Origin of the sequence: Dyadobacter luticola (assembly GCF_005860805.1) — a bacterium.
Classification (GTDB): Bacteria; Bacteroidota; Bacteroidia; order Cytophagales; family Spirosomataceae; genus Dyadobacter; species Dyadobacter luticola.
Genome location: NZ_VCEJ01000004.1, coordinates 1,730,148 through 1,787,818, shown reverse-complemented (window position 1 = coordinate 1,787,818; position 57,671 = coordinate 1,730,148). Strand labels below are relative to the sequence as shown.

42 protein-coding genes (2 of these 42 cut by a window edge) are annotated in these 57,671 nt (G+C 42.3%); 17 read left to right on the top strand and 25 right to left on the bottom strand.

From position 1 onward, the window contains the following. The 11 genes from FEN17_RS18105 to FEN17_RS18055 all read left to right on the top strand — a co-directional run. Positions 1-240: the final stretch of a site-specific integrase gene (locus FEN17_RS18105; protein ID WP_138366719.1), read on the top strand. The gene continues 981 nt to the left of window position 1, outside the view; 240 of the gene's 1,221 nt are visible here — the last part of the coding sequence; its start codon lies off the left edge, out of view; its stop codon occupies positions 238-240. 166 nt (positions 241-406) lie between these two features. After that, a complete protein-coding gene (locus FEN17_RS27980; RefSeq protein ID WP_138366718.1) occupies positions 407-526 on the top strand; it encodes a helix-turn-helix domain-containing protein in 120 nt (39 codons plus the stop codon). Positions 527-780: 254 nt separating this feature from the next. Continuing rightward, a complete protein-coding gene (locus tag FEN17_RS18095) occupies positions 781-3,564 on the top strand; it encodes a type I restriction endonuclease subunit R (protein ID WP_138366717.1) in 2,784 nt (927 codons plus the stop codon). A 20-nt stretch (positions 3,565-3,584) separates the two neighbouring features. Beyond that, the gene (locus FEN17_RS18090; RefSeq protein ID WP_138366716.1) at positions 3,585-5,198 is read left to right on the top strand and encodes a type I restriction-modification system subunit M; all 1,614 of its coding nucleotides are present in this window, start codon (positions 3,585-3,587) and stop codon (positions 5,196-5,198) included. Continuing rightward, positions 5,198-6,559 (top strand): restriction endonuclease subunit S, encoded by a 1,362-nt coding sequence (locus FEN17_RS18085; protein ID WP_138366715.1) that lies wholly within the window; start codon positions 5,198-5,200, stop codon positions 6,557-6,559. The genes FEN17_RS18090 and FEN17_RS18085 overlap by 1 nt, the downstream gene beginning before the upstream one ends. Next, a complete protein-coding gene (locus FEN17_RS18080; protein ID WP_138366714.1) occupies positions 6,556-8,295 on the top strand; it encodes a restriction system-associated AAA family ATPase in 1,740 nt (579 codons plus the stop codon). The genes FEN17_RS18085 and FEN17_RS18080 overlap by 4 nt, the downstream gene beginning before the upstream one ends. A gap of 5 nt (positions 8,296-8,300) precedes the next feature. Then, positions 8,301-9,332 (top strand): hypothetical protein, encoded by a 1,032-nt coding sequence (locus FEN17_RS18075; protein ID WP_138366713.1) that lies wholly within the window; start codon positions 8,301-8,303, stop codon positions 9,330-9,332. A 305-nt stretch (positions 9,333-9,637) separates the two neighbouring features. Continuing rightward, complete coding sequence (locus tag FEN17_RS18070; protein WP_138366712.1) at positions 9,638-9,964, top strand: hypothetical protein; 327 nt, start codon at positions 9,638-9,640, stop codon at positions 9,962-9,964. A gap of 51 nt (positions 9,965-10,015) precedes the next feature. Further along, on the top strand, positions 10,016-10,930 hold the full coding sequence (locus FEN17_RS18065) for a DUF5655 domain-containing protein (protein ID WP_138366711.1): 915 nt from the start codon (positions 10,016-10,018) through the stop codon (positions 10,928-10,930). Between the two features lie 319 nt (positions 10,931-11,249). Next, a complete protein-coding gene (locus tag FEN17_RS27855; protein WP_310589768.1) occupies positions 11,250-11,804 on the top strand; it encodes a response regulator transcription factor in 555 nt (184 codons plus the stop codon). A gap of 170 nt (positions 11,805-11,974) precedes the next feature. Next, on the top strand, positions 11,975-13,159 hold the full coding sequence (locus FEN17_RS18055) for a hypothetical protein (protein ID WP_138366710.1): 1,185 nt from the start codon (positions 11,975-11,977) through the stop codon (positions 13,157-13,159). 23 nt (positions 13,160-13,182) lie between these two features. Here FEN17_RS18055 and FEN17_RS18050 read toward each other — a convergent pair whose 3' ends face one another. After that, the gene (locus FEN17_RS18050) at positions 13,183-14,445 is read right to left on the bottom strand and encodes a Y-family DNA polymerase (RefSeq protein WP_138366709.1); all 1,263 of its coding nucleotides are present in this window, start codon (positions 14,443-14,445) and stop codon (positions 13,183-13,185) included. A gap of 1 nt (position 14,446) precedes the next feature. Next, complete coding sequence (locus FEN17_RS18045) at positions 14,447-14,887, bottom strand: LexA family protein (protein WP_138366708.1); 441 nt, start codon at positions 14,885-14,887, stop codon at positions 14,447-14,449. A gap of 162 nt (positions 14,888-15,049) precedes the next feature. Here FEN17_RS18045 and FEN17_RS18040 point away from each other — a divergent pair, with 162 nt between their 5' ends. Further along, a complete protein-coding gene (locus FEN17_RS18040) occupies positions 15,050-15,757 on the top strand; it encodes an SOS response-associated peptidase (RefSeq protein WP_138366707.1) in 708 nt (235 codons plus the stop codon). A gap of 1,266 nt (positions 15,758-17,023) precedes the next feature. After that, positions 17,024-17,548: a hypothetical protein gene (locus FEN17_RS18035; RefSeq protein ID WP_138366706.1), complete on the top strand. Its 525-nt coding sequence runs from the start codon at positions 17,024-17,026 to the stop codon at positions 17,546-17,548. 563 nt (positions 17,549-18,111) lie between these two features. Here the strand turns inward: FEN17_RS18035 and FEN17_RS18030 are convergent. From FEN17_RS18030 to FEN17_RS17970, 13 genes are all read right to left on the bottom strand, one after another. Further along, complete coding sequence (locus FEN17_RS18030; protein WP_205748167.1) at positions 18,112-19,062, bottom strand: DMT family transporter; 951 nt, start codon at positions 19,060-19,062, stop codon at positions 18,112-18,114. Between the two features lie 74 nt (positions 19,063-19,136). Then, positions 19,137-19,673: a cupin-like domain-containing protein gene (locus tag FEN17_RS18025; protein ID WP_171037945.1), complete on the bottom strand. Its 537-nt coding sequence runs from the start codon at positions 19,671-19,673 to the stop codon at positions 19,137-19,139. A 268-nt stretch (positions 19,674-19,941) separates the two neighbouring features. Continuing rightward, positions 19,942-20,796 carry an ATP-grasp domain-containing protein gene (locus FEN17_RS18020; RefSeq protein ID WP_138366703.1) on the bottom strand — a complete coding sequence of 285 codons (855 nt, stop codon included), beginning with the start codon at positions 20,794-20,796 and terminating at the stop codon, positions 19,942-19,944. A gap of 52 nt (positions 20,797-20,848) precedes the next feature. Continuing rightward, the gene (locus FEN17_RS18015; protein WP_138366702.1) at positions 20,849-21,373 is read right to left on the bottom strand and encodes a GNAT family N-acetyltransferase; all 525 of its coding nucleotides are present in this window, start codon (positions 21,371-21,373) and stop codon (positions 20,849-20,851) included. Positions 21,374-21,413: 40 nt separating this feature from the next. Then, entirely contained in the window at positions 21,414-22,100 is a 687-nt protein-coding gene (locus FEN17_RS18010; protein WP_138366701.1) for a GNAT family N-acetyltransferase, read from the bottom strand. Between the two features lie 668 nt (positions 22,101-22,768). Beyond that, positions 22,769-25,114 (bottom strand): hypothetical protein, encoded by a 2,346-nt coding sequence (locus tag FEN17_RS18005; RefSeq protein WP_138366700.1) that lies wholly within the window; start codon positions 25,112-25,114, stop codon positions 22,769-22,771. Then, complete coding sequence (locus tag FEN17_RS18000; RefSeq protein WP_138366699.1) at positions 25,114-26,079, bottom strand: hypothetical protein; 966 nt, start codon at positions 26,077-26,079, stop codon at positions 25,114-25,116. The genes FEN17_RS18005 and FEN17_RS18000 overlap by 1 nt, the downstream gene beginning before the upstream one ends. A 16-nt stretch (positions 26,080-26,095) precedes the next feature. Beyond that, the gene (locus FEN17_RS17995; RefSeq protein ID WP_138366698.1) at positions 26,096-27,001 is read right to left on the bottom strand and encodes a hypothetical protein; all 906 of its coding nucleotides are present in this window, start codon (positions 26,999-27,001) and stop codon (positions 26,096-26,098) included. A 390-nt stretch (positions 27,002-27,391) separates the two neighbouring features. Beyond that, a complete protein-coding gene (locus FEN17_RS17990; RefSeq protein ID WP_205748166.1) occupies positions 27,392-28,540 on the bottom strand; it encodes a hypothetical protein in 1,149 nt (382 codons plus the stop codon). Beyond that, positions 28,537-30,924, bottom strand: a complete 2,388-nt coding sequence (locus FEN17_RS17985; protein WP_138366696.1) for a coiled-coil domain-containing protein — start codon at positions 30,922-30,924, stop codon at positions 28,537-28,539. Before FEN17_RS17985 ends, FEN17_RS17990 begins: the two co-directional genes overlap by 4 nt. A gap of 92 nt (positions 30,925-31,016) precedes the next feature. Further along, on the bottom strand, positions 31,017-31,772 hold the full coding sequence (locus tag FEN17_RS17980) for a hypothetical protein (RefSeq protein ID WP_138366695.1): 756 nt from the start codon (positions 31,770-31,772) through the stop codon (positions 31,017-31,019). Positions 31,773-33,180: 1,408 nt separating this feature from the next. Next, positions 33,181-34,788, bottom strand: a complete 1,608-nt coding sequence (locus FEN17_RS17975) for a coiled-coil domain-containing protein (protein ID WP_138366694.1) — start codon at positions 34,786-34,788, stop codon at positions 33,181-33,183. Between the two features lie 64 nt (positions 34,789-34,852). Next, positions 34,853-35,623 carry a hypothetical protein gene (locus tag FEN17_RS17970; protein WP_138366693.1) on the bottom strand — a complete coding sequence of 257 codons (771 nt, stop codon included), beginning with the start codon at positions 35,621-35,623 and terminating at the stop codon, positions 34,853-34,855. A gap of 584 nt (positions 35,624-36,207) precedes the next feature. Here FEN17_RS17970 and FEN17_RS17965 point away from each other — a divergent pair. Further along, entirely contained in the window at positions 36,208-38,043 is a 1,836-nt protein-coding gene (locus tag FEN17_RS17965) for a tetratricopeptide repeat-containing sensor histidine kinase (RefSeq protein WP_171037944.1), read from the top strand. On the opposite strand, the gene FEN17_RS17960 is transcribed toward FEN17_RS17965, so the two are convergent. The 4 genes from FEN17_RS17960 to FEN17_RS17945 are packed head-to-tail and all read right to left on the bottom strand — an operon-like array spanning position 38,028 to position 42,325. Beyond that, positions 38,028-39,776 carry a T3SS effector HopA1 family protein gene (locus FEN17_RS17960; protein WP_138366691.1) on the bottom strand — a complete coding sequence of 583 codons (1,749 nt, stop codon included), beginning with the start codon at positions 39,774-39,776 and terminating at the stop codon, positions 38,028-38,030. The genes FEN17_RS17965 and FEN17_RS17960 overlap by 16 nt on opposite strands. Positions 39,777-39,802: 26 nt before the next feature. Next, on the bottom strand, positions 39,803-41,056 hold the full coding sequence (locus tag FEN17_RS17955) for a phosphotransferase family protein (protein ID WP_138366690.1): 1,254 nt from the start codon (positions 41,054-41,056) through the stop codon (positions 39,803-39,805). A 5-nt stretch (positions 41,057-41,061) separates the two neighbouring features. Next, entirely contained in the window at positions 41,062-41,640 is a 579-nt protein-coding gene (locus tag FEN17_RS17950) for a hypothetical protein (RefSeq protein WP_138366689.1), read from the bottom strand. Positions 41,641-41,668: 28 nt separating this feature from the next. After that, positions 41,669-42,325 carry a response regulator gene (locus tag FEN17_RS17945; protein WP_138366688.1) on the bottom strand — a complete coding sequence of 219 codons (657 nt, stop codon included), beginning with the start codon at positions 42,323-42,325 and terminating at the stop codon, positions 41,669-41,671. A 1,812-nt stretch (positions 42,326-44,137) separates the two neighbouring features. Here FEN17_RS17945 and FEN17_RS17940 point away from each other — a divergent pair. Both FEN17_RS17940 and FEN17_RS17935 read left to right on the top strand, forming a co-directional pair. Next, positions 44,138-45,067, top strand: a complete 930-nt coding sequence (locus FEN17_RS17940; RefSeq protein ID WP_138366687.1) for an alpha/beta hydrolase family protein — start codon at positions 44,138-44,140, stop codon at positions 45,065-45,067. Between the two features lie 88 nt (positions 45,068-45,155). Further along, positions 45,156-45,995, top strand: a complete 840-nt coding sequence (locus FEN17_RS17935) for a helix-turn-helix domain-containing protein (protein WP_229208870.1) — start codon at positions 45,156-45,158, stop codon at positions 45,993-45,995. A gap of 142 nt (positions 45,996-46,137) precedes the next feature. Here the strand turns inward: FEN17_RS17935 and FEN17_RS17930 are convergent, their stop codons facing one another. Continuing rightward, positions 46,138-46,683, bottom strand: coding sequence for a YciE/YciF ferroxidase family protein (locus FEN17_RS17930; RefSeq protein ID WP_138366685.1), 546 nt, complete (start codon positions 46,681-46,683; stop codon positions 46,138-46,140). A gap of 143 nt (positions 46,684-46,826) precedes the next feature. Between FEN17_RS17930 and FEN17_RS17925 the strand changes: the two genes are divergently transcribed. After that, positions 46,827-47,591, top strand: coding sequence for a glycosyltransferase family 2 protein (locus tag FEN17_RS17925; RefSeq protein WP_138366684.1), 765 nt, complete (start codon positions 46,827-46,829; stop codon positions 47,589-47,591). Positions 47,592-47,619: 28 nt separating this feature from the next. On the opposite strand, the gene FEN17_RS17920 is transcribed toward FEN17_RS17925, so the two are convergent. From FEN17_RS17920 to FEN17_RS17900, 5 genes are all read right to left on the bottom strand, one after another. Further along, entirely contained in the window at positions 47,620-51,291 is a 3,672-nt protein-coding gene (locus FEN17_RS17920) for a VPS10 domain-containing protein (protein ID WP_171037943.1), read from the bottom strand. After that, positions 51,257-52,699: a RagB/SusD family nutrient uptake outer membrane protein gene (locus FEN17_RS17915; protein ID WP_171037942.1), complete on the bottom strand. Its 1,443-nt coding sequence runs from the start codon at positions 52,697-52,699 to the stop codon at positions 51,257-51,259. Before FEN17_RS17915 ends, FEN17_RS17920 begins: the two co-directional genes overlap by 35 nt. Positions 52,700-52,710: 11 nt before the next feature. Then, a complete protein-coding gene (locus FEN17_RS17910) occupies positions 52,711-56,232 on the bottom strand; it encodes a SusC/RagA family TonB-linked outer membrane protein (protein ID WP_138366681.1) in 3,522 nt (1,173 codons plus the stop codon). Between the two features lie 180 nt (positions 56,233-56,412). Continuing rightward, positions 56,413-57,468, bottom strand: a complete 1,056-nt coding sequence (locus FEN17_RS17905; RefSeq protein WP_138366680.1) for a FecR family protein — start codon at positions 57,466-57,468, stop codon at positions 56,413-56,415. Between the two features lie 157 nt (positions 57,469-57,625). Continuing rightward, positions 57,626-57,671, bottom strand: the final stretch of a protein-coding gene (locus FEN17_RS17900) for a sigma-70 family RNA polymerase sigma factor (RefSeq protein ID WP_138366679.1). 563 nt of this gene lie beyond the right edge of the window; 46 of the gene's 609 nt are visible here — the last part of the coding sequence; the start codon falls outside the window, past its right edge; it ends in the stop codon at positions 57,626-57,628.

Below are 57,671 nucleotides of genomic sequence, written 5' to 3'. Positions count from 1 at the left end.
AAGATGAATGCCTATTTGAAGGAGATTGCCGATTTGTGCGGGATTAATAAGAACATCACATTTCATTTGGCTCGACATACTTTCGCAACGACTGTTACTTTGACTAATGGGGTTCCAATTGAGAGTGTGTCTAAAATGCTCGGGCATCGGAATATTAAGACTACCCAGCAGTATGCAAAGATTGTAGATAAGAAGATCAGTGATGACATGGCAAAGTTGAAGGAGATCTTGCGGAAGTGATTTGGTTAGTAACTCTTTTTGATGACTATTGGATGGCTGGCGGCGCAAAAAATGCCTTAAAACCTCCGTGTTTGCAAGGCATTTTTTTGCGTGTCAATGTCCAACATACTGCGCTAAGTAAATCTTGGGTTATATTTGACAAAGCTGTCAAGACAATAGCGGCCTAATGCAACAAGCTAACTTTTGTGAGTATATAAGAGAGCTTAGAGAGGAGGCGAAGATGCCCTTACGAAAGCTTGCTGCCATAATGGATATTGATCAAGGCACGCTTAGTAAACTTGAATGAGGTGAAAGGCCATTAAATCGGCAAATGCTCCCTGCTATTGCGAAGACTTTTAATATCGAAGAGAGAGAATTAATAATAGAATTTATGTGTAAAATTATTGCCGTATAGCTTGTTGATGAGGTCTATAGCAAGGAAATTTTGTCTGCTGCTGAAAGAGAACTTCGGGAAATGGAGCGGCAGAGACTAGCTCCTGATCTATAACTCAACTTGTTAACATTGCAAAACCTTCAAATAAGTCGCCGACGACCATTATTTTGAAACCAGAAAAGATCACCCGTAAAGAACTTGTAGACCTTCGCCTAAAAAAGGCTGGGTGGAATGTGGGTGACTTTTCACAGGTGATAGAAGAATTTAATGTCAAGACTGACACAAAAGGCTTTGCGGAACCCTACGTGCCATACGGAAATCAATTCAGTGACTACGTCTTGTTAGGCAGGGACGGCAAGCCGTTAGCTGTTGTGGAAGTCAAGAAATCAACTGTCGATTCTCGGATTGGTGAAGAACAGGCCAAACAATACGCTTATAACATTCAAAAGAATTATAGATGTGAACTTCCGTTTTGCATGTACACAAACGGTCACGATATCTTCTTTTGGGATTTAGAAAACTATGCACCGAGAAAAATATTCTCTTTCCCGACGCGTGCAGATCTTGAACGAATGGCCTTCATTCGCAAGAACAAAAAACCTTTGGCCGATGAGTTGATCAATACCAAAATTGCAGGAAGGCCTTACCAGATTCAGGCGATCAGGGCAGTCTTTGAAAAGCTAGAGGAACGGAGAAGAAGATTTCTCTTGATTATGGCTACAGGCACGGGTAAAACAAGAACCTGTATTGCGATGGTAGACGGCTTAATGCGAGCCGGCTGGATTTCAAGAGTTCTGTTCTTAGTGGATCGTGTAGCTCTGAGGGATCAGGCAATAGAAGCTTTTAAGGATAATGCTCCGCAATATTCCGTATGGCCGCATTCCGGTGAAACGAAAATTGCGACGGATAGGCGTGTGTATGTCTCTACTTACCCTACCATGTTGAATATCATAGAAAGCGATGGGCTATCGCCGCATTTCTTCGATATTATTGTGATCGACGAAAGTCATCGTTCCATTTACAATGTTTACCACAACGTACTCAATTATTTCAACACCATTGTGCTTGGCTTAACCGCTACGCCGACGGATTCGATAGACCATAACACATTTGAGTTATTTGATTGCGAAGACGGTTTGCCCACCTTCGCCTACACCTTCGAAGATGCGGTCAATAATAAGCCGCCCTACTTGTCCAATTTCGAGGTGATGAAGTTGACAACGAAGTTTCAGCAAGAAGGAATTCATCTTAACACTATTTCCGAAGATGATCAGAAGAAATTGCTGGCGGAAGGAAAAGATCCTGTTGAGATAAATTTTGAAGGAACCGAAATTGAGAAAGCAGTCACTAATAAGGGCACCAACGCATTGATAGTTAGGGAATTTTGGGAGGAATGCATTAAAGATCCTAATGGTGTATTGCCGGGTAAGACCATCTTCTTCTGCATGACGATGAAGCATGCCCGACGGATAAAAGAAGTGTTTGACCAATTTTATCCGCAGGGAGCGGGAGAAATTGCAAAGGTTATTGTGTCGGACGATCCCAGGGTGTACGGCAAAGGTGGCTTACTCGATCAGTTTAAGAATTACGACTTTCCAAGGGTCGCCATCAGTGTTGATATGTTGGATACTGGGATTGATATTCCGGAACTCGTAAACCTGGTATTCGCCAAGCCGGTTTTCTCCTACACCAAGTTTTGGCAGATGATTGGGCGCGGAACGAGACTACTAAATCCCAACGACCGAAGAAGCTGGTGCCATGAAAAGGACAAGTTTCTCATTATCGATTGCTGGGATAACTTCGAATACTTCAAGCTCAACCCGAAGGGAAAGGAAAATAAAGCACAAACAGCATTGCCTGTCCGGTTATTCAGAATGCGGTTGGAGAAGCTGAAACTGGCACAAGCGCGGAGTTCGGACATTGTCCATTCAGAAAAGCTGGAATTGGAGAAACTTATCAACGCTCTGCCGAAAAACAATGTAGTGGTCCAAGACAATGCTAATGAATTGGAGAAAGTCTATAAGCGTGATTTTTGGGATGAGCTGAACGAGGACAAAATACAATTTCTCGACCAATCCATTGCCCCTTTATTAAGATCACTATCTTCTGTCGATTTTAAGGCCATGCGTTTTGAGAAAGACATTGTAGAGTTTTCAATTGCCCAGCTAGAGAACGAAGGTCAGGATATAGAGAATCTGAAAGAGCTCATCGTAACCCAAATAGCCGAGTTGCCGCTAAACATTAGCCTTGTGGCGAAGGAAAAGGAAATAATATCTCGAGCGTTAAGAGATAGCTTTTGGATTAATGTTACAGAAGACGAGCTAAAACTTTTGATTGGCAAAATAGCGCCACTTATGAGGTACCGCCAACGCTGGGGCGGTGGCGATGAGCAGGAGAACCTCAATTTGAAAGATGTTACCTACAAAAAGGAAATGATTGAGTTTGGTCCTGAGAATGAATTAGTAAGTGTCAGCAGGTACAGGGAAATGGTAGAGGCAATGGTACAGGAATTGGCTGACCAGAACCCAGTTTTGCAAAAGATAAAATCGGGAGAATCGATAACTGAAAGTGAATTGAATGAACTGGCGCGGATGATGAATGCTAAAGACCCATTCGTCACAGAGAAACTATTGCAGAGAGTTTACGGAAATCAACACGCCAAATTCCTGCAATTCATCAGGCACATTTTGCATATAGAAGTGATTCATTCTTTTGAAGAAACGGTAACCACGGCTTTTGACGAATTTATAAAGCTTCACAGCAACCTTTCAAATAGTCAGATTGAGTTTATGTCGGTTTTGAAGAAGTATCTGATTGACAAAGGGAAGATTGAAAAGAAAGATTTGATTAATCCCCCATTTACTCAACTGCATCCCCAAGGCATACTGGGCATTTTTTCACCCAAAGAAATTGAAGAAATCATCACGGTCATTCATAGAATAGCTGCTTAGTAAACTACAAGAGAGTACAAATGTTATCAACAGAATTAAAATCAAAAATCAACAAGCTTTGGGATAAGTTCTGGAGCCGCGGCATCACTAATCCTATTACTGCCATTGAGCAAATCTCTTACTTGCTTTTTATGCGCAGGATAGATGATGCTGATACTGATGCCAAACTCAAAGCGGAGTTTGCCGGTGTCGTGTACAAAACATTGTTCTTTCGTCCACAAGTAGATGAAAAAGGAATTGCGATCACAGACATTCATGGAAATGCTGTTTATGAAAGTGCTGACGATTGTCGCTGGTCGCAGTTTAAAGATCTTGATCCTGACAGCATGCTGGAAAGAGTATCAGGGAAGGCTTTCTTTTTTATCAAAAACCTCAATGATCCATCTCAGCCTTTCACGAGACACATGCAGAATGCCGTTTTTATCATCAACAACTCTGCGTTGTTGGATGAAGCGGTAAAAGCGATTGATGATATTTTTGAAGAGATCAAGAGACAACAAAATGAAGGACAGCAGTTTCAGGACACACAGGGCGATGTCTACGAATATCTTTTAAATGAACTCAGTCAGTCCGGTAAAAACGGACAGTTTCGCACACCACGCCATCTAATTCAATTCATGAGCGAAATTATTGATCCAGATTGGACTGATAAGATTTGTGACCCTGCTTGTGGTACTGGCGGTTTCTTACTGGGAGCTTATCAGCATATTCTTACCAAACACAGCAGTCCCGAGGAAATTGTGCTGGATGAGAACGGAATGAGACGCTTTAAAAAATACGGAGGGGACAAAATAACCAAGCAAGAGGTTTGGGATCACCTCAACGAAAAGACCTTCTTCGGATTCGATGTAGACCAGACCATGGTAAGAATCGGTTTGATGAACCTGATGCTTCACGGCATTAAGATCCCACAAATTGAAAATGTAGATACTCTTTCCAAGAAATATGATCAAGACTACAAGGATGAAGAATATTCCGTAATAATGGCTAACCCACCTTTCACCGGCAGAATTGATAAAGGTGGGATGAGTGATAAACTGAAAGTTGATGGTACCCAAAGCGAGCTTTTATTTCTCATCCGTATTTCAAAAATGCTACGTCCGGGAGGCAGAGCTGCCATAATCATCCCCGAGGGGGTGTTATTCGGTGGAAGTAAAACCCAGAAGAAGACGAGAGAAGTTCTTCTAATGGACAATCAACTGGAGGCAGTAATATCCTTGCCCAGCGGTGCCTTTAAGCCCTACACTGGCGTAAAGACGGCTATATTAGTACTTACTAAAGTAGAGGAAGATAGCCCGACTTGGCATACTGAAAAAGTATGGTTTTACCAGCTTAATAGTGACGGCTATAGCCTGGACGATAACCGCCGTAAACTGACGGAAAATCCACTCCCAATTGCAGTTGATGCCTTCAAACAAAGAGCTACAAACACTCCGGTTGAGCGCAAAAAACACTTCTATGTATCAATAGACGAAATAAAAGACAACAATCTCGATTTAAGTTATAATCGCTACAAAAAATTTGAATACGAAGAACAAACTTACGAGCCACCGCAGAAGATTCTAGAAGCCCTTTTCACATTAGAGACAGAAATTAACAAGGACATGGAAGAACTTAGAAATTTAATTGGTTGATGGACATATTTAATCTATTTGATATTACGACACCAAAACAATGGAAGACCATTTCATCCGGAGATTTCGATGTAAAAGGGAAATATAGCGTTTATGGAGCAAATGGGATTATTGGAAAAACAAATTCATACAACCATGAAGAAGAGACAATTCTAATAACATGCCGTGGAGCAACTTGTGGCTCTGTTAATTTATCTGAACCGTATTCTTATGTTAACGGGAATGCAATGGCATTGGATAAGGTGGACGAAAGCAAGGTCACTACCAAATATTTATATCATTTTCTCAAACAATATAATTTTCAAAATGTTATAACTGGTTCAGCACAACCGCAAATTACGAGAGAAAGCCTAAGAAAAGTCGAAGTTCCACTACCGGACCTCGAAACTCAAAACAAAATTGGCGCTATATTAGATAAGGCGAAAGCGATAGTAGACAAGCGAGAACAGACTATTGCCAAATATGATGAATTGCTTAGAGCTACTTTTTTAGAAATGTTTTTGAAGTACCAAGGGACGAATATCATTTCATTGGTGGACCTAGCAGATATTAAATCAGGACTTACAAAAGGCAAAGAATATCTTGGAAAATCAACAAGAATGGTAGCATACATGAGAGTTGCGAATGTGCAGGACGGATTTCTCGATCTAAATGAGATAAAAGAAATTGAAGCAACTGAGGAGGAAATAGAGAGATATAATCTAGCCGTGGACGACCTATTGCTAACTGAGGGAGGTGATCCAGATAAGTTGGGAAGAGGCACACTTTGGAAAGGTGAAATTGACGATTGTATTTTCCAAAACCATATTTTTAGGGTCCGAGTCAAAGAAATGGAATTACTTAACCCAATATTTTTATCCTTTCAAGTATCTAGTCTTTACGGTAAGAATTATTTTTTGAAAGCGGCAAAACAGACTTCTGGAATCGCATCTATAAACTCTACACAGTTGAAGGCATTTCCAGTTTATGTCCCTCCATTGGAGATGCAGTATAAGTTTTCCCAAATTGTTTTAAAAGTTGAGAAAATTAAGGCAATGCTGTTTAGCATGAGAAAGGAAACTAGACAATTATTTAGTGCCCTTTCTCAATACTCATTTCAAGGTAAATTGAAATTTAATTCTGCCGTTGATTTGGAGATTCTGCTTGAAAATGACTATGAATTTTTCAAGAAAAATAGTAGTATCCAATCCATCCAATTTTTGCTGGAAAGGCTTGAGAAGGATGAACTAAATGACAAAAAATTTTACGATCCAGGTAGCTATGACAAAGCCGTTAGGTTACTATTTGAGCTTTTGAAGGATAATAAAGTTAAACAGGTGTTTGATAAAAAGACAAGCGGAGTAAAGTTCGCTATTGAATGAAACTATTGAGACTCAGAATAGAAAACGAAGCCGGTTTCAGAAGCTTACAGCAAGGATTTGAAATCAATTTCCATGCTTTGGATGATACCGAATCCATGGAGCAGTTTCGTCCTTTCTGCTTTGCTGGTTTAAACGGTAGCGGTAAAAGTAATGTACTTGAAGCTCTGGCTAACATATTTTATCATCTGGAAGTTTGCGTAGCACGCTATCTACCGGAAAGCATTAAGGATTCAGCGAATTTTAAACGTAGTGAATGTACTCCTGACGCTTTTAGATTGGAATACCTGATTGGTCAATTAACTGAAAAACCATATACCCAAGACATCTTTCAAAAAGTAGTAATTACTAAAAAACAGGGCGAAGAACCCGGCATTAAGGTGTATGCTTCGCCTTATATCGAAGACTCAATTGTTATTCCTAATAAAGATACAGAGAAAGAGACAATTAACGCCTCAGGCAAAATATTGGAGGCACAAGACAAAATGTATCTTCCTAATCAAATCGTTGGCTATTCATCGGGGGAGAATGAGATTTTAAGTCTACCTTTCGTCAAAAGTCGCTTAATACACCTGGATGAATACTACCAGGCCACCAGAGACAAATACGAGAAATACGATGAACCCGAAAATAGCTTAATATACATAGACAACAATATGAGCCAGGCGGTACTGCTGGTCTGCTTGTTGTTTGAAAGTGATGATACCCTTGCACCATTTAGGGCAGTTGACAACACCGGAATTCTAGGTTTACGAAGTTTCAGGATGAACCTAAATCTGCATGAATTTGAATTTGGGATATATAAGGCAAAAGACAAGGAGAGAATCCCAATTCTTACTCTGATAGACAAGCATCAACTTGGGAGTTTGAAGAAATGTGCAACGTGTTGGTTTGAAGATAGTAATTCAAAGACACTATGGCTGGATTTTTATGTAAATGAAGCCACCAAAGCCGCATTCAGAAAACATTTCCAAAATTCGTTAAAATGTTTTCAGTTGTTCAGATTGCTTTATGAGCTTAACAGTCATTTTGTAGATGAAGCTACCAAGCTGGAAATATATCGTTCCAAGGGGGTGTATACGGACGGTAAGCTCCCAATTGGCAGCTCGAAACAAGATGTTTTTCACTTCTTGGATTTTTACATTACGAAGGAATTAAAGAAAACAGGTGAGAAGAAAGACCTGCTGTTAAGAAGTTTTTCTGATGGTGAGCACCAGTTTATACATACGATGGGCATCTGTTTGCTGCTAAAAGATAAACGAGCACTGTTGCTGTTAGATGAGCCGGAGACGCACTTTAATCCGAGCTGGCGTGCCAAATTCATCAAAATATTAAATGATAGCATAACTGCTGGCAATCCTAGTCCATCGGATGTCGGTGGTTCAAATGTGCATTTACTTAAAGATATTTTACTGACATCGCATTCACCATTTATTATATCTGATTGCTTGCCAGATAATGTTATATTGTTTGAGAAAGATAAGAAAGGGAATACAACGGCTTTAAAGGCTAGCGAATTAGGGATTGATACTTATGGAACATCAGTCAACTTACTGACAAATAGGATTTTCAAAAATAAAGAAACCATTGGTAAATATGCTATATCCAGGCTCAATGAATTCAAGAAACGTTTTGACGGAAGTGAAGATACTCAGGAACTGATTGAGGAGCTCAACAATGAGTTTGGCGACTCAATTGAAAAATTATTATTGATAAAAGAAGTCACTGAAAAGAAATAGGCAAAATGCTAAAGGCTTATAAATATAGTTATTCTAGAATTCAGGATGTTCAGTCATTTGTAAATCATGTAATGCTTGATATAATACTGAACGCTCCTAAATTCGCAGATCATGAATTTAGTTCAGCCTTGCTGTTGCCCAAATACAGAAATTTTGTGGATGGTGTTAATCATGCTTATCTTCTGAACCCTTTGAGGGTGATTTATAGTGTTTGTAAAAGTCTAGGTCGGAAGGAACGAAAATTACTTAAAACGGCTGTTCACAACAATAATAAAATAAGAGAATTATGTAACGGAAATTTGGATCCGATTAAGTATAAACAGATTGAGTCGATTGACGAAGCTCTTAGTCAGGCAATTAAAACGTTTTGTGATGCGCTTTATAATCAGTGCCTAGATCTTGCTCCATTTTATAATACATATGAGCAGACGGATATCTATTATAAGAAAATCGTCAAGAAATCGAAAACTTGTAAATGTTGTGGAACTGGGCCAGTGCTAACCAAATTTCACTCTCATAGAGGTGCACTAGATCATTACCTACCTAAGAGTATATATCCGTTTACCTCTCTGAATTTCAAGAATTTAATTCCGATATGCGAATATTGTAACGGAAAGTACAAACTCGGTAAGGATACACTTTGTTTGACAGAGAATAAAGGAAGGGCAAATGAAACAAATACAAGGGTAAAGGCCTTTTATCCTTTTAGCTCGGCGAAACCGGATATCGAAGTTGCTATCAAATTTGTCAATTTCGTTAGCGTGACCGATTTGGAGCCAATAAATATCAAAATAGAATTGCAATGCCCAGGTTACGATGAACAAGTGCAAACCTGGGACAGAATATTTGGAATCAAGGAAAACTACCAAGCGGAATGTTGCTCGGATGAAATGAGAATGCATTATGAGGAACAGTATATTTACGAAACGAGCCAAGGTAAGACACACGAAGACTATATTGATATCTTGAAAAGAAACAAATATGGAGATGTGAACTTCCTAAAAATGCCCTACTTACAGGCGATTCAACAAGCCTAAAGTCTTATTGCCAAACTATTTTTGATCTGGCTTTCTACAATTATTCACTTCTTTAAGTACGACAGCCCCCACCCTGTTAAAAAGAAGTCGAATACCGTCGGCTTAAACGCTCTGGCTGCCCATCCAAATCTTTCCATATATTTGCCCCGCAAACGTTTTTGATTAAGTATGGAACAGTTAATAGTAACCGGGAAAAAATGGTCTTGGAGAGACATACGGGTGCAAGTCCCGAAGCCTATCAAAGTTGGCTCTTTGACAAAGTTTGCGGTGACCTCTCCTTATCTAATCACACTTAACCATTTTTCATGCAAACTTTGGATGGTTCAGGTGTTAGCTCAAATGTACATTCAGCTAACCCCGCGGCCGATGCACGTCACGCATCAAATGCCAGCACTCCGCTGACAGATTCGCAAGCCGAGTTTTGGTACCTCATCGAATGTCAGGGCTGCAAAGAGCTGGCTCATTCGCTTAAAATGGTGCATGATCTGGCGCTTTATCATTCGGATGTACCGTTTGATACGGCCGAAAAGTCCGCGCTTTTTGATGTGAATTTACTCGTGGAGGGATGCCAGAAGATGCTGGCAAAGTTTAGGCTTGAAAGGGCTTTTGGCGACAGTCCTTTTTGTTCCTAGATATATTGAGTCCGGAAGTGACTTATATAGTGAATCATAGAAAACGCTTGCATGCAAATCTTCACGACCAACCAAACCATCCTCGCCACACTTAACGAAAATCCCTTTAAACTTGAAAAGGAGATTCAAGACCTTTTTGAGAAGAATCTGGGAGTTCTTACTTCTCTGAAACTGGTCAGGTCGGAGTTTACAATCAAACAATTCCGCATTGATACCCTGGCATTCGATCCTGAAAGTAATTCGTTTGTGATCATCGAATACAAGCGTAGTCAAAATTATAGCGTCGTAGACCAGGGCGTTTCCTATCTTAATCTCATGCTAGATTACCGCGCAGACTTCATTGTGGAATATAACGAGGCGTATGGAGAAAGCCTCAAACGAACGGATATAGACTGGTCGCAAAGCCGTATAATATTTGTTTCTCCTTCATTTACAGACTTTCAAAGACAGTCGACTAATTTCAAAGATCTGGGGATTGAGCTTTGGGAGATCAAGCAGTTTGAGAATGGTCTGCTTACGATCGATCAGATCAAAAAGTCCAAGTCGGCGCCGAGCATTAAGCAAATGCAAAAGAGTGATGACACGGAGATCGGTAAACTTGCAAAAGAAATTAAACCGTATTCGGAAGAGGATCATTTGTCAGGCAAGAGCGACGAGACGGTCGAAGTGTATGAGACATTTAAGAATGCGATTCTTAACCTAGGACCGGACATCGAAATTAAGCCACAAAAGATGGTGATCGGATTTACGATGAAAGGGAAAGTTTTTGCGGACGTGCTTGTGCTGAAGACAAGTTTGAAATGGTGGATTAACTTGAAAATTGGAAGTTTGGATGATCCAAAGAATTTATCGAGGGATGTTTCCAAAATCGGGCACTGGGGAAATGGGGATTATGAGATAAGAGTAAATGACAGTGCAAATCTTGAATATATTATGAGTTTGGTTAAGCAGGCTTTGAAATCTTAATCAAAAATCGATTCTGTCGGTACTAAATTCACCAATTAGCCACAACCCTGACAAGATTTAAAAAGTCAATATTGTGGTATTCGGTGCTTGCAATGTTGTTGTGAAATACAGGGAAAAATGCAAGCTTAGCTTTGGTAAAATCCTAGATTAGAAATTGAAGATGGCATGTGAAGCTAAAAGACGTGTTAGTTAAGTCGTCGATAAGTGTATGACAAACAAACTCGGCAAAAGAGCAGCTAAATAAGTGGCCCTATTCCCTTAGATTATGAGAAGCCTCCAAAAGCTTACGGCATAATGGCGGCTTTTTCTATTGCAGAGTATGTGGAAAGAAAAGCCGCCAGCCTACGGCACTTATATCCGTATCCAAGATCGAAAATTCTTTGAGGTGACGGCTGTATACCTTGCGGTCGTTCCTTGGGCTTCGCTTCCATTCTTTGCTTTTTTTAGAATCCATCAAGTCCCGGAAGCCCTTCTCACGAATGTTGGTTTTATAGTAATAACGATTTTGTTTATTCGGCGCTCAATCCGCGAAAGTCGACAAGAATATGATAAACTGTTACAATTGACCAGTGCCAATGGCAACGGGTCGATGTCAAAGCTAGATCTTATTGAACAAATGATCACGCAATTGGAGGCAACCGGCATTTCTCCGTCCCAACGCTTTGAAATCAATCTTGGTACTGTGGGACTGACCGCCCGCGAAAAGGATATTGTCCGTCAGGTTCGTAGCGGTAAGTCTTATAAGCTGATTGCGGACGAGCTTTTTATTTCAGAAAGGACGGTTAGCAAGCACATTCAGAATGTTTTTGAAAAGCTTGGTGTCTCAAATCGGGTGGAGTTACTGAATCGCCTGGAAATTTGGGAAAATGGCTAATAGGCGTAATCAAAGGCCATATACGTGTTTTTGCGTAGTCATTTTGCGCCTTTTTGCGTAGGTTGTCAAGGCTCAAATAGTTGTTTTCCAGTATTTTTTTCATGACCGTAATCACTGAGTTTTGTCCCAGGCATTCAGTGGTGATGTGAAGTTTAATAAACAATTATCGTATGGGACATGAGTATGCTTTGGAATGGCTAGACCAGATGGTCAACGAACTTGATCCGCGAAAAATCAATCCAGAAAATTTGGACAACGATCGATCCACCGCGATCATGGACAAAGCCGCAAAGGAAGAAAAAAGGCTTATTCTCTTATTCAAGCAATTCGTATTTCAAGAGCGGAAGAATCGACAAATCAAAAATTTGGTTAACCATCATCTTTCCGCCGCAGCCGGTTTAATGGAGACTGCCAGCAACTATCTAAATCAAATTCCGACCAGCGCTGATAATTTTCGACTTGCACTGGGAAGTATCCTGTCCTGTCTTAATGAAGTATCCGCGTTTATAGTAAAGCGTTACACAAATCTGGTCGATCGGGATATGTCGTTGAATAAGGCCTGTATCAATCCTCATGCTCATGACCTACACAAGCTCAGAAACAGCGACATCATGCAGAGTAATCCTGAATTGTCAGAACTGGTGATTGGAGCATTCGACGATGTTTTCCTCGACGAACGAGGCGGTGAGATTACCCTGCGCAAGCTTGAGTATTGGGCTAGTGTAAATCAAGCAATCACTTCTTCAGGCGACTCTAAGAAGATGACCGGAGCCTTCGACCGCTTGGAAGTGATTATGATCGAACGAAATTTTAATTCTCCACTATTTATAAAGTATTTAACATCGAAGTTCCCTGATGCGCTGAAGGTATCCGGTAATCACCCGCAAGTATCGCAAAGTCTTACCTATTTACAGAAAACCTTCAATCAAATTCCCGTTATGAAGAACATTGCTTTTGACAATCACTTCGACGACCTAAGTCTGACGATCAATACTTGGTTTATTCAAGAGATCGATTTTCAGTTGAAAGCAAGCAATGCCACGTTGAGTGAGCTTGGCGAGAAAGCACCGAAAACAGGCAAGCGGTATGAGAGAAAGACCTCAGATAAGGTTCTTTGCAATCTTACCGTCGATCAGCTGTCTCTTTTTTTCAAAGCCGCCGACCTCTCAAATATTATATCAGCGCGTTCATTGTCAGCAATTTTTCAGTCTGTAGCCCCTCATCTGTCCACGCCGCATCGCTCTGATATTTCTCATAGTAGTCTAAGGGTGAAAAGCTATTCGGCAGAGGAGCGGGACAAACAATTATTACTGGACGTCATTGATAGGCTGGTAGAGCAAATAAAAGAATTGTGATATTCCAATTTGAAAGTCAAGAGTCATTTAGCATGAACCGTTATGATTTCATCAATCCGTGTGCTATACCGGGGTGAGAGTTTATCTTGCTTCATTTTCCAGCGGGTATTCAGATCCTGACTTGCGAGCAATACCTTATTTTGCCCCATAGCTTTGTTAAGCTTGTCAACGACTGCCATTAAATGACCGTGACGAGGATCCGTGTTTTCGAAAATCTGTTGTTGCTTGGCTTTGGCAGGCGTAAGCTCCATCACAATCACCCCCGCCTTTTTATAACCATAGCCGTCCTTGAATATTTTTTTAAGTGCATTCAACGCAAAGTGAGCGAGCTCAATGGCTGAATTGGTCGGGAATGGCAGGTCAATGGTGATGGACTTGTTGTACTGCGGCTGATCTGGCCGGAAAGTGTTGGTATGAACGAATAATTGCAGAACATTACAGCAACTATCCTGCTCGCGAAGGCGCTCGCTGCAAATGGCGGCGAAAGTGACGACCCGTTCCTTTACATCTTCAAACGCCGTAAAATTTTGATTAAATGAGCGGGTTACAGCAATATTCTTTTTCAATTGAGGTGGTTCAAGATCCAGCGTTTTTTGTCCCGCCAGTTCTTGTTGAAGTCTCAGTCCTACAATGCTCATGTTTTTTCTAACCCATTCCTCAGGCAGCAGTGTAAAATCCAGCACTGTTTCGACACCAAGTGCTTTCAACCTTTTCTCGTGTGCACGCCCAATCCCCCAGACATCGCCAATGCGAAAAAAGCTGATTGCTTTCAGTAGTTTGTCTTGTGTATCAATGATATGGACCCCGCCCGTTTTGTCGGCAAATTTTTTGGCAATTTTGTTTGCAATCTTCGCTAATGCTTTTGTAGGTGCCATTCCTACGCTGATCGGAATTCCGGTGCTTTGCGTGACAGTCTTTCTCATTTCCTCTCCAACTTTTCGAAGGTCCATGTGCTTGTGACCATCAAACCGGAGGAATGCCTCGTCAATGCTATAAATTTCCATTGCAGGAGTGTAACGGCCCAGCAAGGTCATCACCCGGTTGCTCATATCTCCGTATAGGGCGTAGTTGCTCGAAAAAACATAAATCTGTTGTTCCTTAAATTTCTTTTCGAATAAGAATGCCGGAGCGCCCATGGTAATTCCCAATGCCTTTGCCTCATTTGATCTGGCAATAACGCAGCCGTCGTTGTTACTGAGTACTACCACTGGTTTGCCGTTCAATTCCGGCCGGAACATTCGCTCGCAGCTTGCATAAAAGTTGTTACAATCGACCAGAGCGAACATATCAAAAGAATTTAATAACATTTGTGACAACTCCCCAAACCAGAAACTCGGTGTCGGCAGCGACCCATATCGGCGCATACAGATCATTTTCGGCTATTAGCCAGCAGCCACCCTCATCGTAGCGCACCCGTTTTACCAGAAAGTCGCCATTTAAAAAACATACCGCGATACAATTGTCTCTGCACGGAAGGCTTTTGTCGATGACCAGTATATCGCCGTCATCAATATGTACGTCACTCATGCTAGTGCCTTTCACCCGCCCGTAAAATGTGCTTGCCGGATTTTTGACAATCTCTTTTTGCAAGTCAATTTCCAGGTCGATGAAGTCGGCCGCAGGCGAAGGGAAACCGGCACTGATTGCTGGAATCAGTGCCGTAAGCCAGTTTCCGCTTGCGGCCTGCCGATAAATACGTAATGATTGACCCGCGTAAATCTCCCCCATCACCTTTCACTTTTTACAAAGGTTGCACAGGCCAAGGTAGAAATCAAGAGTTTGTAATGGAATATTTCCAGTATTATGGATTTTATCCGATTTATATTATCTTTGAAAATCTTTAAAGTGTTGTGATTGTTTACTCTTCATATCAGACTTAAAATCCAGGTTATGTGCTATCACGTGTCGAATGAAAGTGATGTTGAGACTTTGAAAGCAGAATTCAAACTTCCTGTTGACAAGCTCGAACAATTCAAAAAGAGATATGACTTCAATGGCTTTGAAAAGCCATTTTTGCCTGTGATGACTACGCCCAGGTCACTTGACTTATACAGGTGGCGGCTAGTGCCACCAAATGTTACCGACGAAAAGGCTTTCCGGTTCAACACCCTGAATGCAACGAATTACGACCTATTTAACCGGGACAAAATGTGGTGGAAGTATGCCAAGCATAATCGCTGCCTGGTTCTTTGCACAGGATTTTTTGAGCCTCACTATCCAGATTTGAACAATAAGAAGAGTTATGAATCTTGGTATATCAAGCCATTGGAAAAGAAGTTTTTCGCAATGGGGGCAATATATTCAACCTGGAAGGGGATGAACACTTTTGCCATTGTCACGCAGGATGCGAGCCCGATGATTGGCGCGATACATAATGATGGTAAGCGACAACCATTGATACTGAAAGGTGACGCAGCGCTATCCTGGATGATTCCAAGCCTAGACGAAAAGGAGATTATGGATTTGACCTATTTCCAGTATCCTGATGACAAGCTTTCGGCTTATCGGGTTATTGATGGAGTTTACAGTAACCAGATAGATACTAACTTGCCACAAGTATTAGACCCTTATGGGCAGCCGCTGAGGAGAGCGGCTTGATAGATAGTATCAATAAGCACAAATGCAAACAATGAAAGCGAATCCCGCTGTATTTTTGAGCGGGACCCGTGGCCCTGTTGATTGCATTGAGAGGCTTTGATGGAAGTAGGTCTGGCCGCAAGATTTGTGTCCCACGGGCCAATTCCTTATAAGCTATTTGATCTTTGATTAGTTGATTAATATTAATTTATTTTTTTTGAAATACGTCGTTGTAAGCTTCTTTATTATTTTTTTTGCTCCCAAGATCCTGGACCCCGCCTATCCGGCTGGCATAAATCCGGTTATGATCATGGACGAGGTGCCCATAATCGCCGTACTATTGCGACGCACTAGATTGAATTCGAAAGCGTCATACTTCCTCGCCCATATGCTTTTGGCCGTTAAATAGCACATTACCAGCATCGGCTGCTTATGGTATCTCAAAAAGGTATCGAAGACAGTAAGCGAAGCTATGGAAATGTTTGATTTTTTAATCCTCGGAAACCGCTACCATTTTACCCTTAGTTCAATGATAGCCGCTGCTGAATCATTTTGTTTTCCTTTATCTGAGATATCATTTAATTACAGGAAACGTTCTGATCATGGCTAAATACAGTTTCCAAGAAGTTGATGAATTCGATATAGACAGATACATCCCGATGATGGGATGGATTGGTAAGAAGTCACACAGAATATATGCAGGTGAAGGATTTAAGGAATTTTTCCTGTCGGACTTATCCACCAGCAGATTATTTAGGATTAGTAGTTTAGAGTTTGCGAATTTAAAAGTTCGGGTACTTATGAGGATATGGTACGGGCTTATTTAGATAGCTTGAAACCGCGAGATATATAACTGACGCCATATTTATTGGTACGTTAGACCATTCAGTCGCACCTTGGGCAAGTTGACAACACTAGTCCTGGTAAGTTAGCATCTCTTAATATTTCAGATTTGGAAAGGCGTAGGCTGTATGCTGGAATTTCTAAAATACTGGTTCGAGAGCGCCCAGCTAAGACTTCCGTGTCTCATAAACTCCGCGTTAATCACGATATATAGGCTTATGAGGCGAAATTTTGAGACAGTTGTGCTCTTTCATGTCAAGAATTCAAACATTCACTTTTAATTGTAGAGAAGGGGATGTTTACTGATACGAAGGTTCACCAAAACTATTTCTTAGTATCAAGCTAATTTTCTAACTTTAAGCAAAATCAATTTAATATTGTACTATTGAGCGAAACATCTCCAGGCATTGACACTTTACTCAATTCTAAATAGTCATTCTATCCATGGAAATTCGTTTAGCAAAATTTGAAGATATTGAAAACATTCTGGCTCTTAACGAGAAATTCAATAACTATTACCACTCAAACCGCTTTGAGCGAGGATTTCTAACTAACAGGCTTGCAGCAAGCGAAGTTGAATTTATGATCAACGAGTCATGTGCAGTTGTGACAATAGGTAGCGGGAGGACATTATGTGGTTACTATATAACTAGCTCACGATACCCCGTGGAAAAAGTAATTTCAAGGCAAAACATTATTAAAGAATTAATTCGTCAAGGCAACATCCCGGATGGTAGGTACTCATATTTCACTCAGGCGGCAGTCGACGAGGATTTTATGAATAAGGGCTATGCAAAGCAAATGTTAGCGTTATTGAGGAAAACTGCCAGTATTAATTCAGATTATTTGGTTGGATGGGTATCCTTTAAAAATATTACTGCAAAAATGGCTCATGAAAAATCAGGTTGGGACACCTTTTACGAAGACGGAAGTGGATATCTCCTATCAATTCCAACATGTTATGAATAAGTTTTGCCACCGCCATGGGAGGAAGAAGCCATCAAAATTTAAAGTATTCTTTGGATGTTTAATGACGATATTGAACATCTGCTTTATTTGATAGGGTAGCCAAAAGAACGTTGATCAAGTCGTATTTGCCTCCTAATTGGCCAGTTAAATACAATTACTACGGATTCATATCAGTCCCTTTTGACGCGGAACCTTCCTAAATGCAATCACAAGCAAAGACTGATTCATTTTTGAAAGCACGTCCGTGATTACTAGCAACACATTGGTAAATTCTTTTCTGCCAAACGCTCACGCTGATTTTATTGAAACTTTTACCCTAATGTCAAATTCAAATTTTCAAGCACACCGCATTGGATCAAACTATCCAGAGGTACGTCATCGAGATTATCATAGTCAGTGCAGCAACAAGCCCTCCCATAAATCTATTCTTTGTTTCATTACAAGCACTGTGACTGTGTACAGAAATTATAAGCACCCACAGGTAGTGCCACATTCATGAGACATTACGTCGACCATAACAACTGTGATAGGGATTCCACATTGAAAAGCGTAAAATTAAAGCGTCATTTTTTAGCTGAAGTATTTCGGATCGCGTTTACTTTTCTTTGGAAACTGTTTTGGGGGGATGCCGGATTCAGGACAATAGTGAGCAGCATGCCCGTTATCAGAATTGACAATGCAATTTGTGAAGTATTGAAAAATTTGTGCTCGACGATCATCTCCAATATCATGACGAATAGCCCCGCAATAATAAAAGGAATTCGGGCTCGCTCGATGTTATACCATTTGTAAAGAGCTATGCCGAGAGAGTAAACACATATCTGACTTACCGCGCTCAAAAGAAAAATCCAATAGGTCTTACTGCTAATTGCAAAGCTTCCGTTCGTGAGGGTGATGATCAGCGCTCCTAGCAAAAGATTACTGAGACTGAAAACATTGCTAATGACATAAATGTTCTCTCTTTTTGAAGAATTCTTTACAAGCATATAACCGACCGATGTGAATGCAACCCCGCCAAATGCATACAAAAAACCAATAGGCTCCTCATCGATAAACTTAGCATCAAAAACAAGAAATATAATGATCGCGACAGCCCAGAAAGATAGCCAAAATTGGAGATCGCTTTTTTTTGCTCCGCTGATAATCGAGAAAAATATCAAGATCGGAACATCCGTTCTACTGACCAGCACAACTGTCGATGCGCTTAAATACGAAAAAGAAATGATAACTAGGTAAGAAGCTATCCCATTCAGACACAAGCGAATAATTTGCGGCTTCACAGATTCTGGCCAAAGTGACCTTCCTGTAAAAATTGGTATGAAAATTCCCAAGATTAATGCACTGCTGCCTCTGTAAAACAAAATTTGCTCCGTTTTGATCCCAGCATCCGTCAATAGTTCGACACAATAATTATAGAATGTCAGTGATAGTACAAGCAACAAACTGACAGTCCATTTGTTACCAAGTCCAAAACTTTTCAGCGAAGTGAACTGAGTCAGGGGATCTCTATTCAAGGACATGTTCAAGGATAACTATGCCAAAAAAAGAAATTAGATTTTTGCAGAGAAATGCGCGTGAGGTATTATTTCTACTTTGTCTTTCGAAGCAGCAGCGGGATATAACCGTCCAACCTGAACCAAATGTTGATCATGGCAGATGTTGTAAGATTTTTCACCGAGTGGGCCCATCCGTAAGGCAGGTATAACAATTCCCCAGCTTCCAAAGTAAGTTCAAAGGCGGCAGCGTGCTTGAACAATGGAAATGTTTCATGGTCGGGATAGTCTATATTAAGTCGGCTTGTCGAAAATTCGGAGAGCGGGTTGGCGGAGGTACCATATGAATTTCTTTCCAAGTATAGGTATTCGCAGTCCCGAATGGAAAAAATTATCCACTTCTTCGAGCCCAGCAGGTGATAACAAAAATTGTCGCAACTGTCCATGTGCAGAGGCGTTGAAGTGCCAGCAGCTCCGATCCATATCTTAGGATCTTCTAATTGGTTTTTTAGGTCCGGGAATGGAAATGTCAGATGGAGGGAGTTGAAATTTTCAAATCCAAGACTGTTATTTGCTGCATATGGAATTACTTCTTGTCTGTCCATACCAAGCATCTCAATATAGTCGATCATGTCGATCTGGCTATAAGTCCTTTTATGTGCATATTCCTGAATAGTCGAATGGCTCCGGACGGTTAGATTTTTTCCTTCAAAACTGGTCCGGAGAAAGCGAAATAATGTGTCCCGATCAACTATATCAAAAAAATTCCGGACAACGAAAGGTATACCCTTTGTGACCAAGTTGTACTTGTGCGACAGGAAATATTCCGCTGATATATATTCGATCCGTTTAATATCGGGCGTTAGCTCGACGCAGGACTGAAACTTGGTTGGAGGCATGTTAGATTTGTTTTGAAAAAAGCCACTTGATCATTTTGCCAGGAATATTGACCCCAGTTGTTTCCTGTGTGGGTATGAAATTAAATGGAAAGTTGACTTCCAGCAGATATGACTGCCCGTCCCTGCTATCAGTGATAATATCGACACCTCCAAGGCTAAGATTGACTTGATTTACAGATCTGACCGCAATACTTTCCAATATCTCATCAGTGTCCAGTTTATTAACTGCAATATCAAAACTGCTGCTCCGAAAGTCATTTTTCACAATTGGTCGACTGACGGCAGCTATTACTTCGTTACCGAGAACCACCAGGCGTTCGCATGAAGTAGATGGAATGAACTCCCTCAATGCAAAACGAGTTTGAATTGCGGTTAGATAATCCGCCAAACTGTAAAGGCTAGAAAAGGAATCCACTTTTATCACACCTATCCCGCCGGTCCCTCCATAGCATTTAATAATAATCGGAAAACCCTTTAGGTAGTCAACGTAATTGCTGAGAATAGTCCTGTCATTGGTCCCAATCCATACAGTTTTAGGTGTGGGGATATCTGATTTATCGTGCAAAATGCTCCAATAATTTGATATTTCAATAACCCCTGCTTCCGGGAATGAATTGTAAAACGTCCGGAGTTTTCTTTGAATAAAGACCCTTTCCAATAGCATTCCATCTCTAGAACAATTATATATACCGTCGCCTTTCTCTGGTTCGGGCAGCCTAGAAAAATCGATAGAATGCTGATCAAGTGCTATGAAGTGAATTTCTTCTTCCGTACAAGCCTTGCGAAGTGCCTGAACTCGAGCCGCAATGTTACGGCTGTCACCGGACGAATTGTAAATGCAATAAAAAGATCGCATTGTGGTTGTACTTTAAGTTTTTCATACTAAATCGAAATGAGATTGGCGGTATTTATCCAAAAGGATCTTGCTGCAAGTCCTCAATTTTACAAAGATTGTTGACAACAATAAGTCTTTCCCCAATTTCGAAAGCGTTTTTTTTTGCTGGTCCAATATTGCCGACAATTTCATATCCGAAATGCGTCGCAAGCCTTAACGCTGCGGAGTTTTCTAGGGCGATATATCCAATTAGAAATGTGATATCCGTATGTTGTTTCAAATAATCTAGGGAGTTCCGATACAGGTAAAAAGCTGCGCGGCTGCCACGGTAAGATCTTCTCACATAAATGCTTGTTTCAGCGTAAAAGTCAAATTTAGCAGGATGATTGGTAGCCGGTAAATGTGATTGGTAAGCAATAAGTATTTCATTTTTTTCCGCAACCCAGAAATGAAAATCAGCTCTCGTTTTAAAGTTGGCGCTGAACTTTTTACTATATCGTTCGCGTCCATTTAACTCCGGGAAATGATCAGCCAGTCCTTCGTACCAAATTTCCAATATTTGAGGAAGGTCGGCATCTTTTGCCATTCTAATTTTCATCGTACAAAAAAGGTGTTGAGATTCAGATGCAAAAATCTTTCTAAGCAAACACTCTCACTACTAATAACAGCCGGTCGCCAGCTTTTTCATCTAGGTCGATTTCTTCAAAAAAGTTGTGATTCCGACCGGAGGTGAATGTTGCCAATCGGGTGGCTTCACTAGCCGAGTAGTTTGTGCCATCTGCTGCTCTTTCGGCGAGGAATGGAAAGCTTGTTGACATTTTAAAGTTCTTATACGCAGCAATTGCATTAACCAGTGCGAGCTCCTCCATCTCAAAGTATCGCCCGTCGGGGGAAATGCTGTCGTAGATATTTTTCATCGCTTGGTAAACACCGATCGAAGCGGTGGTGGCCCAGCAAGTTATGTCTTGGTTGGTCTGGCGCGCGCGTTTTTTAAGATCCTCATAATGCGCTCGATAAAGCATTTTGCCAATCCCTAAACCTTTTTTGCCTTCTGCGACGCCACTTAGTCCAAGGTAAATGATCTTTTGACCGGCGATCTGATTTTCCCCCACCATATAAAACCCGCACAACTGTCCATCGTCGTCGTGACACAGGTAGATCTCGTTGTTATTTTGATAGGCTCGCGCGAGAAGCGAAGCAGGATCTGTATATGAATCTTCAAGGATACATTCAATTTGCGAATGCAGTGATGTATCTGTTTGGAATCCAGGCAATCTGGATATCACAAAGAAATTGCCTTCGCTGGCGATAGAATTTAAGTGCATTTCAATTGAGGTCGCTTGTGGAGATTGGGACTTAGATACATAGTCTATAAATATACTATTTATAATCTTCTATTCGAAAACAATACAAGAAGCTATCACCCAACCACAGTAATATTTAACACTCAGCCACCGGATAAAGATAAATTTATTTCATGCAAGAATTCAACGTAACCGATGTCAAAAAGGAAGAACAAGCTCGAAAGTTGACTAGCCAGAGATTTGATTGGAAGCCGACACAAGTGGTTAATCAAAGTGTACGTTAAACTCTATTTTGGTGATAAGGCTTTCTCTAAGTACTTACTCCTTAAAGGATATACAAAGGTAGATGGATACGTGTTTGACGACTACTGAGCTTTCATTGCGATATGACCGGTTGCATCGCACTAAATAAATCTTTTTATGCTTTAAGTGAAAAAGTGAACCCAAGATGTGAACCATGGAATACGGCTTGTTCATAAATTTGGAACAGCTTGACGAGCAGCAGATTGATTTACTCGTCCAATCCCTCGGAAAAAATGTAGACGGTTATACTAAGTGCAATCGACAATGACAGTCAGCCTCAATTTTTATTCTAGGCTCTCGACATAATGATCTATATGGCAAAAGTAAGTCCCGCTAGATTACAAAATTGGATGGTCTTGTTTACGAGTTGATGGCGGGGCAATATCTTAGTTTTTAATAGAAAGAAGAGAGGCAAAATAATTGTCTACTTGTTCTTTGAAACCATTTATTTCATAAACATCCCGGAAATTAATATTTTTGTTCGCATTTTCATACGCCCTTTTAACTCGTCCCCACGCGTTAGAAGCCAGATCAAGTTTTATCTGCCGTTTAATAATATCGTCACTGTCAGGAACAATTTCAAGTGAACGGCGATAAAAATATCTTGCAATCGTGTCGTCATACCTGTAATGCCAATAGGTAGGATAAAACTTATCCTGATTTATAAACCAATTAACCATATCCGAGATCGAATCCATGTCAGCATCAGATCCTAACTCAACGGTAAAATAGATTTTCAGATTAGTAAGATACAGCCACGCATAGGTATCTTCTACGTCGCTTTCATTCAATGTCGTATACGCCATCCCAATTTCACTTAAAACGTCGGCAACCAAGCATTCTACCTCTAGCGCCTCTTCATGAGTCATTTCCTTAATTACCTTTGTAAACAATCGAGTGTTGTAAAGCGAGACAAGTTGAAATTTAAGATATGAAATTGCCATATGGCAATGAACCGCGTTAAAAGAATCTGTGCTGGCAAAATTAATAGTGTTTCTCAGACGGTCTATGATCAAATTTGTCCTTCTAATACGTGTTTCTCTACTGTTGAAGCCTTTTTCGAAACTTTCATCATCACGCACGAACAGGGCACCAAAGATCATCAATATTGATGAGGGATATTCACAATCGAGATGAAAAATACTGAATCCAAAATGATAACTACCTGATAGCCACAAGATTGATAGAATTTCGTAGAGTTCATAGTTACATGACGGGTTCTGTTGCTGTTTTTGAAAATTCTTGGCAATTTCCGATATATAATTTTGCTCTTTTAATTGTTCTATTCTACCAAAGCTCAGTAATTTATCGGAAAGTTGTTGCTCATAAGTTGACGGAAAGAAAAACCTTGTCAAGCTTACTATATGAAAAAGGTCAGATGTGGATTTTCTGACATTTTCAAATTTTGATAAGACATCGTAAAGCTTTGGCAACCTATGCAACATAACAAATAAAAATCCATATTTGTTTGAATACTTTGACAAAGCCAGGTCGGTCTTCTCTCGTACGTTATTGAAAATTTCTGAAATAAATGTTTCGTATTGTATAGTTTTGCTTATATCTGGTTCAAATAAAACGTGGTTCGGTAACACATAGTTTCTAGCAAGATGGTCAAGGATCTTTCTCCGATCTGTATCAATAAAGCAAGGGATTATTACGTTTACAATAAATTCTAGATTGAAATATTGTTCAAGCTGCTTATTGATTTTATTAAGGTCAAACTCTTGTCCGTCGGCTAACTTGCCAATTGAAGTTTCATTAATACGAAAATAGTTCTCGAGTTCATAAAGTTTGTCTGAATGTTTGGGTAAAATGCTTGTGTAGGCACTCAAACTGTTAGTTGCGCTTATTTCGATCTTATTCGCTTCATACAAGCTTATACAGAAAAAGAATTTAGATTCGCGGAGAAGACATATATCACTTTTATCGTCAGCTCCTGAATGTATTGTTAGCGTAAAAAAACGCCTCAGGTTGGGCTTCTCCCGAAGTAACTTAGTAAAGCGACCATCTTTGTCGAATAATACCGGAATGATTAGCTCGTTGCTTTCAGGTTTTCTATCTCCAAACCTAAAATGCCTGTTGGCTTTATACACTTTACGGGCAAAAAGCTCCAGTGCCAAAGCGTCAGCCTTGTTATTTATTGTTTTGTCTGGTCGCCGCTCTTCAAAATAACTAAAAGCTTCCGCGGCGAGATCAAGAAACTGATCGGTTATTGTAGAGTCATCTTCTGTATCATTCTGGTCGACTTCTAAGACTATATATTTTTTAACTTTGATAAAATCATAAAATCTTGATTCCCAGTGGTTCGGAAAGAGAGATGTTAATATCTTTAATGCTGTCTGGTTACTATCCCTAAGTTTTTGGACATCATGAGACAAGTCATGTTCTTTGGGAATAATATCGCCCAGGAACTCCTTTAACTTTTTGCGAAAAACATGTCCGTACTCTACATAGTTTCGTTCCATGCTGTTTAAAAATTCCTCCTGATGTGGAAGTAGCATATAAACCTGTCCCAAAAGACCAATCGTTGCAAGAGACTGTACAAGTACCCCCTCTTTCTTTAAAAAATCCGTTTTATGAATTTGTTTTGATGATTTGTCGTAAAAGTCGTAAATGCCTTGTACACAGGATATTGTGTCGGCAGCATCGAAATATACTCTGAGATTGGATTGGTGCTTTCTAAGGAGATATGCATCAATAAAATTTGAATAAAAGCTATTTGTTTCCATCATTAAAATCCCTTTGTGCGGATGTTATCTATTGGTTTTTCAATTTTGCTACGCAGGTCTATGATTCGAGCCTCAATAGGCTTTTTGTTCAAACTGTCTTTTTCTTTTTTTATCATGTCTCTTATACTCTCCTTGGTTTCGGTTTCCGCGGTACTTTGAGTCCAGTTGTTAGCATATTTTTCGATATAATAGTACAGGTCTGGCGCGTATGCTTTAATGTCGTCAACAAAATAGATGTAATCAGTATCAAGATTAACGGTTGTGTTTTGAAGGTCGGCGAGTATCGCCATAAAAATATTTCTTATGCGCTCTGATGTTTCTTGCACAAATATTAGGGCTTGTTCCCTTTTATCTGATGGGTGGCTACTCCATTTTTGAAAATATATCATCAGTAAAATTCCGGGTGCCAAGTATTCACCGTGCATTGCAGGGCTGTTAATCCATTTCTGGACAATGTTCCAAATCTTTTCATGCTCGAGAATTGTCATTGCTTCAGAATGAACGAGGCCGTTACGACGCCTGTTTGACTTCGCGACATTAAGTATCACAAATGCAGTAGAGATTGTGAGTTCCGCGAGTGAGATCTTTGAACTACTGTCAACTTGCTCCAGTTTAACCTCATTTAGATGTATAAATAAATAAAGTAATCTTTTAGCTACCTTCGCACTTTTGGGGAGAAAGTCATCGACCCATTTGATTAGGTGTGAAAGCTTAGAATAGTTCTGAGGGCTTTGGTTCTCAAAATCACAGTCAACCCACAACTTTTCAATTCCATTCGCTACATACTGCTCATGCAAATTGTATCGTTTACACAATCCTAGTTGGTTTTTTATAAATTTTCCTGAGCTCCCCAATTTCCGCACATCTAGTCCATATTCCCCATCTAGAATATCTATTAACAGATAGTACCAGTCTGACTCATTGAAGGAATCAAGATTATGTGGCATTTGGTAGTGAGCATTATCCATTTGAAGCTTAGAGTGATTATGCAGTGAATGTTTCCAACAAGTTCTCAATAAGACTATCAGTTAGTCTCGCGAATGGACTAATGGAGTCTATGCTGGATAGGTCTATTCTTACAGGGATGAATTCAATTTCGACTGATGGAACATTTGTCATAACAAATTCTCGTATTTTTGGCACCGGCCTTTCATTCAAATCGTAAGCTATTCCGTACTTTGGCGATTGCGTTTCATTTTGAGGAAAAAAGATTGGCTGATTATACGCATCTATCACTGATGGAATAGATAATTTGCTTTGCAAATTGCTAACGTTTGGTAATTTAAGAAATATAAGCCAGTCTGACAGCCAATCACTAGAAATACCGACACTGAACGCGAATTCCAGTATCCATCTGTTATGAATATTCAAATCTTCTCCCTCGAAAAAACGAGGCATCATCTCCGCACCGTGATCAAAATCATCAGTCCACCAAGAGAAACCACGATAACTGAAGTATTTGTACACCAGATTCGAAAGATTCATCCATTGATGATTCGCCTTATAATAATTAGTGAGAATCTTGAAAATCTCATTTAAACTCTGTGTTCTCGGGTTAATATTAAATGCTGAAGGAGACTCCACGTAAGTTGTAAAGTAATCGAAATGCTTGGTTACAAATGACTCTAACGTTTCAACTCTGTAAAGTGCAGAGTTGGTAGGGTGTTGGGCTTCTCTCCATTTTCCGCCTGACTGATAGGAAGATGAACACACTTCCAGTTGCGGTCGAACGACACGCATATCGTCATATGGAACAAGGTTTGCCTTCTTTACCACACCGTTAAGAGCAAGTATGTCGTCTTTACACGAAGGTTGCCTGCCAATACCTTCTGATGTTCGTTTTTCAAATAGCCTTATTTTTAATTCGTCAGATATATTTTTCCAAGCCATATAAGGTTACAATTTTTGGAGGTCGACAGCCTAGTTTATGGAGAAATAATAAAAATGAATATGAACTAATATCGAATTCGAGGTATTTTACCAAGAATGACAAGATTGAATGCTAATATGATGAAAGGTTCATCATATTAGCACCTTTAAGCGATTGTTCTCAAGTATGTTATGATATGTGCATAAGCAGAGGTAATCTGGTTGCTGAATCTTCTAACATCAAATCGTTTCAACCTAGGATTATTCTGCATTTTGATCGATAAAATATTATAGCAAAGTAAATATCCTTATTAGTGTTCAAGCGCTATGTATCACCTAACAATTAAGTGTTTTGACATATGGGCTATTGATTGACAGGAATATTTGTTTTTCGTAGAATAACACAGATATTCAGATGTAAACCCGCCAAGCGAATTTGATGCCTGCCGTGAATAGCCTAGTGGCTAAATCATTAGAGCGCAAAGACTCTAGTCTTGAAATATTTAAATAAAAATTGGGCATAACTCGAAGATCAGAATAAATACCTGTACGAATCTTAGGCCCGATAGCGATGTTCGGACCCCACGTAAATTTACTTGCAGATATTTGGGTTTTCGTCCGTAAAAAATGAAGCCCTAAGTCAGTACTGAGACCTCTTTTGGCCGAGAACTGTGAATAACTATAGCCGAACTCAACTCCCCTGAAGTGAAAATCGTAGTTCACTGGCGATACAGAGTTAGTATATAATCTTCCTGTATTCCAATCAATCCCACCACCGCTACGATACTGTTGATTGCTAGTCATCAAACCGAGGTAAGCTGACCCATTTGAAGTAAAGGTGTAACCAAACCTAAGAGAACCGGACCAACTGAAACCAACTTTATCATTCTTGTACCTAGCCTCGTATGCTGTTCTATCCGGTTGAGGACTTACAACCTGAATGTTTCGATATGAGAAGGACACACCGATCCCCGCCTCCAAATAAAACCGTAATGTCTTTTCCTGACGGTAAATATCACGAAGACTTGCTTTTGATTGTCTGTAGGAATAAGTTTTCTTGTATGTAGCAACCGCCGGTGCTTTTAACTCTGCAGCTGTTCTTATTTCTTGCATAACTTGCTTGTTGCCAATTTTAATGTTGTTTTGCATTATATCCTGGCTCGAAATTTGTGATTTGACCATGTATAATTCTATGTTAGTGAGTTTCTGATATAGGTTTGGATCGAAATTGAGAATTCCCTTCCAAGATAAATTGGCATCCCTTGTTTCCGGTATATAGGCAAATATATCAAGGCCATTCTTGCTATAAGTGAATATCACCCTTTCTACGGCCTTCAATTCTACTCCAATTAGGGGATGAATTTTTAAATATGCATAATTATCGTTGTTGTCGTATGCCACCCTTATTTCCTTTACTGAAAAAAGCTTTCGTTTCGACACTACCATACAACTTGGGCACTTGTCTGATGGGTGCATGATTCCATTTTGCCTATTCTGTGCGTACAACTTTACAGTACAGTAGTGCATGTTTAATAACAAGCAAATAAGGAAATATTTCATAGCTCAAATTTTCTAAGTCTCAAATTATAGGAATAGCCAAACTGCATCTGGCTAAAAAAAGTATTTTGATCACTCTGCTGAACAAAGAACCTAGCTCGAAGAAAGAATCGCCCGTGCTTTGTGCTGGTAGGACTAGCGATTAAATTAAATTCAATCATATGTGATCGCCTTGCATCATATTCTGTTGACCGACTCGTCAAATCTGATTTCGCGTAACTTGCGATTGCCTTAAAATTATTGTTGCTAAATATTCTTGTAGTGTTGTATTGATATGACATACTTAATCTAATTCTCTTTTCCGAAAAAACTTCTAAAATGAACTTGGGATAAATGGTGGAAGAATGTGCAGTGAGGGAACTATCTCGCTCTGATTGTAATACGGTATTGCCCGTCACTGTTCGCCTATTAAAAATAAGTGGGGTTTGACCATAACAAATGCCAACGTCAAGGTAACTTGTTAGCTTTCCATCCGGCCAATCAAATAGAAATAAGTTGGCTTCTGTTCCCAATGATAGGCTTTGATACAGCCGAAAGTCGAGATTTGTTGCATAGTATGGAGATATTAGTTGACCGTTGTTTGCCGTATTTTCGTTTCTTAAATATAGATATTTATTGTTATTCTCAATTTTGTTCAATGAACCGAATACGTTTAGATATGTAATTGATCCCCAGTCAGTTCGATCGGTCTTAATTTGTCTTCTTGATGTCAGAATATTAAATTTTCTGGCAAGTTCTATCTGTACAAGCCCGTTGGGCTTATTATCTTTAAGTCCGATAATATCTGTGTAAACTCTTGCGTCAAATAGATTTGTAAACTGATCCTGATTTAATCGAATGAAGCCCTTTTTTGGATCATAGTGATTAATGGTTGTATCTGCGGGACTAAAATCCCTTGTAAAGCCCTTTAGGAGATTATCGTAATTAGCTATGACATCACTAAGGTAGATAAAGTCATCGGAAAACCTAGAGACGAGCTTTGTGTTGGCAAATTTTTTGAAATTTTTAATTGACGAGAATCCAATAGCAAATATATTCTCAAAAATGTCGTACTGATCACCATATTTTGTAGGGATATTTACTTGAATTCTTTCAATGAATCCACGCTCAATCTGTACGGACAATTTATTTATTTGAAAAATAGATGCTGAATCTAGCTTTTTTGTTTGCGATCGAATCGAATCGTTTATAACCTTAAGCCTTTTCCGAATAGCCGCTAATCTCAAATTAAGGTCTTTTTTTTCATTTCCCAATGCGGCTATATCAGCTTCAATAATAGGTGCTTCTACCTTTGCGATGCGCTTGTCCACTGATGTTATTGCTTCAAGAGCTCTGGATCGCTGCGTATTTGACAATACCAGCTGGTATTGCAACTGCCTTCGCTCATTTTCTGTTGAGGATATTTTTTCTTTTCCATCCTTCATGGCGTTCTTGACAACAAGGGACAGCTCCGATAATATAACCCTTAATTTATCAATTGTCTTAAAAAGCTTTGCTCCGATTGTTACAGTATCTAATCTAATAGGATTCTTTTCAATTTCGATTGAATTGGGCATATTTTGAGTGATCAAATTAGAGATAGAGTCTAATGTTGCCTTTGTTTGGCTTGTAACAATTGAATCAGAAGGTAAGCGTTTAATTACTGAAAAAAGTAGTTGTTGGTACGTTTCTAAACTATCAAATTGATTGGTCTGTTTCAAAATTGTTTTACTTCTTTGTTTGATAGTTTCAACTATCTTGCTACTATCAGAAATGGATTTATTGGCGTTCTCAGTTAAACTTGCTTTTTCCAACTCTATCTTCTTTTTCTCGAGTTCAATATTTTCTAAATTCCCTTCTAAGCTGCTTATTTCCTTAATTTTATCAGATAGATTTTTCTCCAACGTAAAGATGGCAGCGTTAAGACTATCAACTTGAAGATTGAGCGTAGTCAATGGCTGAGTCAGTTGTTGTATTTGTTCTTGCCTATCCTTATGAGTGGGTATTTCCTTTTCATTAAAAACTTTAATATAGTTATTTAAAATAAAGTCCCCTGCAATCGTTCTTTCACTTACTGGCAGGCGGATCGTATCCAAAATATATGCAAGTTCATAAATAGAATTACTTGAAACTGCCCTGACAATGGTGTCCCCTTCAATCTGTAATTTTTCATTTAACTCTTTGCGCATCGCTTCTAAATCGATTGGAGACTTAAGTAAAATTGGCGACTTACTTGTAAAACGACTACTTCCCTTAGGCTTATATTTTATTGTATAATTTGCCTCCGTAGAATCCGATGGAATATTTATATATGAGATGTCTAGCTGGACAGGTTCTGCCCTGAGAGGGAAATACTTTAGTGAAAAATCTTTTGAAGCAGTGATCTGTATGGTTTTCTGCTGAGCCATACAGCAGATGGGGGTAAAGACGCATAGAAGAATTAGAGCAACCGATTTTTTTTGCATATCTTTTTGGGCAGGTGAGTCCGATATAGTTGACACTATCTGAGTTTGATTTCCGCCTTCTCAATTAATGTGTTGGCTGAATCACTTTCAATTGATATTAGTTTGTCAGTGATTGTTCCAAATAGAGTAGTTGGTAGCGATTTGCCATTTTGAGGTGAATAGCTCGCATGCACGCGGTTTCCTTTCGAGACTGTTCCTTCAACTTCTATTCGGACTGGATCAGACGAAGAATCTGTGAAGACGTTGCCACGGCAGAAGAAGGTTCCGTCCGCTCGCATGTAAACTTTACCTGTGCCCGTGAGGGTTATGGTGTCCACATTCGATTTTCTTGTGATCTTTATCAGTGAATATGGGTATTTATTCGCAATTGAATATTGAGAGGCCGAGTCAGATTCGAATGACGTGATGTAGATTGAGGAGCTTTTAGTTAGATCAATAAATTTTGTTAGCTTCTCTGTAACTTCATTTTCATTAGCGAGTGGTTTGGACGGATTAACAGATATGAAGATGTCGCTGCCACAATCTTCACTACTAGAACTTTCTTTTGAACAGCTCTCTAAAAAGAATTCTAGCCTTTTCAAAACTGAGCCAGAAAGATTTTTGATTCTAAGATGGGTACTGTCCGGGCGATCCGGAACGGGCCGAAAAATGGTTACTTCTAAAATCTTTCGTCCGTATAGTCTGGCTTCTAGTTTTTGCAAATCAAACGTCTTCGGTGGAGGCAATTCCGTCCTGTCGGCGTCACAGCAAAGTGTAGTAATACTTAGCAGGCTATAAAATATTTTTTTCATTTATTGATGGTAGTTGATATCCGATTTATGGAATTTTCTTTTCGATGCGGTATATATTTAATTGATGAATTTCAATCCGTCGGCTCATTTTGTGAAGCTACAATATCGTTAGATTAAAAAACTTGTGATGAAAATAAATTTATTTAACGGTTTAACTAATGTGTAAAGTGGTCTGTACTAATCCCTATCTGCGATCAGTTGTTTGGTGTAGCTTATCCATCTTATTTGCCTTAATTGCTGTAGGAGATCATACTGTTTGATCAGGTATTTGTTTATTATAATTCTTAATATAATGCTCAACCATCTCGCCAACCTGTTGAAAAGTAAGATAGCTCGTGTGGCAGGTTAAGAAATGTCAATATCGGTCCTCAATACTTGTCGAGTGTAATCGTCTACTATATCCAGGATATTTCTAATGGCTACCGTCTCTCAATTCTTCAGACGGCGCACCTGCCGCACAAAGTCGAGCGACCCAACTTGATTAGTCGCCGTGGGCTTGATTAATGATTGTCGAGTCCGTTCTGGCAGCCAATTTTCCTATGTCTAGGCATAAACAGTCCTATTTGCCGATAAATCTGCAAATTCGCTTATGATTGTAACAATATCCTTGTCGGCGTAGCCAGTAACGGATCTTACGTGCGGCGGCGCCAGAAACCCCCAACTAGAATGTCGTTGTGCGATAGCTTGAACGGACTGTTTAACTTCAATATCAAGCAGGCTTCTTGGTTGATAAGCAAGCGTCCGTCGGCTTAATCCAGCTAATCAGCAAGCTAGGCGATTGCCGAAGGCTTTTGTTTTAACAGTTCAATGCGCCGACTGAGGACGTTAAACAAGCCCTATCACCGCCAGGAGGCCTTTTTTTTTGTCTATTTCAACTCTTCATGGTCGGCACCTAACTTCGCGCGCATCGGCAGCCACGGCCGACACTTAAACCGACCGTTTTTTTCTTCAAGGCCCTTCATCCATTCAACTCAGAAACCTCCCCGCCTTCATATCGCTGCCACCAGTTATAAAAAGTGTTCGCTGGTTTCATGCTCACAGGTAATCTGGACAAGTGTCTGCTGTTTTGCAGTTGCTTTTGGAATTGCCACAATCTGTTTCTGGCTGAATCGGTTCTTCTTCATATTCCTTTCGGTTAATGAAAATATAATCGGAAAGCTGCATACATTCAACGACTACATTAGGGGAAGCTTAAAAAATACTAGTCAGGAATAGTGGCTTCCAATGGAACATTTTGCTAGCGCTCAGTCTTTGATTCCTTTTCGCAGAAATGCGTTATTTAAAAAGCCCGATGTACTGACTTTAATTGTAGTGTTTGCATAAGAGATTGTGTCGAATGCATCCAGCATTACCAAAAATAAAAAAGTATCCATCTCTTACTAAATTAGAACGAGAATCCTGGTAAAGCTTATTTTAACTGACCTAGATTATAAGTGAAAGAGAAAAAGGGTTTGACTTTGTAGCCAGTAACAACCGGAACTTCAAAACCTCCGGCAACCGTATCCCCAGTCTTGTAACCGCCGGACAATACTTTGGATTGAATGTAAGATACCCCGGAGTGGAATAGAACGCGACGGCCTGCAACCCCGAATGCAACACCTCCGCCGACAAAACCGGCAAGCGAGCCGCCCGCGATAGGGTATCCTATGCCGGTTGATACGAGTGGTGTCACATTAGAATAGTTACTCCATGAAATATCAAACATTGTAACTAAATAAGGTGAGCCAATCCCTGCTTTCGCTCGTTCAATCGTTCCCATTGTGACGGAATTTGTTCCGTCAGATTTTACAATATATTTGTCCTCAGTACGAAATGGAAAACCTAGTCCTCCGCTAATGTTGATATGTAGTATGCCCTTGACCTTTACAATATACGTTGTATCTGTTTCTGATTTTCCCGATATAACTTTACCATCTTCTAAGTGTATTAATCTAAAACTTTGTTTGATTGTTACTTGATCCCCGGTAGCAGTAGCTTCAAGAATGCGCGAAAATTGTGCATTTAGAATTTCCTCTTTTGCTTCCCAAAATCGGGTAAATTGCAAAGGCCAGTCAGTTGATTTTAAGATATCGTTCATTTTTTGTAAATCGGAGTTCGTTTTTTCAAGACTGAAAAGTGTTGTCTGGGAAGTAACGGTAAGATCCACCAGCATTTGCCTGCCTTTGGGACTGAGCTTATCTCCATCCTCTTCCAGCAATTTTGTTGCAAGCACCTTAATTGTTGAGATTTGATCCCTCAATTTTTGGTACAGTTCGTTTAACCCACCCGGACCTTCTACTTCTGTTTTGAGGGCATTTATTCTGTTTACAGCGTATTCATTAATAAAAGAAGTTAGAGTAGTGCTTGGCGGGCTGGAAAATGGACGGAAAAAATCTTCAAAGGTTTGTTTAGTTAAAGTGACTAGGCTAATAGAATCGAGTACTATCAATTTTTTCTCTTCTAGAAGTTTCGTTCTATCAAATAGATTTGTTTGCAAAATGCGATACCGTTCCTTGTACGTAGTTCGTTTTAATTCATACTCGTCACTTAAATCGACTAAACTGCGCTGAAGAGATCGAATAGTGTTAAGCCTGGACGTAATGTTAGCAGATAGCTGGTCAATTTCGTTGCCCTTTTCTTCACGCTGTTTTTTTGTTAAGTTGCTATTTAGCTTTAGTTTTTCTTTTGCCGGGGCAGTATCAATGCCTTGTGGAATTGAAAGATTTGGTAGTCCTTTTATGTTTAAAGGTCCGCCAAGACTGTCACCAAATGATTTGTTATTGGTGATTTCAACACTTGTTTGATTAAACGAGTGGCGGAATGGATTTGCTTTCGTAATAAGAGTAACTTTTCCGTCCTTTCGTACATAGAGATAGGGGTAATTCGCTAATATCCCTTTTCTATTGGAACGCATATACGTAGATCCACCTGGCAATGTTCGCGTAATTACTAATTTGCTTCCATCAAGCTTTTGTGGATAGATTGGATTGCCAGAGGCAATAACTAGAATCGTGATCAGGATACAGTAAATTTTCATATTCGGGTAGATTGTTAAAATGTGACTTAATCAGCCTTTCTGTGAAATTTGACCATTTCGGAGCTTAAAGTTGGTCTATGAATGAATTTAGCGCTACTATATCCAGTCCTTGCTTCAGTTTGGCCGTATTTAAAGCGTCAAAAATTGCATAAGCCTCATCGCAATACGCATCAACAAATGCCCAGGTCATTTGCTGTCTGCGTCCCCATGTAATGCATACTGGCCCATATACAGTGTAACCAGAAACGTAAACGTAGTGGCCACCCCAGGAATTGGGCTCCCCGGAAGCATCTGAAACTACGTCCCAGGGTTTGCCGACATTGATCTGAGTTTCCGCTGAAGTAGGTAAACTTAACCCTAGTCCAACTCCTAAATCCATGAATATTGCCCGCCTCATTTCTTCAGAACTTGTTGGGTCGACCTCCGCGTAGGCTCTGATGCGAAAAGTTTTGCCAGCAATTTTCCAACCGTTGCGACGCCAGGCATTCAGCGAATCGAGTACAACAAGGCCATTATCTTCACCTCCTGTTTCGAGAAAATATTGATCCAGTACATCCTGATCGGTAATTAGTAGTAAGCGGCTCTGTTCTATCAACTCAAATCTTAGAGTTTGATGCGCCCGACCGGCAATTACGCAATCCCCAAACGTATCGTTGGCAAACATTGGGGTTGGTATGCCTAAGTGTTCCGCATCGAAGTCATATTCATTAGGTATCGGTAAATCAAATGGTGCTCTTAGCAGGGTTCTTAGCCTAAGATTTCGGGTGTCTCGTCGTGGCGCGGCTTTGCCTAGCTTAAAAAAACTGTTTGCCTGTATTCCTTTTGCCTTTTTCATTTTAATGGGTGATTATCATATTTTGTGGGAATGTTATTTTTTCTGATTGGGTACTTCGCCAAAGACTTTAAAGTACTTTATTTACAATGAGTAACCCGACCATCCTATTTGGTATGATGCAGGATTTCAACAAAATTGGGGATAATTTTCACCCACTTATATCCCCTGTCTGGAGTAATTTGTATACCTTATTCAGGGTATTCATGACAAAAAAGAAGTAGCATTGAATCGAAAACATGTGAAATTTGGTCGTGTGAAGAAAGAAACGTATATTAATATGCGAGATTTTAATTCTCAATCCTTTAAACAGTCAGTTGAAAGCCACCAAAACAGAGGTATAAATGGAAAATTGAAGGGTCAATTTGCTAGGCTGACGCATTTTCCAGATTTTTAAAACTTTGCGATTTATATATTGACTTTCTCTTATCTCAATGCGGCTCTGCCTTTTGCTCCTTCTAAATCTTTCAATTTGGCGCACCACGTTAAGCCAACCGATACCACCAGATAGTATCCAGAGGACACTCAACTCACTTAAGTCAATTGGCGAGAGCCAAAATGATGACACTCTTCGGATTCGAACCTTAATGGCTTGGGCAGAGACCATTCAGGATGACAATTCCGCTCTTCGGATTTTTGGACAGATTTTGTCCCTGTCAGAAGCTGCCGAATGGGAGAGAGGACAAATGGTTGCTAACTGCCGCATAGGGTACTATTATGGTCGTAAGGGGCAGTATTATCGAGCTTGTGAATATCTATATGCGGGACTATATCTCGCGGAAAAATTAAACGATCGGCCCTTTTTAGCATATTCCCTTAGGTTCCTTGGGGACTATCATCTCAATTTACACGAATACAAAAAAGCGTTGTTGTATTATCGGAAGGCTTCTCCCATATTCCTTAAAATAGGTGATATGTCGCGCTACATAGTTTCTCAGAACAATATTGGACTTGTTTACTATGAACAAAAACAATACGACAAGGCAATTGAGCAGTTTATATTTTGTCTTAAGGAAAATAGAAAATTGCAGGATAAAAATATCGATAGTTATTGTTTTGTTAATCTGGCTGCCAGTTATCGTCAAAAACGAATGTATGTGGAGTCTCTGAATTCCATTGAGGGATTTAGAAAATTGCATGCGACAAATATCAATAATCAGGCGTTTGCAAATGCACAAACAGCTCGAACTTATTTAGAGATGAACAAACCAAAACTTGCCTTACGCTTTGCAAAAGAAGCCTATTCAAAGCGGGATAGTGTTCTTGGTAATACGCAGAAGGAGGTCAGCGAAATACTGTATCTCATTTATAAGAGGCTTGGGCTGGAACGTCAGGCCCTCTATTACTACGAGGAACTAACAGCGATTCAGTCCAGAAATGATTTAGATATGAAGAAAAAGCAAATAGATGCTCTACGCTTTACATACGAGAATGAGAAGCAACGTATGAACATCATTACACTCAATAAGAATATTGAACAGAAAAACAGGAGCATAGAACAACGAAAGTTTGAAAGGAACATTCTGGTGGTTAGCCTGTTGTTTTTTGTTTGTCTTGGGGGCACAATTGTTTACAACAATAGACTTCTGAAACGTAAGAACATTGAAATCGAAGAGCAGAAGAAGCAGCTCGGTTTAATTAAAGAGCAACTTTCTATATCAAACCTGCAGTTGACAGATATCAACAATACTCTGGAAGAACGCGTTCGTCTCAGGACGGAGGAATTAACAGTGGCCAATGAGGAGCTTATTCGCAAAAACCGGGAGATTCAGTTAGCGTTTTACAATGGACAATCGCTCGAAAGAAAGCGGGTTGCTTCTGAACTTCACGATGGTTTAGGTAGTACCCTGACGGGTTTAAAATGGCAGCTGGAAGCCTTGGATTTGGAGAATTTCAGCATTCAGGAGCGGCTTATATATGAACGTGTACTATTTAAAATGGAAGACGCTTATTCGGAAGTTCGGTTGATATCTCATAATCTCCTACCCGCGGAGCTGGAAACGCATGGACTTTCAACGGCGCTTCGGAAGCTAGTCAATGATTTAAATAGGAATAATCGAATGCTGTTTCGTTATTTTTCTAACTATACGGATGGATTCTTTGATAAAAAGGGAGAAATGGAACTTTACAGTATATGCCTTGAACTGGTCAATAACATTATGAAGCATTCTCAGGCGACCGAGGCTGGTATAAGGCTGGATCAAAGCACGAAGGAAATGATATTAACAGTTTCGGACAACGGAATTGGGTTTCCGGAAAAATTTGTGAATGAAAGTAATGGAATGGGACTTAGAAATATAAGGAATCGTACTCGAAGCCTTGCGGGCCGGCTTGAAGTAAAGCCGGCCCATCCTAACGGAACACTTATATACGTAAAAATCCAGCTTTATCCGACTGGGGAACCAAGTCAGACGGATTTGTAAAGACGCACGAAAAATAAACCTATTCCCGCTAGTCCATGTCTAAGGGTTGGACTGAAATAGGTATTTTCTTCCGGATTATCGGTGACAAAGCAGTTTCCCAACGGGCGGCCAGTCTTTAGATAATTATTGATTAAGTAATCTCCAACGGCCACCATATCAGCGGTCTCTATCCGGGTTTGTTCGTTCGCCAAATGCTTAAACTCCGGCGATAATAGTGAAAACCAGGACCTGTTGAGCTCATATTTACGCCAGGTACCTTCTTCTTCCCCGGTGCTTTCATCGGCATCTTCGACAGCGCACTTAATTGTTTTTTGAAATAGGTCAGTATGATAAAACCATCGGACCCGTTTTAAAAAATAGGCTATCTGTTTCTTTTCTAATGGTGTGCAAGCATAATACATGGCTCTTTTCGAGAACTTTTCTTGATCTACCCGGGATTTTTCCATAATCGGAGCGTCATTATCATTTGTAGAATCTTTTTGGCTAGCGGACCGGAAGGTTATCCAGTTGCATTTCCATTGGTTAGCAACATTAGGTTCTGCTTCCGGTGCAGCCCATAATGCTTCTTTACATATTTGTTGCGCAATCCGGAGAGCAGCGATCAAAAATCGCGTTCGCTTGGCTCCCGGCTCATCAAAGAAATCACCTTCATCAATGGGTCGAATAAAGATAGGCCTGTTTTTAACCGTCATAGTGGTTTGAGGAAAAATATCAAAAAGAAATTGATAATTATAATGCCTAGCTCCTCCCCGGAAAATCTGATCAGGTTCCATACCGCGATGGTTGCAGATATAATCCTTCACCATGTCAAATCTTTTTGCGTCGTTTTTTTCGCCTCTTGCAAAGATGAGCGCGTCGGTCAGCAGTTCACAGACAAACATGCCGAAGCTATCGGAATTGATCGGATCCTCCGCAAAACCTAACCCGTCACCCAGCTTTTTAACAAACATGGGCACTTCGGGAAGCAAGTCCCGGTTTGTACGAAAGATATCTCTCACTAAAAAAAAGACGGCGATCGGATTTCTACGTTCTACGTATAGTACAACAGGGTCGGTGCGGCCCTTCTCAGGTTGTTCAGCCAGGAATTTCAGTTTGAAAGGTATTCCATACAGATCAAATGTTTTTTGAATGTTTCGGATTAGTTTTGTGAGTGCGCATTTGTTAAGCCGTACGTTGAAATAAAATCTCAGATTACCCTGATTATCCCCGTCCATAGGATATCGCCCGTATATCCAGTTATACTTAACCGACGGTGAGCCATTGGAAAAAGCATGTGATGGCCTTTCAATAGAAAACATTGGATTTTCGTCTTCGGCAATCAGGGATTGCCTTACGAATTCCCCGGCGGTAACCCATTGGGCTTCGCTCCCCCGGCGCAATACGATTTGATTATAAGCTTTGCGATTTCCTGTATACGAAGGCAGATGCCAGAACCGGCTTTGATGCGTATCCTCCATAATTCCGGTTATTTGCCGATAGGTTAGCCCGGTTATTTCGCCATCGATCCGTGACCTCTGCTGGTTATTGGGAAATGGTTTTACAAATTTGTTAAAATAAAGGTATAGTTTTAACAATTGCCAGATGTCGTCGTAATTGGCTCCCCGCACCAGCAGGCTTTCGTATATCTCCAAAGTGATGTCCTTGAAATCAACACCTTTCCGCTCGCAAATTTCATCAAGTTCAGAAATCATGAATTGATCGGACAATTCCTTAAAATCATTAATAGTTACCATGATCGATTACTTTGGTTAGAGGAGGGTTATAAATGGAATCCTGTTATCATTTCATGTGGCGTCAAAACGCACAGTTTTCCTAATCGGAATTTATCCTGAAAAACGGAATTGTCCGATTTACTGTCAGACACGGCCCATGCATAATATTCAGTCAGCAACCATAGCCCGGCGTATTGAATACAGGTCATTATGTTCTCCTCCCGTTCGTTGCCGGTCTCTCCATGAAAATACTCAGCAACCAGCACGCCTACGTGAGCTTTGACCTCAGCAACGGATAGCACTGGATTTTCCGCCCGCATGCACGTTAGGTATCCAGCTAAAATCCCGGCAAAATCCCATCGACTGTCTCCCCAGGACGCATATTCCCAGTCTATTAGGAAATAATTATCGGAGGAATCAACAATTACATTGCTTAGGTGTGCGTCGGCGTTGATTAGGTGGGTTGTTACCCATGACTTTTGAAGCTTCTTGAATTCATCCAGAAGGGGAAACGACTTAGTAGCGCCTTCGGCAGGGCCTTTAAGGAACCGGGCGTCAGGATCCTTCCCGTATAGCAACCTGGCGAACTTTTTCACCGGATCGATCGGGGATTCATTAAATCTAAGAAGATCGGCATCAGTAAGGGTGAGTATCCAGGGTGTATACGTGAGGAAGCAACTCTCTTTTGCACCTTGCCTATCAAAGCATATATTATTTATTGCCGACCGGTTGGTAAGTTGAACACCTAGCTTGGTGAGACTTAGTTCGTTTTTAAAGGTTTTTAGTAACCGGGCTAATTTGCCGGTTTCGTCAAGCCTTATCGTATTGTGTTCAGGGTTCCGGGGATTAGGCAGATGCGCTAAAAAATCTGTAAATGTCAGGCTGCGCCGGCGGTACTCGAGAACTAAAATTTTATTATAAAAATCATATTCGACCAACCGAAGCAGGTGAGGGGCAAGGTTTGGTGCTTTCTTAAAGATAGTATCATAAAATTGCGCTTCATTATAAAGCGTATCACGCTGTTCGTTAAGCACAAGAGGTTGCTTAAAGAGAAAGGCGTCTTTCATCGATGCCGCCTCCGATTGTTTGAGCGCAATAAAATTTGCGTTCCGGGCATTAGGAAACGGCTGATCGAAAAATACCCATTCGCCATTGATCAGTTCCAGGGGATCAACGGTATCAGCTTCGTCCAAAGTCCCCGTTGAAGCCTTCGCATGACAATCGGCCAGGTTTTTGTTAGAGCTTTTGGCAAGCCTGCTGGCCATATAATTTGCAAGTTTGTATCCGGTAAGTGCAAGCATGGGAATCAGATGAGATGAGGGTTGATATTGGCAATGAAATGACCTGTGGACAGGGTGTCGGCCGCAAAAAGGTTTTCGTCGAGCCTGGAATAATTTTCGAACGTGAGTTTTTTCCAGCTTTTTGACAGATCGTCGGAATAGTAAAACGTTTCCGACGCATAAAAACGGTTAATCTTGTAACTCTCCGGATCAAGGCTTGTTTTATTGTACGCTTTTTTCAATTCTTTCTCCATGGAATCAGCCCGAAGTGTAAAGTCGTTGAATTCAGGACAATAGAAAACTACACTGGGATCCCAAAGGCAATAAATAACTTTTTGAAGGCTATGGCCTTTGATGAAGATTGCCGCCATCTTTTTCCCATCCAGGTATTCCTTATAGTTCAGATATTCTTGTTTTTCCGGCGCAGGTTGCCAACCAAGTAATATCCATCCCTGGATAATTTGATCTCGCGCATTCTCATACTGATCTCTTGGAAAATCGGTTCGGCCCTTGCCGAATGCATTTTTGTAAAAATCATTTACAATATCATAAGAAGGATCTGCATCCTCCCTGAAAAGGGTGAAGGTGGGGTTTCTTTTCGTCATTTGCAGGAAATTTTAGAAGGGTTAAAATTCAACTTGCAATCATTCCATTTTTTAATGCATAACGCATTAATCCAAGCGCAGTGTTTACTCCAAGTTTTCGGAATATATTTTTCCGGTGCGTTTCGACGGTCAAAGGGCTAATAAAAAGCCGTTCAGCGATTTGTATATTCGTCAGCTCCTTAATAATGAGAAAGAGTATCTCCAGTTCGCGGGCTGTCAAACTTTCGATCTGGGTAGTCTGTAGCTTGCCGGTTGTTGATTTTTCATCAGGTAACTGAGCCAATTGCCGGGTAATTGCCGGGCTGAAATAAGGTAATCCGGCGGCCACCGTTCGGATGGCTTGTTCCACTTCAATACGATTCGACTTTTTTAATAAATAACCATCGACCCCATTTCTGATCGCATCCCTTATTTGACCAACTTCATCCACCATGGTCAGCAGGATAATTCGTGTTTCAATCCGGCGCTCTTGAATTTCGGCGACCAGGCCAACGCCGTTTAGAATTGGCATAGCAAGGTCTGCAAGAACAATGTTTACCTTATTATGTTCCAAGAAATCCAATGCCTCACGACCATTACTTACCGCTCCAACAATATCGATGCCTTCCATCCGACTTATCAAGAGGGACAAACTTTCCAATACAATGTCATGGTCGTCGGCTAAGAGTACATTTATCACTTCCATAGCGGCATTGTCGGATTAGTTATAATAACGGGTAAGTAGTCAAGAATGAGCATTTACTTTGTTAATCTGCTGTATTCGAAATACATAGTTTCTAAATTAATTGAATTTCGCTTCAAATTTCATTATGGTGTAAAAACTGCAGGTAAGTGCCTGTACAAAATTCAGGACAATTTTCAGAGAGCGAAATCCCTTATATGCAGTAACATTGTGCTATTGTTATACCCGGCAGAGGGTATACGTGGAAGGAATACTCCCTCGGCGGTATCTTATATCCAAGCGGTACGGGATTTCGGTTAAGTGTGAAAGAGATGAATTTTGAACACACTTAACTTCATATCTTTTTCCGTCTTTTTGGCAAGTATAACTTCGTATGAATTGTCATCTAATCGTTATTTTCTATTTTGTCATCGGATGCTCTTCCGTTCAAGCGCAATCCGCCGTATATGTTTGTTCAAGTACTGGTAAGTATGGTTATTGTTATGGTACCCTGGATGCGGCTGACTGTGCATATAATAAATGCATTTTCAATGGGGCGATTTCACCTTATCTTATGATAAAAGTAAACCATAAAGGCTATGGAGCGATTGCCTTGGGGTATAGTACAAAAGGACGCCGCGTTATTGGAGCTGCTGCTGGTTGCCAGAGCCGGGCAGATGCGCATCGGCAGGCATTATTTAAGTGCTCTAAGTTAGGCGGACGTACACCGACAGTGCGTAAATCTTGGAATGATAAGGAGACCGATTAATGACTGACTTGCCCATTTTCTAACCGTATTATAATCTCTCCGATTTATCGATTTTCTAAGCCCTGGCATAGCCTTTATGAGAGAGTATTTATTGTTCAATCTCAAAACTGCGTCCTTCTCTTTCATCTTTCTATTTGCAGTATTTGAAAACCCATGTATTTCTCACGAAACGGTTTCGAACCTCCGAAGAGAACGGATTCGAACCCAAATAATCAGTAAAAACCAACCGATTTTTGCCGTTAAAAAACAATTTCTTAACTTTACGTAAAAATAAGATTGTTACTTGTTGATAATCAGTTAGATATTCGATAAAGGGGGTTAGATTTTGAGTGAATGTCGTAAATCATGGAACTAGAGAAGTAGGGTTGATAAGTATCTATAATATAGCTGTTTACAGGAAAAATTCAATCCCTCTCTACCTGCAAAGCACACAGATGCAAAGTTTTCAATTAGTTTGCCGTGACATGTTTTAAGCTTTCGAAAAATACCGGCGCGGGCGTATTGAAATTTCCCGATGAATATCTGAATTTGATATCACATTGAAGCTCTGGCGGCCAGCACAGTTATCATTTGAAAAAAAAATAGAAGGGAAGAGCTGCTGAGAACAATTCCTTCGCATCAACTTTTTAATGAGCAGCTTACAGCAAATGCTTTTGAGGCTAGTTAGCGACGAATAAGGTTGATAACATTGAGAGGCACGGTTGCGCGCTGCGGATAGGTAGCGCCTACCTTTTGTCGGTTGATAACGAACTCTTCTACCCTATGCTTGTGACCTGGAATAAGAAGAACAGGCTTCAGCAAACTATAATATTTTAGGATTTTGCTTTTAAAAAATTGATATTATTCCGATGGGATAGGCTTGTCAGCCCATAACCCCTACCTATCTCTCCGCCGCTCTGGCCGACATTCCAGTCACCTCTTCATGCTGTTCTACTTCCCCTCTGATATCCTTCGCAAATTAATACGTTCCCTTTTCCTGATTTTGGCTAAGCAATGCCCCGATTTCACTACGCCGGGGAGTTAAGGGCTGATGAACTTTGCATTATCAAAATTTAATCAAAGATCAAATGAAACAGTCACAAACACCCATCATGAGTTTTAGTCCGGTTGTGTTACAAGTCCCCGGCCGTCACGTAGATCTTGAAATGAAAGTTTCTGCTCCTGCAAGCGGAAACAATCTGCCAGTTATCCTTCTTTCGCATGGACATGGCCCTTCTAACTTCCTTTCTTCGTACAAAGGGTATGGGCCTATTGTAGATTTTTTTGCGGCAGCAGGGTTTGTTGTTATTCAACCTAACCATCAAAACTCGAGAGCACTTGCACTTCCTTCATCCCTTCCAGAAGCACCTTTGTTTTGGAGTTCACGGGCAACGGACATGCAATTTATCTTGGATCATTTAGACGAAATCATTGCGACAGTACCCGGGTTGACCGGAAGAGTTGATAAAGCAAAGGTGGCTGCCATCGGCCATTCCATGGGCGGCCACACGGTTGCCATGCTGGCTGGGATGGAGGTAACCGACCCTGCAACAGGTAAAATCGTGAATGCTGCGGAACCGAGATTAAAAGCCCTGGTGCTGATTGGCGCCTCTGGCGGGCCGGAAGGATTTAATGGGGTAAACAGGCAGCATTATCCTGTTTTGGCGGCCGGCAATTTCGGCACCATGACTTTGCCAGCGCTCATTGTGAATGGGGACAAAGACATTAACCTCATGTTCTCTGATGTGGACAACTGGCGTGCGGACGCTTATTATCAAAGTCCCGGCCCAAAAGACCTGCTGACTGTTTTCGGCGCCGAACACATCTTTGGTGGCATATCAGGGTATGATGCCCGCGAAACAAGTGATGAAAATCCGGAGCGTGTTGCCTTTGTATGTGAAAGCATTCTTGCCTATGTTCGGAGTATGTTCGATCCGAGCGATTCAAGCTGGGAAGAAGCCAAGAAAACACTTAACGGCGTACAGGGTGCATTAGGCAGTATTGAAAGTAAATTATAAAACAGGCATTACTATGAAGGATGAGCTGTCTAGCCATAGATTCCAATCCTTATCAAGGCTGCATAAGGCGCTGGATATTCCGGCACCTATGCACCCATTGGTAAGTTTAATCAACAATGCTGATGGGACCATTCCGCTGGAAAGACTTCCCAGTCCCCACATTCTCAATTTTTACAAGATCTCTTATAAGATGAACTTTCAGGGGAAGTTCAAATACGGGCAGCATTACTACGATTTCGACGAGGGGGGAATGTTCTTTGTTTCGCCTAATCAGATTACAGGAAGCCACGCACCAATCAGCGATCAATCCGGTTATACTTTACTTTTTCATCCTGATTTTTTACTGGGCTACGAACTCGCCAGGAAGATTAAAGAGTTCGGATTCTTTTCCTATTCTATCCATGAAGCGCTGCACTTGTCGGAAAAAGAAAAGACCACGATCATCGCTGTTTTCGAAAATATTGAAGAAGAATTAAAAGACAGAATTGATCATTTCAGCCAGGACGTTGTGATTTCCCAGATTGAATTGCTGCTGAATTATGCCAACCGATTCTACAACCGACAATTCATTACCCGTAAAGCAGTAAGCAGCGATCTTCTTCAAAAGGTGGAAGAGATTTTACAGGCCTGGTTTCAGTCACCACCAACCAAAAAGCAGGGGCTTCCAACGGTCCAATTTCTTTCTGAGCAATTAAATGTCAGTGCGAGCTATTTAAGTGATATGCTGCGATCCATGACCGGGCAAAATACACAACAGCACATTCATAATCATCTGATCGAAAAAGCAAAGGAACAGTTATCGACGAGCGATGCTTCGATCAGCGAAATAGCGTATGAATTAGGGTTTGAACATCCGCAATCTTTTAGCAAACTTTTCAAGCTCAAAACCAGTGTGTCGCCTTTGGATTTCAGGCGTTCTTTTAATTAACGCGTATTCGATTTTGATCAACCGAAAACCGGAATTCCCTCATCAATACATTCGGCACTAATATACCGGACAGCATTTACCCCCAACAAAAAAGCTGGCGAAGTTTGGTTTCGCCAGCTTTTTGTGATTATACATTCTAAGACTATTCTACGCTTGCTTCCTCGTTTACATACGATTCTGCCAGATCTGTAAGCAGATGGTCTGTTTCTCCTTCCTGGTCGAGTGTTTGTTGCAGCAGTCCGGCGGCATCTTCGTAACCAAGTGTCCTGGCAATGTTGCGCAATGTGCCGTACGAAGCCATTTCATAATGCTCGACTTTCTGTGCGGCCATGATCAGGCCACAATCCCGCACCATAGTTCCTTTATCCGTACTTTCAATTATTTCGTTTGCTTCTTCGATCAACCCTTCCATCGCGGCGCATTTTTTAGCCTGGGCTTTTTCTCCAACGATTTCAAACACTTTTTCAAGCGTTACTGCATGCTCGTCAGTTTGTGTTTTATGCAGATCAAATGCGGATTTCAGTTCTTCGGAAGTCGCGTTCTTCGACATTTTCACCAACGCTTTGGCCAGGTTTTTCTCTGCCCAATAAATGTCCTTAAGGCCATCGACCAACAATTCTTTTAACTTTTCACCATCTTGTTCGGTGATTTGTTTCTTTGCGGCGGTTTTATTTTTTGCGGTTTTCATTGGTTATAGGTTTTAAGTGATTGTTGAATTATTGAGCCGTGATTGAAAAAAATCGTACCATCTTTGCAGCTTAAGACTTTTCGCAACATTTGGACTATTCGCCTCAATCGTTTCCGCAGCATCATCTATATTGAAAATTTTTAATGAATTCTGATTTGATTGCCGGCGTGCCTGGCGCATTGCCACCTGAACTCGTCGTAGTGATTCCGGTCTATAATGAGCAGGATGCTATTCAAAAAGTGATCCTTGAATGGATACCAGCTTTGGAAAAATGTTGCCCGAATTTTCTTGTTCTTGCTATCGACGACGGCTCCCGGGATAATTCGCTCGTTATCCTGCGCCAGCTGCAAACGCAGTTTGGGCAGCGCCTGGTGATTGTCAGTCGGCCGAATCGCGGTCATGGGCAAACCTGCCTCGAAGGGTATCAGCGGGCCGGGGAATTAGGCGCACGTTTTGTTCTTCAAATTGATTCCGACTGGCAATGTGACCCGCAATACTTTGCTGCTTTTTGGCAGCTCCGCAACGAGACAATGGTGGTCTCGGGAATCAGAAAGAGCCGCGACGATGGCTGGAAACGCACGGTAATCAGCAAAATCCTGCGGACAATGTTACTGCTCGCATTCCGGGTGGATTGCCCCGACGCAAATGTTCCATACCGCCTGATGCAAACTGATATCATTCAAACAGCTATCCGGCAAATTCCGTCGGATTTTCATCTTGCCAATGTGGCACTGGCCGTTTTGCTTCGGCGCAACAAATCTGTGACGCACGCGTATATACCCATCGGTTTCCGCGAAAGATATGGCGGCGAGCCGAGCGTCAAACTGCCCCTTTTTGGCCGGAAAGCCATTGAACTGTACCGTAACATTCAACAAATGCTGACCAACCAGAAAAAAAGCATTTCATAAATTTGCTTCGCCAGGACGACAGCAGAATCTATTTAACCCAAACCCCATTTAACATTACCTTCATCACATTTCTGGCAGCCCTGATATTGTCAACCGGATTTCCTTTTATTAAAATCAAGTCGGCAATCTTGCCCACTTCAATGCTTCCCAGCCTGTCAGCTACGCGGAAAAACCGGGCGTTTTCCATCGTAGCTGCTACGATGGCTTCTGACGGACTGATCCCGCTTTCGACAAATAGTTCCAGTTCCCGCTGAAATGCCCAGCCGGTTTCGGCATATTCGATCATGGAATGCGAGCCAAGCACAATTTTGGCTCCACCTTTTTTCAGTTTGGCTGTCAACGCTTTCATATTATTGAAGCCCGACAATTTTACAGAATCTATCAGCAATTTTTGACGCTTAGCAGGAGCCTGGTATTCAAATGCACCGAGTGTCGGGCTTACGAATGTGCCCTTTTTTACCAAAAAATGAAGCAATGTATCCACGCGCCACCCGTTGAGGTCCAATTTATTCCAAACATCATACCGACCCTTTTTTCTTGCATTATTATCGGCCAGCACCATTTGCCGGTATTTTTCACCATCAATTTGCGGTTGTAATGAAAGTCCGAATGAAGTAATGTGCTCGATTCCGTCGAGACCTGCATTAATGGCCTCCATCGCCTCCGTGGTTTCCAGATGGCCTGTCACTGGCAAGCCGCGTTTGTGGGCTGCTTTGCATACTTCCTCAATGATCCCCGGCGGTAACCTGAAATACACTTTTATCACCGATGCGCCGCGGTCGGCCATCCTATTGACCTGATTCACAGCCTCCAAAGCATCGCGCACCACGTAGGCATCCTTCGGGTATGCGGGCGGAAACATATCCAGATGCGGATCGGCGAGGAACAGTCTGGGCACTGGCTTTCCTGATTTCCTTTCGCCGTCATAAGCCTCAATCCACGCACCGGGGTCACGCAGCGAAGTGACACCGTGCTGTAAGAAAAGGGAAGTCAGCCCATTTTCGCCGTCGAGATGAAAATGAGAGTCGATAAAACCAGGTAAAAGTGACATGCCTTTTCCATCCACGATTTCGGCGCCTGCAGGGATAGCGATCTTACCGTTTTTTCCAACACCCGTAATTTTCCCATTTTCCACAACCACACAACCATTCTGCATAGGCTCTCCCCCATTTCCGTCGATAATGGTTGCGCCGGTGATGGCGATGGCCGTTTTTCCCGCGGGGATTTCTTTATGATTAATCTCGTGAATAAGACTCTGTTTTTTTTCTTCCGATTTTGCCGGTCCGTGCCAGATACCACCGCCAAATGTGACGATATAAACCTTCGCGGGATCTTGGGGATCAGGCTCCACCCGCTTTCCCCATTTAAAATCGTAGCCTTCCAGTCGCGACCAGGAATTACCCGAATCCTCCGACCTGTAAGCAGCACCGTTGAACCCGCAGGCATAAAAGGTTTTTACTCGCGGATCATACGTAATGTCGTGAATATGCTGATCGTTTTCCATCACCTGCTTCCAGGATTTCCCGTCATTGTCCGAAATAAAAATCCCGCCGCCCGTATCCGGGGAGAAGTTACCGCTGGCTCTCCTGCCCCACGCAGAAAGTATCAGCTTGCCCGCATTTTCCGGATCCACTGCCAGACTGGTCGGAGCATTGGTTCCTGCCGGCAATGTTACTTTTGTCCAGGACTCAGCCCCGTCTGTGGAGCGATACAATGCGCCATCGCCCGCACCCAGGCTGCCGTCTTCGCTTCTCCGGTTGACGATCAGGAATAGATGGTTGTCTTTTTCTCTTTTCAAAATGCGCCACGCGAAAGGCTCAGCGCCCTCAATTCCTTTGTTTTTCTGCTGCCAGGATTTGCCGCCGTCGCTGGATTTGTACACACCTTTTCCAAAAACGCAGACATATAATGTCCGGCTTCCCGGATCGCTCGCCGGGTCAATCAGGATATGGGTCATCGCTCCGTCTCCAATGTCCTGACTTACTGGCTTCCAGGATTTTCCGGCGTCTTCGCTCAGCAAAACGCCGCCCTTATAATCTTTCACGCCGCTTTTCCGCCACATTTTGGGTCTCGGCAAATCGTGTGTTCCGCTCATCACCGCCCAGATGCGGCCTTTTACTTTGGGATCAAATTCCAGCCAGTAAGTACTGTTTGCCCAGGCATCCGGAACACCGTTGTGCTGCGTCGCGCTCAGCCAGCCTTCTCCCCCATCGCGACTTTCCATGAGGCCAATGTCGGTGTTGGCAATAAATACATGGTTTTTATCAAACGGATCAAAAACGATGGCATAGCTAGTTGTCACTTCCAACCCCCGGGATACCCAGCCGCCAGCGTCTTTCTTCTTTGTATAAACCTGCTCCCAGCTTTTACCACCATTATTTGACTTGATCGCCCGCCCGAAATCCGTCGCGTAACAAATATCCGGGTTCGAAGGTGACACACCGATCGAAAACGGATTTTCTCCCCAGCCCGGCCCGAAACGTTCGGTAACCCAATCATTTTCAAAATTCGCAGAAACGACTGCGCCTTTTGAGGTAAGGTTATCTTTCCAGGCCAGTTTCCACGTTAAACCGAAATCTTCGCTTTTAGCCACACCAATGCTGGTCGTATCGGTATGCACTTTCAAATTGGCATACGAGACGTACACCACTTCCGGATGCAGAGCGCTGGTGGCAATCGTCCGCCACTCGGGCACTGCTGCGCCTTTTACAGTAAACTTAGTCAGCCCTGCCTGCCGGTTTTCCCAGGTTTCCCCGCCATCTTTTGTGTAGTAAATGCCTGATTTTTCTTTCTTGAGATTAAAATAGGATGTACCCGAAATAGCATAAATGATGTACTGGTTGCTTTTTTTATCAAAACCACCCGAAAATACGGTAAGCTCTTCAACACCAGGATTTATAGTAGTTTTCCAAATGCCTTTTTCACGCTTCATGATGCTATTTTGACCACAAACATATACCGTCCGGTCATTCAGCGGTGAGCCGGGATTAATGTAAATGTTTTTCGTTTTTCCTTCTAGTTCTCTTTCCTTCTGCCAGGTTATACCGCCGTTTTTTGATGTGTAAAAAGCGGATTTTTCATCGATGGAAATCACTGCATATAGGCTTTTAGAATCAGCCGGGTCGACAGCGAAAGCCAGCACTTTCCGTATAGTGCTATCCTTGGTGACCAATTGTTCATTGGCATGATCACCCTGTGAAACGATCCCGCTCACATCAGCCGGGCTCGGATAAAGAAGTGACCAGGTGCTGCCCTGATCGGTACTTTTATACAAGCCGATGGAATTTGCATAAACCGTGTTCGAATCGGCTGGATCATAGACGAAGTAACTGACCGGCCCTCTGAGATTGAACATTTGCCAGGATTTTCCGCCGTCATTTGTGGCAAAAGAACCCGTCATATCACAGGCCACCATGGCGCGGTTTGGGTTGTGAGGGCTTACTGCCGGATAAAACATCGCACCTCCCCCACCAAAGCCGACGTACCCCCACGGGTCTTTTCCAGCCGGATTTCTGCTTGAAATCTTCTCCCAATGTGGTTGCTGATCATTGCGCGACTGACCAACCTGAGATATAGACGGAAAGGCGAAAACACCTGCCAGGACACCACCGGAAAGTAGCGTGCGGCATATCTTTTTAAAATACATAATCATAAACATTCCCCGATCAGTAGCCCGGATTTTGCCCGATTGCTTTGGCATCAAGGGGTGGTATGGGCAACAGATAATCATTTTCATCGAAGCCTTGGGCATTGTCGGGCAAGTTGACTTCCTTCAAAATCCGCTTTCTTAACACATCAAAATAGCGGTCATTTTCAAAACAGAGCTCGAAGCTTCTTTCATCAAGCACTTTCTGGTCAAATTGCGCCTTGGTCAGAGCCAATGTTGCCCTGGCTTCTTTTCCGGTGCCCGCATTGGCGCGGTCGATAATCATATTGAGGCGGTCCACGGCCAGCTGGGTCGGGCCGGAACCTGCCATGTTAGCGGCTTCCGCGTAGATCAGCAGTATATCGGCAAACCGCAGCAGCTTCATTTCTATACCTGAATTTCCACCGCTAACTTGTTGATCGTAAGTAAGGTTTGGCATATTATACTTACCGATGTAAGGTACCCCGTCCGCAGACTTGGACCAGTTGATGATCGGTGCCGCAGGATCGTAAATATCGGATGTGAAATCCAGCAGCAGATAGTTGTGCTTGCGGGGCTGCTCGGGATAAATGTCTGTGGCCCAGTTGGTCTTTACCGGGCCGCCGCTCCACCCGTCCATTTCCGAAGGCGCCCAGGCATTGCCGGGCATGTACGGCGTTTGCGCAGTCGTATGAAATGCGAACAGTACTTCCATGCTGTGATTGTTGGCCGTTTTAAACACATCCTGCACGTTCGGAAGCAGCTTGTAAGGACCATTCGTGATCACATCATTGGCCACATCGCGGGCTTTTGCATAGTTTTCCACTTGATTAAGTGGTGCCGTCGCGCGGGTCAAATACACTTTGGCGAGGTATCCCTTCGCAATCCACTTGTTGGGTTTACCCGGGGTACCCGCATCATAATCGCCCAGGTGCTCGGCAGCGAAGTTGAGGTCGGCTTCAAGCAAATCGTAGACCGCCGCAATTTCCAGCCGTGATTCGGGTGTGAGAGGGGTGGATACCGGATCGGGCGTATCTTCGGTGAGGTATGGGATCTTGCCATACAAGCGCACCAGTGTAAAATAGTTGAAAGCGCGCAAGAACCGTCCCTGCGCTACAACATTGTCAATATTCTCCTGCGGATTACCTGCCAGACTCCCTGCTTTTACCGCTTCTAAAACCGCATTCACATTGGAAATCGCCTTGTAATGCCAGCTCCACAAATCATTAAACGAGGTGGAAGCAATATCGAGACTGGTACCGTTGAACTGCCCGTCCGGAAAAGCCGGAATGTTCTGATAGCCGCCCCACTCCACAAAAAGCGCGTTCATGGAACCGGCATAAGCCGCTTCACACTGATCGACTGTTGCGTAAAAATTCTGGGGCGTGGATATACCCTCGGGCGCTTCTTCCAGGCTTTGACAGGAAAAACCGCCGATTGTGATAAGTAATGTGATGGCCTGATATATGATGTTCTTTTTCATCGTGATCATTTTTAAAATGTGAGATTAACCCCAACCATGTACACTTTCGACGTCGGGTAATTACTTAGGTCAATACCCGACCCGCCTGCCCCGCCGGCATTAAATGAACTTACCTCGGGATCGTAACCTGTGTATTTGGTGAGCGTAAATAAATTGATGGCGGTAACATAAGCTGCGAGCCTGCTGGCACCGATTTTACTGGCAATAGCCGCAGGAATCGTGTAGTTCAGGGTTACGTTTTTCATCCGCAGGTAAGAACCGTCCTCAACCCACCGGCTTGACCGCTGATCGGCGCCGATGCCGGCCGTCTGGTTAGCGCCTAGTTCCAGCAGGTTTCGCTCACGTGAGCCAATAAACGCAGGCACGCTGGTGTTTTGGTTTTCTGCTGTCCACCTGTTTTTGAGATTGCTGCTCAGCCCGTTTGAAGGGTTCTCGGTTTTGATGCGCACCGCATTGAAAATATCATTGCCATAACTGCCCTGCACCAGAAAAGTTAGGTCAAAGTTTTTGAAGCTGACACTGTTGTTCCAGCCGTAAATAAACTTTGGCGAAGCATTCCCGATCGTTTCCAGACCGTCACCATCCCTCGTAATTTTTCCATCCCCATTCACATCCTTCCATTTCGCCTCGCCGGGCGCCTGTCCCATCGCCCTGGCCTGATCCCGTTCCGCCTCGCTCCAGGTACCCAGGTTTACATATCCGCGCATCTGGTCTACCGGCTGCCCTACCTGCAAATATTTGAGTGAAAAGCCGCTTCCGTAAATCTGATAGCCGCCGCCTGTATTCGTGCGGATCGCCAGGGGCGCATTGTCCAGCAGGGCCAGTACCTTGCTCCGGTTGAAAGACACGTTTACTGACGTATTCCATCTCAGATTGCTGCCTGTCAGCGGTTTACCACCCAGGGATATTTCAAGTCCCTTATTTTCGATGGCACCTACATTGGAAAGGATCGTACTGAAACCGGTGTATGCTTCCACCTGTTTGTTGAGCAAAAGGTCGCTTGTTTTCTTTTTATAAACATCCACCGTTGCTACCAGCCGCTCTCCGAATAGCCCGAGGTCCAAACCAATGTTTGTCTGCGCCGTCGTTTCCCATTTCAGGTTGGGATTTGAAGCCCTACCCAGCTGGAAACCAATGTTGGGCGAATCGGTGCCGTCGTAAGCGTAGTTAAAACCGGATGCAACTGTGGCCAGCGTCTGATAGGGCTGGATGGCCTGGTTACCTGTTTTCCCCCAGCTTCCGCGCAGTTTCAGGTTGGAAATCACATTTACATTCTTCAAAAATTCTTCCTGCGAAATCCGCCAGGCCGCAGCCGCGGATGGGAAATATCCCCATTTATTATTGGCACCAAAAACCGAAGAACCGTCCGCACGATAGCTGGCCGTAATCATGTACTTTTCATCAAAAACATAATTGACCCTGCCCAGAAAAGAATTCAGGACTTGCTTATACTGTGAATTATAGCGTTCATTAATCTGGGATGCGCCACCCAGGTCATTGATACCGGTTTGATCACTAAAAAAGCCCTGGGCCGAAATGAATGAGCTTTTGGATTGTATCAGCTGCTGCTCTGCCACGCCTGTGATGGTCAGCGCATGTTTTTTGGCAAAAGTATGGTTGTAGGTCAGGATATTGGAATTCTGAAAATACTGGTACTTGTTATCTGCCAGGTCACCTGTTCCGTTTACGCCGCGGCCGGGCTGGGTTTTGGTGCTGTAATAATGCTGCTCGTCATTGGAATTGATGCTACCTGCCCCCGTAACCCGCAGCGATAACCCTTTCAGCAATTTAAAATCAAGAAAAGTGGCGATCTCGTTTGTAATGTTATTCTTCTCTGACTTGGTCTCCAAAGCAGTAGCTACCGGGTTCCAGACATCATTGTCCGCATATATTTTCGATCCATCCGGCCCGCCTTTTAATGCTTTCGTATTATAATTTCCATTGGCATCATACACCGGAGTAATCGGATCAAACCGGGCGACGGTATTGATTACCTGCCCCAGGATATCACCAAAACGGGTACCTTCCCCTACCGGCGGCACATTTCCTTTGTCCCTGATCACATTCAGGTTAATACCGGCATTCATCCAGCTCGTCACTTTGAAATCCAGGTTACTCCGCAAATTATAGCGGGCGTACTTGGTATTCAGCACGATACCCTGCTGGTTCATATATCCGGCCGAGACAAAAAACCGTGCAGATTCATTGCCCCCGCTGATTGACAGCTGGTGGTTCTGCATTTTTCCGCGACGGAATATCTCATTTTGCCAGTCGGTACCACCCTGTGCATCCAGCTTCGCAATTTGTTCACTTGAAAAAGGGATCACAGGCTGGATAGGCGCAGCGGCAGTACCATTTTGCGTTGCCGCCCAATCATTGGACTTACGCGCATAGTCGCCCGCATTCATCAGGTCCAGCTTGTGGTTCAGCGTTTGCACGCCCATACTGAAACCATAGTTGAAAACTGCTTTTCCCGACGCGCCTCTTTTTGTTGTGATCAGAATAACACCATTGGCTCCGCGCGCGCCGTAAATCGCCGTGGCCGATGCGTCTTTCAAAACTTCCAGCGATTCAATGTCATTCGGGTTAATCGTGGTAATGTTCACTCCCTGAATGCCATCCACTACCACCAGCGCATTGTTACCGCCCGTGATGGAGTTGCCGCCTCTTACCCGGATGATCGCATTACCGCCCGGCGCGCCATCGGTATTCTGCACCATCACGCCCGCCGCGCGGCCCTGCAAAGCCTGGTCCACCCGCTGGGTAGGCAGCCGCGTGAGATCGGCGCCTTTTACAGAACTTACCGAGCCGGTGAGATCGGATTTTTTCTGCGTACCATATCCCACCACCATTACTTCTTCCAGGGCTTTTGTATCCGTCGCCAACGTTACGTCGATCTTCTTCCGGTTTCCCACAGAAACTTCCTGCGACAAATAACCCACAAATGAAAACACCAGCATATCACTCTCCGAAGTGACGCCAATGTTGAACGCGCCATCGGCAGTGCTGACAGTCCCACGCTGCGTTCCTTTCACGACCACACTTACGCCAGGCAGCCCCTCTCCTTTTTCGTCTTTGACGGTACCTGTAATGTTGATATCCTGAGGATTAGTCCCGAATAATGCACCCGTCCTGCTTTCGGGATCACCGCCTGTGGCAGGGATTTCCGCGGAAGACCGATGCAAAAGTATGGAGCCCTCTACCAGCCGGAAACTGATGTTCATAGGCTTTAATGATGTTTCCAGCACATACGCCAGTTTCTGGTTATCCTGGTGAACCGATAATTTTCGCTGCGCGCCTATGGCCTTTGAACTATATACGAAATCAACCCCGGTCGATTTTTCAAGGGTTTTCAGGAATGTGCCCAGGTCTGTCTGATCGAGGTGAACGGTAACGACGCGTTCCAGCAGGTTTTGGGCGTGAATGTCCCGCGCCTGAATGGCAGTCATAAAAAAAGCAGCCAGGATAAATTGGTAGACGGAATGTTTCATAACTACCCAAAGCCAGGTTTGACAATGTAAACGGTCTTTCATACTTTCGAATGTTTGTTAAGTTTTGTTTAGGATTTAGCAAAAACAGCCCTGTCACACCCCGAAATGGATGTTCTGCGAGATACAGGAAGGGCGGAGAAGATCGGTACCGGTGCAACGGTACCGATTTCATTTCCGGAAGTCAGATAAAGTTCAGCGCATATTGGTCGGGGTTTTAGGTGGTTATTGGCAACCTTTGCCGGTGATCAGAATTTTGGTCCCCCGCACTTCATAGCTCCCGTTGATCGTTCCGCAAAGCAGTTCCAGTTTGGTATATAAGGCCTGGCGCGTAAGATCTCCGGTAAACGGGCAATGCCGCAGGCTATCTTGTTCCAACTCAATTTCAACACCGTAAATTTTTTCCAGCCGGGCAATGACCGCTTCAATCGGCGTGTCCAGAAATTCCAATGAAACCGGCGCGACGTTGTCCGACATGGTAGTTGTTATTGGCTGCGGATCTTCCGAAATGCTTGTGACAAACTGCTTATTATCAGGGTAATAAGTCGCTTTTTGGTTGGGAGTCAGGATTACGCCGCGATTGGGACTAACATTGGTCAGGTCTTTGGCCGCCTGCCGGTAGACGGTCACTTTACCACTTTTTACCGTCACCTGGATGGGCTGCCCCGCATTGCCTGCCCGGACCTGGAATGTAGTACCTAGCACTTTCGTCACAATGTCGCCGGAGTAAACGAGAAATGGCCTGGCGGGATCACGGTGTACATTAAAACCGGCCTCTCCCAAAAGCCGGACATCCCGGTTTTGTTTATTAAATGCTTTATGCACTGCCAGTTGCGCATGCGGCGACAGGGTGACTATACTGCCGTCCGGCAGCTTTACTTCTTTCAATTTTTCTGTTTCATTCTGATACTGCGTCCAGGTTGTTTGCTCCACCTGGTCGATCAGGGATTGCTCCCGGCCAAACCAGTGAGGCAGCGAATGCAGGTTCCAGTTCAACCCGATAGCGATGGCGATGACAGCAGCTATTCCGGCGGCGATCAACATTGCCTTGCGCCACATAGGTTTTACAAAAGGCTCGGGCGCAGCATGCAATTCCAATTCCCGTGGCTTCACCTGGCTCCACAGCTTCTGCTCCATCGCAACCCACTGATCCTCTGTCATCGGAATTTCAAATGGCTCTCCCAGCAATTCATACCATTGTTCCACCAACTGGCATTCCTCAGGTGTGCAGGTACGGGCTTCGTAGCGGGTAAGTAGTTGAAGAAGTGCGGAACGGTTCATTTTATAGCAATACCAGTGGTTTCAATGATATAGTATGAAAATGTCCCTGTTACCGTAAAAGAAATTTGCAGTTATTTGAAAAATGCCAAATAAATACTAGGTAAGAGAAAAGATTCTTGAAATAATGAAATATTAAAATGAAGCTGGGCAGTGATATTCAAGACAGGAGAAAAGAGGCGACGATGGAGTAGGAAAGATAATCT

Excerpts from the sequence above, each read along its gene's own strand:
- FEN17_RS17975 (WP_138366694.1), bottom strand. The coding sequence starts at position 34,788 with ATGAAAATTTACTGTATCCTGATCACGATTCTAGTTATTGCCTCTGGC.
- FEN17_RS18040 (WP_138366707.1), top strand. The coding sequence starts at position 15,050 with ATGTGCTATCACGTGTCGAATGAAAGTGATGTTGAGACTTTGAAAGCA.
- FEN17_RS18090 (WP_138366716.1), top strand. The coding sequence starts at position 3,585 with ATGTTATCAACAGAATTAAAATCAAAAATCAACAAGCTTTGGGATAAG.
- FEN17_RS18065 (WP_138366711.1), top strand. The coding sequence starts at position 10,016 with ATGCAAATCTTCACGACCAACCAAACCATCCTCGCCACACTTAACGAA.
- FEN17_RS18080 (WP_138366714.1), top strand. The coding sequence starts at position 6,556 with ATGAAACTATTGAGACTCAGAATAGAAAACGAAGCCGGTTTCAGAAGC.
- FEN17_RS18020 (WP_138366703.1), bottom strand. The coding sequence starts at position 20,796 with ATGCGATCTTTTTATTGCATTTACAATTCGTCCGGTGACAGCCGTAAC.
- FEN17_RS17925 (WP_138366684.1), top strand. The coding sequence starts at position 46,827 with ATGAATTCTGATTTGATTGCCGGCGTGCCTGGCGCATTGCCACCTGAA.
- FEN17_RS18075 (WP_138366713.1), top strand. The coding sequence starts at position 8,301 with ATGCTAAAGGCTTATAAATATAGTTATTCTAGAATTCAGGATGTTCAG.
- FEN17_RS18045 (WP_138366708.1), bottom strand. The coding sequence starts at position 14,887 with ATGGGGGAGATTTACGCGGGTCAATCATTACGTATTTATCGGCAGGCC.
- FEN17_RS18005 (WP_138366700.1), bottom strand. The coding sequence starts at position 25,114 with ATGATGGAAACAAATAGCTTTTATTCAAATTTTATTGATGCATATCTC.
- FEN17_RS17950 (WP_138366689.1), bottom strand. The coding sequence starts at position 41,640 with ATGACGAAAAGAAACCCCACCTTCACCCTTTTCAGGGAGGATGCAGAT.
- FEN17_RS18015 (WP_138366702.1), bottom strand. The coding sequence starts at position 21,373 with ATGAAAATTAGAATGGCAAAAGATGCCGACCTTCCTCAAATATTGGAA.
- FEN17_RS17965 (WP_171037944.1), top strand. The coding sequence starts at position 36,208 with ATGGCTTGGGCAGAGACCATTCAGGATGACAATTCCGCTCTTCGGATT.
- FEN17_RS17905 (WP_138366680.1), bottom strand. The coding sequence starts at position 57,468 with ATGAACCGTTCCGCACTTCTTCAACTACTTACCCGCTACGAAGCCCGT.
- FEN17_RS18035 (WP_138366706.1), top strand. The coding sequence starts at position 17,024 with ATGGAAATTCGTTTAGCAAAATTTGAAGATATTGAAAACATTCTGGCT.
- FEN17_RS27855 (WP_310589768.1), top strand. The coding sequence starts at position 11,250 with ATGTGGAAAGAAAAGCCGCCAGCCTACGGCACTTATATCCGTATCCAA.
- FEN17_RS17935 (WP_229208870.1), top strand. The coding sequence starts at position 45,156 with ATGCACCCATTGGTAAGTTTAATCAACAATGCTGATGGGACCATTCCG.
- FEN17_RS17995 (WP_138366698.1), bottom strand. The coding sequence starts at position 27,001 with ATGGCTTGGAAAAATATATCTGACGAATTAAAAATAAGGCTATTTGAA.
- FEN17_RS27980 (WP_138366718.1), top strand. The coding sequence starts at position 407 with ATGCAACAAGCTAACTTTTGTGAGTATATAAGAGAGCTTAGAGAGGAG.
- FEN17_RS17980 (WP_138366695.1), bottom strand. The coding sequence starts at position 31,772 with ATGAAAAAAATATTTTATAGCCTGCTAAGTATTACTACACTTTGCTGT.
- FEN17_RS18025 (WP_171037945.1), bottom strand. The coding sequence starts at position 19,673 with ATGATCGACTATATTGAGATGCTTGGTATGGACAGACAAGAAGTAATT.
- FEN17_RS17990 (WP_205748166.1), bottom strand. The coding sequence starts at position 28,540 with ATGAAATATTTCCTTATTTGCTTGTTATTAAACATGCACTACTGTACT.
- FEN17_RS18050 (WP_138366709.1), bottom strand. The coding sequence starts at position 14,445 with ATGTTCGCTCTGGTCGATTGTAACAACTTTTATGCAAGCTGCGAGCGA.
- FEN17_RS18085 (WP_138366715.1), top strand. The coding sequence starts at position 5,198 with ATGGACATATTTAATCTATTTGATATTACGACACCAAAACAATGGAAG.
- FEN17_RS17920 (WP_171037943.1), bottom strand. The coding sequence starts at position 51,291 with ATGCCAAAGCAATCGGGCAAAATCCGGGCTACTGATCGGGGAATGTTT.
- FEN17_RS18010 (WP_138366701.1), bottom strand. The coding sequence starts at position 22,100 with ATGCACTTAAATTCTATCGCCAGCGAAGGCAATTTCTTTGTGATATCC.
- FEN17_RS17955 (WP_138366690.1), bottom strand. The coding sequence starts at position 41,056 with ATGCTTGCACTTACCGGATACAAACTTGCAAATTATATGGCCAGCAGG.
- FEN17_RS18000 (WP_138366699.1), bottom strand. The coding sequence starts at position 26,079 with ATGGATAATGCTCACTACCAAATGCCACATAATCTTGATTCCTTCAAT.
- FEN17_RS18070 (WP_138366712.1), top strand. The coding sequence starts at position 9,638 with ATGCAAACTTTGGATGGTTCAGGTGTTAGCTCAAATGTACATTCAGCT.
- FEN17_RS17945 (WP_138366688.1), bottom strand. The coding sequence starts at position 42,325 with ATGGAAGTGATAAATGTACTCTTAGCCGACGACCATGACATTGTATTG.
- FEN17_RS18055 (WP_138366710.1), top strand. The coding sequence starts at position 11,975 with ATGGGACATGAGTATGCTTTGGAATGGCTAGACCAGATGGTCAACGAA.
- FEN17_RS17960 (WP_138366691.1), bottom strand. The coding sequence starts at position 39,776 with ATGGTAACTATTAATGATTTTAAGGAATTGTCCGATCAATTCATGATT.
- FEN17_RS17985 (WP_138366696.1), bottom strand. The coding sequence starts at position 30,924 with ATGGCTCAGCAGAAAACCATACAGATCACTGCTTCAAAAGATTTTTCA.
- FEN17_RS17970 (WP_138366693.1), bottom strand. The coding sequence starts at position 35,623 with ATGAAAAAGGCAAAAGGAATACAGGCAAACAGTTTTTTTAAGCTAGGC.
- FEN17_RS17910 (WP_138366681.1), bottom strand. The coding sequence starts at position 56,232 with ATGAAAGACCGTTTACATTGTCAAACCTGGCTTTGGGTAGTTATGAAA.
- FEN17_RS17915 (WP_171037942.1), bottom strand. The coding sequence starts at position 52,699 with ATGAAAAAGAACATCATATATCAGGCCATCACATTACTTATCACAATC.
- FEN17_RS17940 (WP_138366687.1), top strand. The coding sequence starts at position 44,138 with ATGAAACAGTCACAAACACCCATCATGAGTTTTAGTCCGGTTGTGTTA.
- FEN17_RS17930 (WP_138366685.1), bottom strand. The coding sequence starts at position 46,683 with ATGAAAACCGCAAAAAATAAAACCGCCGCAAAGAAACAAATCACCGAA.